The organism is Paenibacillus sp. FSL H7-0703 (genome assembly GCF_038003485.1).
Taxonomy (GTDB): domain Bacteria; phylum Bacillota; class Bacilli; order Paenibacillales; family Paenibacillaceae; genus Paenibacillus; species Paenibacillus polymyxa_B.
Window position 1 is genome coordinate 1 of record NZ_JBBOPF010000003.1, and the last position, 57,671, is coordinate 57,671.

The window sequence follows — 57,671 nt, forward strand, 5'->3', positions numbered from 1 at the left end:
TAGATTTTCTGAATACTCTGCTTCGGCTGCAAAAACATTGGATAAGGGAAGAGATAAAAGAACTAAAAATAAAATTGTTATACATGCTTTCTTCATTAAATAATCCTCCAATAGGTTTAATAGAACTAAGAATAATTTAATTGAGGAATTGTGTCTAAACATAAACTTGCTAATCTATAAATATAATCTAAATATTTGCATATTTATTTTTTAATGGGTATAAAAAAAGACTCTATCGGCTGATAACCAGTAGCGTCTCTCATCCTTATTTCACAATAAAACTCACCTTTGTACCATCATTATACTTATTTAACTGACTACTTACCCAAGATCCTGTTCCCCTGTTGTACTAAGGGTTATGTATCGGATATCAGCACCTGCGCCACCTTCAGCGCACATCGCCATCGGTCACTCGTCGCGGTCAAATCACTTTTTTTGTAGGAACATCTTTTAAAGACTCTTCCGAGTTTCTTCAGCTCCGTCCCGTTCAATAGTACATACAGCAGAATGGCCGGCTGCTATAGCATCTTTGTTGTGTGCTCCCATTTCTGGATAGCGCGAACTCGGAAACTCCAGTGTATACTCAGCTACTGCTTATTGGCTTGCTACCGATGGTCTATTAATATGTGGAATAATTATAAGTTTGAATTTTGTAACGGGTGCATCCTGCTAATAATTCGCATGTGGAGTCGGTATAACTAATAGAGATTGAATCGTGCCTATACCCATTTAGGAAGTTCAAGTCCTAATAACCTACTCCTGTAGCTGCATAGTCTTCCTAATCATTTGCCCAAGTTTTAAATTGCTTGTTTCTTGCATAATTAATGACATGCTCTGTGTAAGCTTGTGGAGTTATAACACCTTTTGGATTAGCCACGTCACTACTTGCATTTGCAAAGCCTGTTCCTGTGGGAAAAGAACCCTCAAAATCAATCCAGCCGAGCCCATCTTTACATCTACTCTAAATTCAAACTGCTCGATAATAAAGAAATTCCCACAAACCAATTAAGAGACTAATTCCCTTACTATCTTGAACGACGCATCATCCACCCACCCAATAACGTCGCTTAGCTTGGACAAGTTAGATGTCTCCAGGCTGTGAACCAGCCACTCCCTATGTTTCCCCATTAACTTTATAATCGCTGCCTCTCCACTGAAGTGTGTAGTATCCAGAACGCAAACCGTTGGTGATACCTTCATCAGTAGATTTCCAAGTAACTGTGTCGTGAGGAGTGATTACTAATGCATCAATATATAGTTTGTTTGAACCGTCGTGAATTAAACTCACCTTTACTGGATGATCAGAGTGATTCTTCATACGAAGTTTAACATGACCCCATCCTTTAGGGACATTAAAGGATTCTCCTACAGTTGCGCTTCCACCCGATCTTTGAGAAATTATGGTGTTTTCGCTAGTTGTACTTACTGAAGCTGAAGCAACCCCTACCGTAGTTGCTATAGCTAAAGATAAAATCGAGAAAAGAAATATTCTTTTCTTCATAAATTCCCCTCCTATTTTTTTTTGATTTGGTCTACCTGAAAGAGACTTCCGACTACAATCTGGTAGTTCTTTTCATATCTACTCTAAATTCAACTACTTCGGTGAATTCTGTGGTAATTCCTGCATTGAAGAAAGCTCTGCTAACCTTATGGTCGGCAGAGCTTTCTTTAGCTTTAGAATCCCCCAATTTGTACAAGGGTCTGAATAAGCTGCTCATGATTGTGAGCCGGTACAGTTATAAAAAACAAAAAGCTACTCGCAACAATTAACAATGCCATTTTTTTCAACATTACTTAACCACACCTTTTCAATTAGATTGGAGAGCTCTGTTTTGATTTCAGGAGTCGCATGGACTTGAAAACGCATAAACAGACCAATACAATTTATAAAGTTTGTTTCATTAGTTATTATATGTGACTTTGCCATTGCATACATCAAGTATTTAAAGCCATCACTGTATTTCACCCGATGTAAATAATAATGAGCCATTTCGTAAGCAAACCATGCGAAATAGTCTGGTATTACTTGTTGGGTATATATATCAGATGATGTTGGGAGTTGAGCAAATGAATTAATATTTGTTTCAAAACGTGAAAGGACATCATCCACATCTATTTCATATCGGTTAGCCGCTATCATAACGTTCAACAGCTTTGAGAGTTTCTCATTTTCGTTAGCGGTTGATGTTGCCGCTATATATTCAACATAGTCTGGCAGCACGCTAACATCTCCAGACAGGAGTTTATTGACGTACGTGTTACCTTCTGCCCACTGACTGAACAAGTTTACCCAGTGTTGAGTATCTTCATCAGTCTCTTTAACCCAATCTAAATTCGCATAGGCGTATGTATATAGTAGAGCTTGTTGATAATCGCCTTGGGCTTCACAAACACTAGCACACAACAAATCGGCGTAAGCAATGTATCCAAATAACGGATTTCTGGTTTCCTTTTCATGCTCCCTGTTCTTTCGATTCTTCTGCTGATGCTTTATAGAATATTGTACTTCAGCTTTCCCTCTCATTTGCCTTGCCATTTCCTCAACCTTGTCCCACTTACGCAAAGACCTGTACACATTAGCCAAATCCTTTAACGCATCAAGTTGTTCTAAATCATCTAGGCGCTCGACATAAGGCTCAAATAGTATAGCTGCCTTGTGGTTGCGGCTTTGGTCGTCACCAATCTGAATCGTGAATATACGATATTGACAGACTGCCAATCGTTCTGAATGTTGATATTTCTCCGCTTCAGCTACCCCCTCATAGAGCAGCAACGCCGCAGCATGGCGTCCTTGAGCGAATAGGGTTTCCGCAATGTCAAACAGTTTGGGCGAATACAGTAGATTGTCCATGATGGCTCCCACCACTCGACGGATTGCATCCAACTTGTCCAACTCCGCACAGCGAAACAAAAATGGCTCGATTCGTCTCATATTCGGAGGATGGTCGATGATGTAGTTTTCTATGAACAAGTCATAAAAGTGACCTTCCGGTAACCCCATAGCCTCGGTAATGCGATCTATCTGGTTAACAGACATAGATTTATTGCCTGACACTATGCTACTTACTATCCCCCTATTCATGCCCGCTATATGCCCAAACTCCATCATGCTCAAACCTTCTTGTTTTAGATATTGTTCCAATTCTGCTCTAATCGTGGGTGTAACTTTCATAGATAAACCACCCTCCATACAGAAGTACCAATATTTATATATTATTGCATTCTATTGTTGTCCATAATTTAACAGTTGTCAATAATTTTTATTTATTTGCATCGAATGTCGAAGTATATAAAATAAGCAGTTCCAAAGAGTCACTCTGCATTGAAGTCAAATAACCCTGCCACTGTTACCGGTGAGACTTATGTTAATGGAAATATAATCCTTCAAAAAGCAGACACTTACATTGATCTGACTGTACAAAAGTACGGAGGGTTACTTGCTGAGTGGGACTACAAATGATTGGTGATATTATGCTACTCTATAAATAAGCAAATAATTTAATCAAGAGGTGTAATAATGCGGTTTCATGAATTTTATATCGGACAAGTATTTAAAACCAAGTCTTTAAAATTAACTAAAGAGGATATTACCAGATTTGCAAGGGAGTTTGACCCGCAATATATGCATTTAGATGAAGAGAAAGCATTACAAGGTAGATTTAATGGAATTATCGCTTCAGGAATTCAAACATTAGCTGTTTCTTTTAAGCTTTGGGTTGAAACAGGCAGTTACGGTGATGAGGTTATTGCTGGAACTGCTATGAATAATATTAAATTTATTAAACCAGTATATCCAGGCGACGAATTGTACACCATTGTTGAAGTGATTGGAGTAAAAGAGATGAGGAATGGAACAGGACTCGTTACTGTATTGCTGTCGACTTTCAACAACAAAGAGGAGCAAGTTTTTGAAGGCGATTTATCCGTTCTGGTTAAACAGTAAAGTTTCATAAAAAATCAATTATTACAAGTTTGAAGAGGTCCATGCATTTTAGCACGGACCTCTTCTCTTTATTCTAACGTGGCTTGACTTGCGGCTTCATGTTCAGCCACACGTTGCAGTAATTCCTACTAAGTCTTCATTTGGCGACCTTGGCGTTGCCCTTCTACAAACTGAATATCGCATAGATTCTACATCTTGAACCCGTACTTTACCACCATTTTGGATAACATATCTATGCCTTCTGGAGTTCGACTAGCATTTCCGTCCAATGTGAAAAATAAAAATTGATATTGCAAATCATATAAATGAATAATTTACTATAAATCTCTGAGATTCGCACTGAGCTATTTCAGTATAGAGGGCTTTGAGAATGCCATTTACTAATCTCAGCCCATAGTATGTCATTCAACTGCTTTTGTATTGGAACTGTACAAACAACACGACGGAATGAGGAGCATCATACAAACGATAGAAGTATAGCTACTTCAAGAGCGGTCTAATCTATGTAAATTTTTGGTTCAGTGTAATGAATTTCACATCTTTCCGAGTCAACCTGTTCTACCATAGAAGGGTGATACGCCGTGCTGGGCAGACCACTTGGGTCGGGACGGTTACGTTTTGTTCTAAAACCAGCTACACAGGCTGTCTGGCATGCGCGGCAAGTACGCCTTTATTTTGATTCGAAGCGGAGTGTCCAGATGTTGAATACCGAATTGGAATACCGTGAGCGCATCAGGAAGTTGGCCGTATGTATTGTCAAGCACTACCGTGGAAAAGGACCGGACAACGTCAAGGTTTCACTGGATTCGCCGCTCCGGATTACGGTAGAAATTCGAGGTACATTGTCTAATTTGTCCGAAATTCTCGTTCATGAAGGGGCCGAGGACAAGGTCAGGGAATATTGGAACGTCCTTCGTCCCTATCTGGAAAAGGAGTTTATGAACGAAGCCGAAAAAACACTCGGCAGTCCCTTCACTTATACTTGGGAGGTCTGCCCCTCCGTCCATGGAGACGGACACATTATCATTTCTCTAGAACTACAACACATACACCGGTTGGATTAGCGGGAAGGAGCTTGTCTCCTCGCTCGCGGATAAGCCAGTACAGGATGCAGCGTAAAGCGGCATTTTTGTATTGGCTTTTTTTATGTTACGAGTTTCATCTATTTCATATAAAAGAGGTGCTGCACTTATGGCAGACAAGGTATTGACCGTATGTCCCTACTGCGGGAGCGGTTGTCAGCTTCATTTGCTGGTGGAAAAAGGACAGGTAATTGGCGCAGAGCCGGCTGGTGGTCGTACGAATGAAGGAACGTTGTGTCTGAAAGGACACTATGGATGGGATTTTTTGAATGACCCACAAATTCTGACTGCACGCTTGCGCAAGCCCATGATTCGCAAAAATGGAGTTATGGAGGAAGTGGAGTGGAAGGAAGCCATTCAATATACTGCCGAACGGCTGTCAGCAATTAAGGAAAAATACGGACCCGACTCCATTATGGGAACGGGCTCCGCACGCGGTCCGGGAAATGAAGCCAATTATGTCATGCAAAAGTTCATGCGGGCGGTCATTGGCACGAACAATATTGACCATTGCGCTCGTGTATGCCACGGCCCTTCTGTGGCAGGTTTGACTTACTCGCTCGGAGATGGAGCTATGTCCAACTCTATTCCTGAAATTGAACACTCTGATCTCATTTTCGTGTTTGGATATAATGCACCCGAAACACATCCAATCGTCGCAAGACGCATTGTAGCTGCCAAGCAAAGAGGCGCCAAGATTATTGTATGCGATCCGCGCATGACCGAAACAGCTCGTATTTCGAATATGTGGCTACCCCTAAAGGGCGGTTCAAACATGGCTTTGGTGAACGCTTTTGGTCATGTACTTGTGCATGAAGGACTGTACGACAAACGATATGTGGAAGCAAACACAGAAGGCTTTGCCGAATACGTAGACAGCATTAAAAAATATACTCCCGAATATGCGGAAGGCATTACGGGGGTCAAGGCGGCCGATATCCGCGCGGCTATGAGGGAATATGCAAAGGCCCCTACCGCTACAATTTTGTACGGAATGGGCGTATGTCAATTTTCACAGGCCGTTGATGTGGTAAAGGGGCTCGCTTCCCTTGCACTGTTGACGGGAAATCTGGGCAAGCCGAATGTCGGTATCGGACCAGTACGGGGACAAAACAATGTACAGGGTTCCTGCGATATGGGCGCTTTGCCGAATGTGTATCCTGGCTATCAGGATGTAACAGACAACACAGTCCGCAAAAAGTTTGAAAAAGCATGGGGTGTTGAGCTGCCGCGTAAAAAAGGCTATCCACTTACAGAGGTACCGCACCTCATCCTGAAGGAGAACAAGCTGAAAGCTTATTACATTTTCGGAGAGGACCCTGTACAAAGTGATCCGAACGCCGCCGAGTTGCGTGAAGCCCTAGACCAATTGGAATTTGTCGTGGTTCAGGATATTTTCATGAACAAAACAGCGCTGCACGCCGATGTCATCCTCCCTTCTACTGCTTGGGGCGAGCATGACGGTGTATATTCTTCGGCAGATCGGGGCTTTCAGCGCATCCGTAAAGCCGTTGAGCCACAGGGTGATGTTAAGCCAGACTGGGCCATTATTAGCGAGGTTGCTACCGCCATGGGCTACCCTATGTCCTATGCAAACACAGAGGAAATTTGGGATGAAATGCGCAGCCTCAGCCCATTATTCTCGGGTGCCAGCTACCAAAAAATGGAGCAGCAAGGCGGCGTTCAATGGCCTTGCCCTACCGAGGATCATCCAGGTACACCGTATTTGTATAAGGGAAATCAATTCTCGACACCTAGTGGCAAAGGCAGATTATTCGCCTGCGAATGGCGTCCGCCACAAGAACAACCGGATGCAAAATACCCGCTTGTCTTGTCCACAGTCCGTGAGGTAGGTCACTATTCCGTGCGAACTATGACAGGCAATTGCCGCGCGCTGCGCCAGTTGTCTGATGAGCCTGGCTTTATTCAGATTAGCCCAGAAGACGGAGCAGATCTGAATATTCGGGATGGCGAAATTGTTGCCATATCCTCCCGTCGGGGACGCATCATGGCACGGGCACAAATCAGTGACCGTGTGCAACAAGGTGCGACCTACATGACCTATCACTGGTGGGTTGGAGCATGTAACGAGCTGACCGCTGATTTTCTCGATCCGGTATCCAAAACCCCGGAATTAAAATACTGCGCCATCCGTCTGGAACGGATCGCCGACCAAGCGCAGGCCGAACGTGATGTACATGAATCGTACCAACGGATTCGCAGACAGATGAACGTCCAGGAAGCTGTTTTGGCTGATAAGGTGACGAGATGAGCGGCACAGGGAATATGATGCACCGTCCGACAGATAACCGGTCAGCTTCGACGAGTAGAATGGGAGCAGCCAGTAGAACAAGCGCTGTTGCTTCTTCTTTTGTAGTCGCAGACGCCGGGCAGTGCATCGGCTGCAAAGCCTGTGAACTGGCGTGCTTCGCCGTTCACAGTCAGGCTAACGGTATAGGAGCTTCGGTCGGAACCGTCAGCGTACCTGTTGTACCCAAGGTGTATGTTGTACGTACAGGGGATATGTATGTGCCGGTGCAATGCCGGCATTGCGAAAATGCCCCCTGCGCACATGCCTGTCCGGTACAGGCCATTCGTCAGGAGGACGGCGTCGTTATGATAGATGAGGAACGATGTATCGGCTGTACCTCCTGTGTTTTGGCCTGCCCCTTCGGGGCAATTGAGGTGTCTCCGGTCTACCGGGCAGGACACGTTGTAACGCAGTCCGGCCTGACTCACCGTGCAAATCGAGTCGCCCTTCCCCGCACCGCGGCAAGCAAATGCGATCTGTGCGCGGAAACAGAGAACGGACAGCCTGCATGTGTAGAGGCCTGCCCGAATCATGTCCTACGGCTGGCCAAAGGTATATCCGACTCACCTCCAGAGCCTCGGCGGGAAGTCTTTTTCCCACGCCTATAAGGTCAAAATCAGCCGCAGAAAGGTAGAAAAACATGTCAACCACAATAGACAAGATCTCTTCACCTCCTTGTATGAAGACGACTGATTGCACAGACCCTGTCATTCATATTGACCCTACGCTCTGCACGGGATGCAGACGTTGTGCTGGGGTTTGTCCAGTAGATGCCATAGAGGGACTGCCCGGAGAACCGCAAACCGTTAATGCAGACCGATGTGTTATTTGCGGTCAATGTGTACAAATATGCAGCGTATACGCATCTGACTGGGCAGGTTCATCTCCGCAGGAAGGCGCCGCTAGACGGCTGGAACGTATCCAAGAACGCGATATGCCTGCCGACATCAGAGAGCCGCTATTCGCTGCCTATTATAGCTACAACTTGAATAAGGTAGCCGATATGATGACCAAACCTGGACAGTTTCGGATCGTCCAATGTGCTCCTGCCATTCGTGTTTCACTCGCGGAGGAATTCGGAATGCCGTTCGGCACCTTGACGCCTGGGAAAATGGCTGCTGCTTTGCGCCGCCTTGGCTTCGATCGAGTATACGACACCAACTTTGGAGCTGACGTGACCATCATGGAGGAAGGCACTGAATTGATTCGTCGCGTGACCGAAGGCGGTCCCTTACCCATGTTCACATCCTGCTGTCCAGCATGGGTCCGATTTGCAGAAATAGAATATCCCGATCTGCTAGACCATCTATCCAGCTGCAAATCTCCGATGCAAATGTTAGGAGCGCTAATCAAATCTTATGGCGCACAACTAGACAAGGTGGAACCTGCGAATATATACAGCGTTGCCATCATGCCATGTACCTGTAAACAATTTGAGTGCGATCGTCCCGAAATGGAATCTGACGGTTATCGTGATGTGGATGAGGTATTGACCACGCGTGAACTTGCATACTGGATCAAGCAACGCGGAATTGATTTTGCGAACCTGCCTGATGAAGAATTCGATTCACCGTTAGGACAATATTCAGGTGCAGGCTCCATTTTTGGAGTCACCGGAGGAGTCATGGAAGCTGCCATCCGTACAGGTTACGAGCTGCTGACAAATGAAAAACTGCCGAAGCTCCAACTCGATTTTGTTCGTGGTGAGGAAGGCATTCGAGTAGCTGAGGTTCAGGTAGGCAAGCTCCAGCTCAAGGTAGCTGTCGTCGCCGGGCTACAACATGCCTATCAGCTATTGGATCGTGTCCAGGCGGGCGAATGTGATTATCATTTTATTGAGGTGATGGGCTGCCCTGCTGGATGTATCAGCGGAGGGGGACAACCCAAGCTCATGTTAGAAAAGCAACGAATTGAAGCTTATCGGGCACGTAAATCCTCCATCTATGGACATGATGCTGCACACCAGGTACGAAAATCGCATGAGAACCCTCACATCATCAAACTTTATGATGAATTTTTAGGTGAGCCGCTGGGTCATGTGTCGCATCATCTGCTGCACACGACCTTCCAACAACGGGGGCCCGGCAAGCAAAGCCGCAGTAGCACTATTTCCACCAAAGGGGATACGGGTTACTCCATTCATTAATACGTTAAGTTATTTTTATGCTGTATACATTATATTTGTCGTTAGTTAGAGAGGAGTCGAATTGTATGAACCGTTTTGTTTTAGCTGATCCCGATCAGTGTATCGGCTGTCGTACCTGTGAAATCGCATGTGTCATCGCACATTCAGCGGAGAACCCTTTTATCTCGCCGGATGATGAGTTTCATTTTCACCCTCGTCTGAAGGTTATCAAATCATTTGGAGTCACTGCACCCGTTCAGTGTCGTCACTGTGAGGATGCCCCATGCGCCAACGCTTGTCCGAACGGCTCCATTACGAATGCAGATGGCTGCATTCTCATTAATAGTGAAAGCTGCATTGGCTGTAAAACCTGCATGATCGCCTGCCCTTACGGCGCGATTACCATGGTACCCGAGTATCGAAACGGGCAGCCTGTAGTGCAGGACGGATTGTATACCAATATGTCAGGTCGTTTGCAACCCAAAGAACGCATGATTGCCAGTAAATGTGATTTGTGCGAAGGCGTGAACGGCGGTCCGGCCTGTATTGGTAAATGTCCAACACAAGCCCTCAAGCTGGTCGAGCCAGATCTGGTTCATGCCCGGGTAGAGGAAAAACGCGCTGCAAGTGCACGTCAGCTACTGCATATGACACGCATTCCGGCAACGGGTCTATGACCGAAGGTTTCCCTCTGCCTACAAATATGCGAACCGAGCGGGATGCGCTAGGAGAGATGGAAATTCCCGCAGATGCCTTTTACGGTATTCACACTGCACGCGCGATGAACAATTTTGCGGTCAGTGGCAGGCCCGTGAACCAAAACTTGATCCACGCTCTTGTGTTGGTAAAAAAAGTAGCCGCTCAAGTAAATGGTGAGCAGAAACGAATTCCTGCCCAACGGGCCTCTGCCATTGTAAATGCCTGCGACGAAATACTCGCCGGGAGGCATCAACATATGTTTACCGTGGATGCCATGCAAGGCGGCGCAGGCACCAGTACCCATATGAATGTAAATGAGGTCATTGCTAATTTGGCCATCGTACAGCTGGGAGGCAGACCAGGGCAGTATGAGATTTTACATCCGCTAGATGATGTGAACTGCTGCCAGTCTACGAATGATGTCTATCCGACAGCGCTACGAATTGCAGCGATACGGCTGCTTCGGCCTTTATGTGACACGATGTCTTCGTTACAGGATGCTTTACAGCACAAAGAAACAGAATATGCCGACTTGCTCAAGCTAGGCCGCACTCAGCTAATGGATGCCCTGCCCATGATGGCCGGGCAGGGCTTTGGTGCCTACGCAAAGGCTATAGCGCGCGACCGCTGGCGTCTCTATAAAGCTGAAGAGCGGCTACGGGAAATCCCTATTGGGGGCACGGCGATTGGCACAGGTATGAACGCGCCCCGCGCATACAGCTATCGGATGGTCGAAAAGCTGGCGGATGAGACTGGCTTTGGACTGAGTCGCAGTGACCACCCAATGGACCCGATTCAAAATATGGATGTCTTTGTGGAGGTGTCCGGTCTACTCAAATCAGCCGCCGTGAATCTGTACAAAATATCTGGCGATTTTCGCCTACTGGCCTCTGGTCCTTTCGGTGGTTTTGGCGAATACACGCTGCCTCCAGTTCAGGCGGGATCCTCTATTATGCCTGGCAAGGTCAATCCGGTAATAGCTGAAATGGCAGGACTCACAGCCATGCGTGTGATAGCCGAAGATGCGGCTATCACTATGGCCGCTGCCTCCGGTCAGCTGGAGCTAAACGCATTCCTGCCGCTGATTGCCGAATCGCTGCTGGAATCGCTACATATTCTGAACAGCGCGGTTCGACTATTCGAGGAGCGATGTGTGCGCGGCCTGATCGTGCGTGAGGAACGCTGTACTACAAATCTGCGTAACTCAGCCGTGATGGCTTCTGCGCTGGTCGCGGAGCTTGGCTATGATGAAGCTGCCTCTATTGCATCTGCAGCCATTGTGCAAGGTCGCGCACCAGAGGATATTGTAGAAGATCGCGGCCTACTGACCCGTTCGCGGATTGAGCAATTATGCCATCCCTATACAGTAACCAAGCCCGGAATTCCGGGACAGGAAGAAGGAACTCATCATGGGAATGAATGATACCCCTCGTAGCAACCGACCACATATCGTCCTGCTCGGTCGCCGCAACGCAGGCAAATCCAGCATTCTGAACACCCTGACCGGTCAGCCCGCCGCTGTGGTATCTCCTGTAGGTGGTACGACCACGGACCCCGTTTTCAAACCAATGGAGCTGCTCCCTGCGGGTCCCATTGTTCTGGTGGATACCGCCGGACTGGACGATGAGGGTGAGATCGGAGAGCTGCGCCGCAACAAAACGCTCGAAATACTTAATAGTACAGACTTGGCCCTGCTCGTTATCGACGCCACCGTTGGTGTCGGACCATTCGAGCATGAGCTACTCGAAAAGCTCCGCACCAAAAAGATTCCTGTTATTGGGGTATTGAATAAAATAGATACCCTTACTGAATCAAATAAAACGGCTACAAAGCTGGCAACTGAACTGGATCTCACCCTGATTCCATTCAGTGCATCTTTGCTTTGGGGAGACACGGAACTGAAGAAGGCTATTACTAATACGCTCCCTCAAAACGAGGATCGTTTCCGTATCGTCGGTGACCTGTTGTCACCCGGCGATGTTGTTGTGCTGGTCGTTCCCATCGACAAAGCTGCACCAAAAGGCCGATTGATCCTGCCACAGCAGCAAACAATCCGCGATACACTAGAGAGTGATGCCATCGCTGTAGTGACCAAAGAACATGAACTACGATTGACGCTGGAGAGATTGGGACGTAAGCCTCGCTTGGTCATTACCGATTCACAGGTTTTTATGAAAGTAGCGGCCGACACACCCAAGGATGTGCCTCTTACCTCTTTTTCCATCCTGTTTGCCCGTCATAAAGGCGATCTGGACGAACTGGTACGAGGTGCAAGAGCCATTGATCGCCTCAAGGATGGAGACCGTGTACTCATTGCCGAAGCCTGCACTCACCAATGCCAATCTGACGATATTGGTCGAGTGAAAATTCCCCGCTGGCTCCGCCAAACGATAGGCAAACGTCTCATCATCGAGCATGCATCCGGCTCCAGCTTCCCTGATGATCTGAGCGAATACGCACTGGTTATTCATTGCGGTGCATGCATGCTCAATCGGCGTACGATGCTTCATCGAATGTCGGAAACAAAAGCTGCCGGGGTGCCGATTGTGAATTATGGTATTTTCATCGCTTATGTACAGGGGGTCTTTCCCCGTGCTATTGAATGCTTCCCATCTGCTATGCTGGCATGGGAGCAAGCTGTAGAAGCCGGCAGTTATTCCTAAAAGACCTCATCTCATCATTAATATTTTTTTCCAGACACACAAAAGCAGTCGCGCTGATTCCAACGCGACTGCTTTTCATTTTCAAGTTCTATTATAAATCATGAGAATTTTCATAGCGTGAAATGATACTACGAATAATATAAATTACTAAAAATACAAATCACGTTCGCCTGCTTCCAGTCGTTCCAGTCTGTCAAGCGTCAAACGGCGCGTCGATTCACGTGGTATACGCTCCAGATTCTCTCGCAGAGCGGCAGCTCCCAGTTCACGCGCCTCCTCATCCCCATAATCCAGCAGATATTCTTGGAAGGTCAGCAGCGAATTCGGCTGGCACACATTATGAATTTGTCCTGATTTGGCAAGCTCCATGAAACGATCCCCAGTTCGCCCCTCACGGTAGCAAGCTGTGCAGTAGCTCGGCATATATCCGCCACGGCACAAACTTTTAATAATTTCCGATGGTGAGCGATGATCCCCCACCTCAAATTGAGGTTTATCATCAGTTTCCTGTTTTGCATATGCACCTACGCCTGTAGCTGAACCTGCACTAATCTGCGACACGCCTAGACCAATGACGCGGTCCCTATATTCTGGCTCCTCGCGAGTGGACAGGATCATGCCAGCATAAGGAACAGCCAGTCGAAGAACGGATACAATTTTCATAAAATCCTCATCGTTGACCAGGTACGGATATCGCTCCAGATCTACATTTTCAGCCGGACGCAATCGTGGAACTGAAACCGTATGAGGGCCACAGCCAAAGGCTTCTTCCAAGTGTTCGGCATGTTTCAGCATCGCTACGGTCTCATAGCGGAAATCATACAAGCCGTACAACACACCGATCCCCACATCATCTATACCCGCACGCATGGCTCTGTCCATTGCGGTGGTGTGCCAATCAAAGTCCCGCTTTGGTCCCTGTAGGTGGAATTTACGATAGCTTTCCCGATGGTACGTTTCCTGAAATAAAATATACGTACCAATGCCCACCTCTGCCAGCTTCCGATAGTCCTCCTCGGTTGTGGATGCAATATTCACATTGATCCGCCGTATGCTGCCGTTATCTACCTTGACCTCATAGATCTGACGCAGACAATCGACGATATAGTCAATGGGACAATGGACTGGGTCTTCCCCCGCTTCCAGCACGAGCCGCTTGTGTCCCAGTTCTTGAAGCACTCTAACCTCCTCCACCAATTCCTCCGGTGTCAGACGGCTACGAGTAAAGCTGTCATTGGTATGTTTATAACCACAATATTCACAGTTATTCACGCAGTGGTTGCTTACATATAAAGGGGCGAACAGCACAATCCGGTTGCCATAAATTTGTTCTTTGACTGCTCTCGAAGATTTGAACATCTCTTCCAATAATTCAGGATCATCCACATGCAAAAGAGCCGCCGCTTCACTCGCACTCAGTCCCCGGCAGGCTCTCCCCTTTTCTAAAATTTCTAAAATACGGTGTCGATCTGTTGCCTCTTGTTTCCCCTGCTCCACTGCCGCCATAATCTCTGCTTCATTAATAAAATCCGCCGACACTTTCTCTCGTACTCCACTCACGTATACCCATCTCCTTATTTATGGTTACTGCAATGTTTCCGTTATGGCCTCACAAAGTTTCCTGTCTCATAAGCTGTCGTTGCACCCTCAAACTATCGCCGCGCCCCATATCGACTTCAAATCCCGCTCCGCGAATCCGCAGTTCCAGGCAATGTCGACATTGGGCAGACTCATCGCCCAAACATATTTTATTCTCATAAATCGCGTACTTAGGTCTCACCGCCAGTGGCGACAAATTGGGCATCACCACATTCGCTCCCGCCTGAAGCGCCTTCTCCCTGCCTTGGGGATGAATCGTTCCCATTGCCGTAGACGCCGGAATAAGTGCATCTGGAACGACCAATCGGGATAACGAAATAATATCAAGTGCCTTTTCCATGCTCCCCTGACTGGCATCCCGAAGCGGCGTGTTGCTATGCGGTAAAAAGGGACCAATCCCGATCATATCTGGTGATAGGCTGTGTAGATAGACCAAATCGTCTGCTAATTCACTATTCGTTTGTCCTGGTAACCCCACCATACATCCGGCCCCGATCTGAAAACCGATTCGTTGCAAAGCCAGCAGACGGCTGCGCCTGCTTTCCATCGTCATCGTCGGATGCAGCTTGGCGTACAAATGGGGAGAAGCTGTCTCATGCCGCAGCAAAAAACGATCCGCGCCAGCCTCGTATAATTGCTCATAAGTTTCATCATCCCGTTCACCGATGGACAGTGTAACCGCCACATCCGCAAAACGGCTTTTAATTTCCCGAATCAATTTCGTCAGCCGGGCTGCTGTAAACCAGTAATCTTCCCCACTTTGCAGCACAAAGGTCCGATAACCGAGTTCATACCCCTCCGCACAACAGGCCAGAATTTCTTCTGGCTGCAAACGGTAACGATCTGCCTGTTTATTCGAAGCGCGCAGCCCACAGTACATGCAGTCCTGACGACATATACTGGAGAATTCAATTAATCCCCGTAAAAAAACACCTTTGCCATAGCGCTCCAATTTGGTGCGAGCTGCCAGGTGTCTCAGTTGAGCCCGCAGCGTCGGCTCATCATCCAGACGTGTCAGCAGCTCCATCATTTCCGTATGCGTCCATTCCTTGCCGTCAGCTAGACGCAGTAATAATTCGTCCGTGACTCATCCCTTCTTCCCTCGTCCATCCGGACTTCACATCATCAGCGGCTTGTACCGTACATGTATTATTCTAGCAATATCGGAGAGCTTATAACGTGATTAGTTTCACAAAAAATCCCATTTTATAAAAACCGCCTCCAACTTCTGCCCCAAAAAATACACATTTATATCAACACACAAAAAAGCTGTCTCTTCCTCTAATGGAAGAAACAGCCCTTGTCGATGGTTCTGCTTACTACTGAATCAAATCAATCGCCTGCTGGGGTACAAAATAATCAACGCCGTTAAATACAACTACACCGTTGAGCGTGGTATTTTTACCATTCAGCGTAGCTATATTTTTGTATACTGGAAGCTCCAACTTGTTACTGCCTTTGGTCACTGTAATGACTTTCGTGTCCGCAGTAAACTTGGCTCCTTTAGCTTCAAAAGCGGCTTTTGCAGGAACAAACAACTGCTTGCTGACCGTATCCAAATCCAGTCCAAGCACACGTGTCATATATTTATTGACATCTGTATTGTCAATTACACCGGTTGGACGGTCTCCGTTCGGCGCATACGTGTACAACACGACATCGCCTCCTGTATGTCCGCCTGTAGTCCAGCCAATATTCGCACGTTTGCTAATGATCGGTCCGACAGCATAGTTCATGCTGCCTTCTTTGGCATCTTTAATGGTTTTTACTTCTTCGTCTGTCAAATCGGTGATGCCAAAATATGTGGAAAGCACCTCTTTAATATTGCTGCGATCTGCATTCAGCTTGGCTTCCAAGCCTTCACCCGTCAGCTTCGCTTTTTTCAGCGGGTCTATAAAAGAAGCTAAAGGTGTTTTATCATAATTGCTAGTTGTATCGCTGCTACCAATCGTCAATCCACCATTTCCGTGGTCTGTCACTGCTACGACGACTGTATTTTGGTTTTGTTTGGCGTAATCCACAGCAACTTTCACTGCATCGTCAAATGAAAGCACGTCACTGATAATTCCGGTTGGATCATTTGCATGGGCGGCCCAATCCACTTTACTGCCTTCTACCATTAAGAAGAAGCCTTTATCGTTTTTGGACAACACATCAATTGCTTTCGATGTCATTTCCGCCAGACTAGGTTCCTTGGATACATCGCGATCCAGGTTATACTCAAGGGCTTCGGGAGAAAAGCTGCCCCAGAGCTTGCTGGAGGTCGATTTTTTCAACCCTTCAGGTGTCGTGACAAAGTCATAACCCTGGTCTTTAATTTGGGCTACCAAATCTTGGCCATCTTTACGGCCTGCTGCCTCCAAAAACTTGCCGCCTCCACCTAACACTACGTCAACCCCGTTGTAGGCTTGCTGCATGCTGAGTGCATCATAATTTTTACGATCAGGATAATGTGCGGTAAAATCAGCTGGTGTCGCATGCATAATCTCGGAAGTCGCAATAATTCCGGTCGATTTCCCTGCCAGCTTGGAAGCCTCAAGAATGGAAGCTACAGGCTTTTTGGCGTCACCCGCTGCAATGGGTTGTTGTCCAGGCATTGTCGCTTCATCAGGAAGGACACCTACATACCCAGTATGTGATTTATGTCCTGTGGCAAAAGCAGTACCCGCTGGAGCAGAATCGGCAATTGGAGCATCCGCAGAATGCGTACGCACCATGCCGCTTGCCATGCTGTCTAACGTTAAGGAGGAGCCTTTGTACCATCTAGCCAGTGCAGTGGCGTCATTAGCCATACCGTCTGGAATCAAAATAATTACGTTTTTAATCGACGTGTCCTTTTCGACTGCCATCGCCGTCCCACCGCTTACTGCTAGCATCATAGTCGCTACGAGTGCAGCCACCGATTTTTTCGTATGTATCCCCCAACATTTTAGCATTCATTTTCCCCCCAGACACTTTTTTGTACAACCAGAACTAAGATTAATCACGTTTTATCAGGAGAATGTTAAATGAATTGCTTATCTGTATTAAAAGACTCTATTTGTATAAAAACGCTTCATCTATATAAAACTTGTGACACATGGGATTCGTTAAGATTGGGAATTTCTTTTTATTATTGTATAATCAGTCTATGATGTAATAGGTAAAGCTTATAAGACAAGGGGCGCAAAATTCGATGGAATTCAGACAGCTTCAGTACACCCTGCAAATTGCAGCGGAAAAAAACTTCTCACGCGCAGCAGAAAAACTGCATATTGCTCAGCCCTCTTTGAGCCAACAATTATCCAAACTGGAAAAAGAACTTGGGGTACTTTTATTTCAACGCAACACCAGCACGGTGGAATTAACACATGCAGGAGCAAGCTTTGTAGAAAAGGCAAAAAAAATAGTCGATGCAGTCGAGCAGCTCCGGCAGGAAATGGACGACATTTCTCAACTGCGAAAAGGGAAGGTTGTGGTTGGCAGTATGCCTATCACAGGTTCTCATTTGCTGCCGCATGTGCTGCCTGTATTCAAGAAAGCTCATCCGGACATTGAAATCGTGTTAGTCGAGGATTCATCCATGAATCTGGAGAAAAAAACTGCCAGTGGGGATACAGATCTCAGCCTGCTATCTCTTCCATTAGTTGAACCTACACTTTCCTATGTGCCCATCGGTGAAGAGTGGATTGATCTTGCCGTTCCTCCAGGTCACCCCCTAGCCCTGCGTAAAAAAGGAGGCCATCCGCAGCCTGTGCATATGGAAGAACTGAAAGATGAGCCTTTTGTCGTGCTGAAAAAAGGGCAAGGCTTTCGCAAGCTGACGATGGATTTGTGTCATCAAGCGGGCTTTGAACCTAATGTGGTGTTTGAGAGCACTAATATGGAGACGCTCCAATCGCTCGTAGCGACAGGTATGGGAGTGACACTCGTCCCCCGTTTTATCGCCCGGGCCGCCAGCAGCGAGTTTGTTCCAGCATTATTGCCACTCGCCGAACCTACCCCTAGCCGTACCCTGGCCATTGCTTACCGAAACGGACGTTATTTGTCTAAAGCCGCCGAAGCCTTTATTGATACCTTCCGAGAAACGGTCGAGCAACTTTCTCAAAAGTAGCTTCCAATGTGAAAAGGACCGTCTTCCTCCCTAGCCAAAGCCAGAGAAGAAGGCGGTCCCGGGGCTTCCCCCCTATACTTTCAATACTTCATTTACTTTACGGGTTCGATTACACTGTTGCGATGTTGCTTCCATCTGTCTTCAACGAACCACATTTCATGTTCATTTGAATTTCATGTCAGCCTCGCCTGATTACTTTACGCTTGCTCGGAAACTCCACTTTATCCATCCCGCATCACTTCTTTCCTTAAGGTCTCTAGCCTTGGTCTCCCAAGAGTGTCCTACCTCAGTTCCAATGTGCTGTGTGATCCCAAAGTGCCTGTCCTCGCCTTTTTGTGATCAGGGTCTCCCTAAATCTGGTGGACTTTTATCCTGATCATAGCCCATTTCATAATTGTTTCCGACAACCTGTCTATTTAAGCCTCTCGGCCGTGACAGGCCATCCCTATTCGCCAGTTCGGATCTACTTTGGTTATCCATCGTTATCAACCTCCTGGTGTCGGGATACTATTATAATACACCTATGGGCTGTATCTGAAACAGGTATCGAAAAACTTTTTTATTATCGAGAAGAACCAAATGCTTGCTGTACCTCGGCTTCACTCACTTGTGTTTTAAAGACTAATTTTGAAGGATCTTGAGGTGAATAAATGACCTCTATAATACTTCCCTGCTGCAGTTTGGATAGTTGGGAAGAAAAAACATCCTTTTGCGTGGTTACATTAAATGTATCGCCGTTGTTTTTCGTTACACTCAGCTTAAACTGAAGCTTAATTTTATTAGGTCCTGCTTCCCCCATGGGTGTGACATCCAGCACCTTCGCATATGCCTGCTCACCGGTTTTGGCAACTTCCAACAGTTCAGGCGATACGCCCTGCTTAACCATTTGCTCATTCATTAACGCTTGTAAATCCGTTTGCGACACCTGTCCTTTCAGGTCAAGTCCTACTTTCATTTTGTCTTTCTCCGATACGACCAACGGAATGATTGAGCCTGGCTGAAATTGAGCCATGGAAGTCAACGGAATAATCGTCGTCAACGCAGTAGCATATTTGTCTTCTCCATGTTTGGTTACGGTTAACCCGAGCTTTACCTGCGGCTGATTGTTTACATAAGTCCCTGTTTGCTGAACACTTGTAATGATCCCAACCCCAGGAACACCCTTCTTGACCTTACCGCCTCCAAAAAACACACCTAAAATGCCTGGTAGAAAAATCAGTGCAAAGCCTATATAAATTAACGGCCTATACCACGGGGCATCCATAATCACAAATGGATCATCCCATAAATAGTTAGCCAAAAATGGTGAGAAGCCTACACCAAACACCAAAAGTACCCCGATCATACTCAAAAATCCTTTCATCCTCCAAAGCCCCTTTTTCAATCATTTGTTCAAACGATCTACTCATTTACGCTGTCACCAGTCCCATATAAATCAGCTCCGATGGATTTACCGGATTGCTCCCCAGACCCACCGTATCTCCAGGCCGCGGAATTTGCAGCTTGGATACGAGCGTTTCCAGCGTTTTTGGGTATCGATTACCGTTTACTTCCGTCACATCTAGCACTAGCACCACGATCGGATCAAAATTCACGAGCTTCCCGGTATCTGTTACCGAAATAACAACCGCAGTCGCCGCCATCGACAAACTACTGTTAGCTGCCGTTTGAGCTTGTCTTGCCGAGTTTAGGCTTTGGTTGATCTGTTCCCGATGCTCTTTGGGTACCAAACCTTTCATAAATAATCCGGACAAACCCTTATTCATCAGTTGATCTGCTTGTTCTATCGCATCCTGCTGTTTTTTCTTTTTACCGAAAAAGTTCATCATGTGGTTGCACCTCGTATTTTGTATTGTCGTTCCCTATGAATTCAGTATAAAAGAGGGTATATGGCACCACAATACGTTTTGGCGCATACAAAAAAACCGAAAAAACAGGAGCTTTAACCTGTACTTTTCCGGTTTATTTTGAACTCTGGGACGGTTTACACAAAATTTTGCACACTTTGGAGTATTCTTTCGCACGATCATCCGATAGTTTTGTGAAAAACGAGTGAATTCAGGCTATTTTTTACGCAAAAGATAGACCAATTTGCGATAATACGCCGATGATTCTTTATAACGACGACTGTCCTCGGACACAACTGCCAGCGTTTCATATAACTGTTCAAGCCGCGCTGGATGCTGGAGAGCTTCAAAATAAGGCAAGCATTGCAAGGCATGCGTCCAAAAGGCGCCCTGATTCCCTTGCGCAAGCGCAAGCTGGCTTTCATAAAAATCAAGCCCCATTTGCTGACCTATTGTCAGATTGGTTTGGCGAAGCTGATCCAAATGCTGTGACAGCAGCCCCCAGTTTTTCCGGTTAAATGCGATTTCACAACGATATATCAGCGTAACGGGCAGCATCATCTGCTGCATTTCCTCCCGCTCCCGGCTCACCAGCGCTTCAAAACGTGCTACTTCCTCCAAAGCCTTATCCAGCTCGCCAATCGATGTTAGCATAATAATCCGGTTGTTCAGGATAGTCGTGAGCATATCTGGTGCATTTTCCAAATACACCAAATTGGCCTCAGCCATAGACAACGTTAACAGTGCTTCCTGTACAGAACCCATGGCGAAACAATATCCGCTGTAAGCCACATACAGGCCCGTCAAACGGTGAAAAAGCCGATCATCATATACCCTGCGCATCGTCTGCTCGAATACCTGCTTCGCCTGATCAAATTGCTTGACCTGAATACAGGCCTCCATCATAATGTTTTGCGCATTCAGCCAGTTTTCCGTCCCCTCTTCCACCAGACGTCTTAGCTGCGTAACGTTATTCAGCACATCATAATAATGATTTTTAGAGCGGAAAAACTGGATTTTATAAAATAAAATTGCTTTTTTTAGCGGTGCGGGCAGCTCCACCTCATCCGAACGGCCAAACTTCTCCAAATAAAAATTTAAATAGGTCTGATGTAAATATTCATAGGCCGTTGGGTCATTTAATTGCTGGTAATATACGGCCTTCATCAAATAAGTCGTCATTTCCACCACAAGCGAATCGTTGCGATCCTCCAGCTGATCCACATAGCTTTCCGTGGCAGGATTAGCCAGCTTGGACAGCTCTGTGAAAATCTTATCCGCTGTAGCCAGCGTCTCCTCATCCTCTGCCGCTGCACGCAAGAGGTAGGATGGTTTTACACCTAAACGCCCAGCAATTTGCTCGGCCAAATCCTCTGCCAAAGGGTAACGGTCAGCCAGTATATTTGCAAAATGTGCAGGTGTAACCAACCCGTCTACCAGCTCTTTACGGGACAAGTTTTTCTTTTTACACAAAAATTCAATACGTTCCTTAAGCATGGAGTATTCCTTTCTACACTGATTATCGGTCATACAGTGAGGGACGCCGATCTTCAAACACCGGAATACGACCACGCACGTCCTGCACCAAGGCAGACTCAATCGTTCCTGTGAGAATCTCCTCCTGCTCTCCACCCTCGGCAATGATTTCTCCCCATGGATCAATTATGAGCGAATGCCCGAAGAAATCAGTTTCTCCGCTGCGACCTACCCGGTTACAAGCAATGACATACATTTGATTTTCTATAGCACGTGCGGTCAGCAAGGTACGCCAGTGATGAAGCCGGGGATGAGGCCATTCCGCGGGTACGATCAGCAAATTTGCGCCCGACAAGGCCAAACTTCGGGCTAGTTCAGGAAAACGGATATCATAGCAGATTGACGCACCTGCCTGAATACCGCCATCCAGTGCGAATAAAACCTTTTCTTCGCCAGGCTGCAAATATTTTTCTTCATCCATAAGTCGGAATAGATGAATTTTGGAATACGAAGCAACCTCTATGCCTGTGCGGTCAAAAACGAGCATCGTATTATACACATGACCGTCGCTCTTTTTCTCTGCGATTGACCCAGCTACTACGTTCACTTGATGGGTGGCTGCGAACGCTGCTATCCATGCCCGAGTCTCCGTCCCTTCCTTATCCGCCAGCTCATGAATGCGATCCAAGGCATAGCCCGTATTCCACATTTCCGGCAGGACAATCAGATCCGGCTTCAGTTCGGTTTTCATCGCTTGTTCCATTAAAGCTCGGATATGACTGCGGTTTTCCGGGGGATTTCCTATCTCTATATAAGCTTGTATGAGTGCAACACTGAACGGCTGAGCTTCCTGATACTTCAAAATCCTTCATCCTCCTTGTGAGCCGGAGCTTCCCGCGACCCATTATCCGGTATTTTCTCCCATCATAGCCCGATCAGTCTGGATTACGCAACTATGCAAGTTTAATTCCTCCTATACAACTCGGTAAAATCGTGATAGATTATTTCTTAAACTATTCCAAAAGGTCGTGTGTATTGATGACTCATTTTTCTATTCCCTCCGCTGACGTCATGAAACAGTTACCTACTCAATTTTTTGCCACACTTGTACAAAATGTAAACCGTGAAATTGCGGCGGGACATGATGTCATTAACCTCGGACAGGGGAACCCCGACACTCCCACTCCTTCTCATATTGTAAAAGCTTTGCAGGAATCAGCGGATAACCCGCTGTATCATAAATATTCGCCATTTCGCGGTTACAGCTTTCTCAAGGAAGCCGTTGCCCAGCGCTATCAGGCGGATTACGGTGTGACGCTCAACCCTGAAACCGAGGTCGCCATCCTGTTTGGCGGAAAAACAGGTTTGGTTCAGCTGCCGCAAGTCTTACTCAATCCCGGCGATGTGTGTCTCGTCCCTGATCCCGGCTACCCGGACTACTGGTCTGGTGTAGCCTTGGCTAAAGCGGAAATGTCTTTTCTCCCATTAAAGGAAGAGAACCGTTTTCTGCCCGATTATGAAGCCATTTCCGTGGAAGACCGCCGCCGCGCCAAGTTAATGTTCCTTAACTATCCGAATAATCCAACCTCGGCAACGGCTCCACTTTCTTTTTACGAGGATACGGTTGAATTCGCGCAACGTAACGGTATTGTGGTTGCCAGTGATTTCGCCTATGGCGCTATTGGATTTGATGGCGAACGTCCGGTGAGCTTCCTCCAGGCAGAGGGTGCTAAAGACGTGGGGATTGAGTTCTATACCTTGTCCAAAACGTACAATATGGCGGGCTGGCGTGTTGGTTTCGCGCTCGGTAATGCCGAAATCATCTCGATGATTAATCTGTTACAGGATCATATTTATGTAAGCTTGTTTGGCGGCATTCAGGCAGCAGCGGCGACAGCCCTGACGGCCTCGCAGAACTGCGTAGGCGAGCTGGTAGCCCGCTATGAATCACGCCGTAACGCTTTTTATGATGCACTTGGGCAAATAGGCTGGAAGGCGACGCGCCCAAGCGGCTCCTTTTTCAGTTGGCTGCCTGTGCCGCAGGGCTATACTTCGGCTTCTTTTGCCGATCTGCTGTTGCGGGAAGCCAAGGTGGCTGTCGCTCCAGGGATCGGCTTCGGGAGCGGCGGCGAAGGATATGTGCGAGCGGGGCTGCTGAGCTCAGAAACTCGACTGACCGAGGCGGCTGATCGAATTGGCAAGCTAAACCTGTTTGGTTAAGCCGTATTTTCCAGCTACAACTTCTTTGCCAAACCTGGTCTTTTCGTGGTATTCTGTATCCAATATCATTTAGCGCGTTGAAGGGACTATTAAGAGAGACTCGGTCCTGTTCAGAGAGTAAATTCCGATAGGCTGCAAGAATTTACCTGGACTCTCTCCCAACTCCTATCCCCGAGCGCCCTGCGCAATCAGGCGGTCCCTGCCGTTAACAGGTTTCAAGTGGGATGATCATGAATCATCAATGAAGGTGGTACCGCGGAAGCACAAACTTTCGTCCTTTGCATACAAAGGATGGAAGTTTTTTTGCATTAAAAAGAGTAAAATTAAGGAAGTGGACGTCTTGTCAACACGAATCGTCATTAAAATCGGAAGCAGCTCTCTGACTGGAGTGGAAGGTGGCTTGAATCGGGAAGCCATCGCTTATTTTGCCCGGGAAATCAGCTTGCTTCGTGCAAAAGGTCATGAAGTGCTGCTGGTTACATCAGGCGCAGTAGCCGCCGGATTCAGGGAGATTGGGTACCCGTTTCGCCCTAAGCTACTGCATGAAAAGCAGGCGGCAGCAGCTGTTGGCCAAGCTCTTCTCATGCAGGCCTATGAGCAGGCTTTTAAAGATTTTGACCTAGTGATCGCGCAGGTTCTGCTAACCCGTAGTGACTTTTTGAGCCGCAAACGGATGAATAATGCCGGAATGACCGTAGAAGAATTGCTGCGCCAGCAGGTTATCCCGATCTTTAACGAAAATGATACTGTATCGATTGACGAATTGAAATTCGGCGATAACGATATGCTGTCCGCGCTGGTTGCCAATCTGGTCAAAGCTCAGCATCTGATTATCATTACGGACACCGATGGCGTATATACGGCAGATCCGCGCAAGCATCCGAATGCCGTACGTTTTGAACGTATCGAAGAAATTACAGAGGAGATTTATGCATTAGCTGGAGGTTCTGGATCGTCTGTAGGTACTGGCGGCATGCGATCCAAGATCGAAGCTGCCAAAGTCGCTACACGCGGCGGTGTACCTGTATATGTGGGACGCGTAAGCGCGAATGGTGATCTAGACGCAGCCGTCGAAGGACACGGACCGGGAACTTATTTTAACACCCACCTCTCTTCACTTCCGATGAAAAAACAGTGGCTTGGATTTATGTCCACCCCTCTGGGCGCAGTGCATGTAGACGAAGGGGCTGAGGAAGCGTTGGTTCACGGAGGACACAGTCTACTTCCGGTTGGCGTACGACGTGTCGAGGGCAGCTTTCATGCCGGAGATGTCGTTGAGGTGCTCGGACCGGAAAATAAAGTGTTAGGACGCGGCATCGTCAATTATGACGATGAACAGCTCCGAAATGTACAAGGATTACCCAGCGGCGAGGTTGTGGGCAAAATTGGTCCCATTCACCGGCTTGAGGTGATCCACAGGGATGAATGGATTACATTATGTATGTAGGGAGGCCGTAACATGAGTGATTTAACGACTAACACAGCTGCAACCGAGGAGAACCAGTTTAGCGAAGTACGAACCAAAGCGAATCTTGCTAAAAAAAGTGCCGGGGTCATGAACCGCCTGACTACAGCACAGAAAAACGAAGCATTGCTTGCTATGGCTGAAGCTCTAGTAAATCATACTGAAGAGCTGATTGCAGCAAACCATAATGACCTGAAACGTGGACGGGAACAGGGAACATCAGAATCTCTGCTCGACCGCCTCAAGCTGACCGAGGACCGAATCGGAGCTATTGCCGAAGGATTACGCCAAATTGTGGCACTGCCTGACCCGGTCGGCGACACCCTTGAGCAAATTGAACGTCCAAACGGCCTGCGAATTGAGAAGATACGTGTACCGCTGGGTGTCATCGGCATCATATATGAAGCGCGTCCAAATGTAACCGTGGATGCCGCGGGCCTGTGCTTGAAAACAGGCAATCCGGTTGTGCTACGCGGTGGTTCGGCCGCCCTCTTCTCCAACCGCAAGATTATCGAAGTACTCCAGCAGGCACTAGACGCAACAGCTGTGCCACGCGAGGCGCTTCAACTTATTGAAGATTCAGACCGTGCCTCGGTCAACGAAATGCTCACCTTGAACGGCTTGCTGGATGTAATTATTCCACGCGGCGGGCGTTCACTCATTCAAAATGTTGTTCAGAACGCTACCGTACCTGTCATCGAAACCGGAGCTGGTGTATGCCATACCTTTTTGGATGCTACAGCGGATACCGCAATGGCCGAAGCGATTACACTGAATGCCAAGGTGCAAAGACCGTCCGTGTGTAACTCGATGGAAACATTGCTCGTACACTCGGATTATGCAAAAGCACATTTAACAGGATTGGCAGAACGCTTTCGTGATGCGGGGGTTGAGCTACGCGGCTGTGCACGCACACGAGAATTGGTTCCTTGGGCTGTTCCTGCTACAGAAGAGGATTATGGCACCGAGTATAATGATTACATTATGAACGTAAAGGTCGTGGACAATCTGGACGAAGTACTGGAGCATATTGCCCGTTACGGTACGATGCATTCAGAGTGTATTGTCACCGAGGACAAAGCACATGTCGATCGTTTTCTGCAAGAAGTGGACGCGGCAGCCGTGTACCACAATGCATCCACTCGCTTCACGGATGGCTTCGAATTTGGGTTTGGTGCCGAGATCGGAATCAGCACACAAAAATTACATGCCCGCGGTCCAATGGGATTGCCTGCCTTGACTTCAACCAAATATCGCGTGTACGGTACTGGACAAATCAGGGAATAATAACTTAAATCAATCTGTATCCTTGGAGGTTATGAATCTATGTGTGAATCACAAACAAAGGTTTTAATTAATGAGCAAATTACATTTTTCGGGGCAGGATCAATGGCAGAGGCTATTATTCGCGGAATGACGGCTCGTTCTGTTGTCAAACCTAGTGGTATTACCGTCATCAACCGCAGTAATCAGGCTCGCCTTGAGGAACTTCAAAAGCAATATGGAGTCTTGTTCCAAACCGAGGATGCCGCCAAAACCGAGCTTCTGCGTCGTTCTCCGGTCATTGTGCTTGCCATGAAGCCCAAGGATGCTGCACAAGCACTTGGACAGCTCGGCCCACTTCTGTCTGATGAGCAGCTGATCATTTCGGTAATCGCCGGATTGTCTATTCGTACGATGCAAACGTTGCTGGGTCGCAAGCAGCCGATCGCACGGACGATGCCCAATACATCCAGCTCAATTGGGCTGGGAGCCACAGGTATTAGCTTTTCCAAGGAGATCAGCGAAATCCAGCGTAAAAACGTGCTTACAATGTTCGAATCTGTAGGTACGGTAACGGTTATAGAAGAAGAGAAAATGGATGTTTTGACCGGGATATCTGGAAGCGGCCCTGCGTATGTCTACTACCTGATGGAAGCCATGATTGCCGGAGGAATCCGTGGTGGCTTGACCCCTGAGCAAGCGCACGAACTAACGGTGCAAACCGCGCTTGGAGCGGCACGTATGGTGCAGCAAACCGGAGAGGAGCCTTCTGCCCTTCGCCACAAAATTATGTCTCCTAATGGCTCTACGGTAGCTGCATTGGAAATGCTGGACAAAGGTGACTTCTACGAAACAGTAATTGCGGCGGTACAGCGGTGCGCTGAACGATCCCGCGAGATGGGAGCTGTACTCAAGGAGGGAATTGAATGAGCTATTGCTTGGCGACCTACCGGGTATACGATGACAAAGCCGATTTTAACCAAAAGGCCCAATCTATTGCCATCGGCATGACGGTGGGCAGCTGGACTGAGCTCCCGCAAGCCAAACGGGACGCGATGCAAAAGCATCTTGGCTCGGTTCATTCTGTGGATATTCACGATGGAGGTCCCGGTGAACGGTACGCGGACCTGACCATCGCTTACCCGGATGTCAACTTCAGCCGAGACATTCCCGCTCTGCTGGTCACGGTCTTCGGCAAAATTTCAATGGACGGCCGAATTAAGCTAACGAAGCTGGGTTTCTCGGAAGCATTCCGCTCTGCTTTTCCAGGACCGAAATTCGGTATCAGCGGCTTGCGCGAGCAGCTTGGCGTGTATGATCGCCCCCTGCTCATGAGCATTTTCAAATCTGTAATTGGCCTCAATTTGGACGAACTTCGTGAACAGTTTACCCGGCAGGCTCTCGGTGGTGTTGATCTGATCAAGGACGACGAGATCTTATTTGAAAACGCGCTGACGCCGATTGAAAAACGTGTCGAAGCCTGCATCAAAGCCGCCAAAGCGGCTGAGCGTGAAACCGGTAAAAAGCTGCTGTATGCCGCTAATTTAACGGGACCGACCTCGCAGCTTAAGACGCAAGCTCTCAAGGCCATTGATGCGGGTGCCAACGCGTTACTGTTTAACGTGTTGGCCTACGGTTACGATGTGCTACATGAACTTAGCAGCGATCCCGCCGTCTCGGTGCCGATTGCAGCCCATCCTTCGTTAGCGGGTGCTGTTTATCCATCGCCGCATTATGGTATATCGGCGTCCGTCCTACTCGGTCAGCTTATGCGGCTGGCTGGCGCTGACCTCGTCCTCTTCCCTTCTCCCTACGGCTCAGTGACGATGCCGCGTGACGAAAACATGGCAATCCGCGATGAGCTGATCAACCCTGATCTACCGCTGAAGGCCAGCATGCCTGTCCCTTCCGCAGGAATTCATCCGGGCCTCGTGCCGCTCATTGTACGTGACTTTGGTACCGACGTCGTGGTCAACGCCGGGGGTGGAATTCACGGTCATCCGCTGGGTACAGAAGCTGGTGGGCGCGCCTTTGTGCAGGCGATTGAAGCGTTACAGCAGAATGTCCCCCTGGCAGAATACGCCCATACTCACCCCGAGCTGCAATCTGCGCTCGACACATGGGGAGGCGAACGATGAGCATAGTAAAGAAGCCCGTCATTTTTTGCGATTTTGACGGGACAATTACGAACAGCGACAATATTGTCGCCATTATGAAGCATTTTCAGCCTACAGGCTGTGAGCCCATCATGCATCAAATCGTAAATGGGCATACATCCATTCGTGAAGGCGTAGGTGCGATGTTCGCCCTGATGCCTTCGGAACAAAAGGACGAAATTATCTCATATGTACTTGGACAAGCTGGTATACGCGAGGGCTTTGCACGCTTTTTGGACTATGTACGAGAGCAGCAGATTCAATTTTTCGTCACCAGTGGCGGCATTGATTTTTTTATTGATCCATTGCTAAAACCCTTTGACATTCCACACGACCACGTCTATTGCAACGGAGCGGATTTTTCCGGGGAGCGCATCCAGATTACGTGGCCGCATCCATGTGAGGAACCGTGTACAAATGATTGTGGCATGTGTAAAACGACTGTAATTCGTCAATATCCTTCCGGACAATACGAACGGATTTTGATCGGCGACAGCCTGACCGATTTTGAAGGAGCTAAAATTGCCGATCTTGTGTACTCCCGTTCGCATCTGACTTTAAAGTGTCAAGAGCTTGGCGTACCACATGTACCCTTTGAAACATTTGATGACATTATCGAGGATTTAAAGCAAAAACAGGAGCAAGGGGTGCTGTAAATGAGTTTTAACTTGGCAGACATTTCATTGGAAGAAAAACGCCGCGCACTGGAAGAACTCGCTGATGTCAAAGAACTATTCGCATCTCGCAACTGGTTCCCAGGCACGAGCGGCAATTTGTCGATCCGAATCGGTGACTTTCATCCCGAACAATTTTATTTTGCAGTCACCGCCAGCGGTAAGGATAAAACCAAGCGTACTCCGGAAGATTTTCTGTTCGTAGACCAGTACGGAAAAGCGGCAGAAGCGACAAACCTCAAGCCAAGCGCAGAGACGCTTATACATTGCGAAATTTACCGCCTGACAGGCTGCGGAGCCGTTTTTCATGTGCATACCGTGTTTAATAATCTGATTTCCGAATATTACGGTGAGCAAGGCGCTGTACCTATCCAAGGTATTGAGCTGATCAAGGCTTTTAACATTTGGTGCGAAAATGCTGCGATCGATATTCCTGTACTGCCTAATTACGCAGATATTGCCTCGATTGCCAAGCTGGTGCCCGGTGTACTAAATGATCAGGTGCCTGGAATTTTATTGCGTAACCACGGCATTTATGCGTGGGGCCGTGATGTATTTGAGGCTAAAAAGCATTTGGAGGCGTTTGAATTTTTGTTTGAAACGACCTATCGCTCCCTGCTGCTGAAAACTTTGAAGTAAATAAACTCATAAATATCAAAGATGATTATCATTATTTGTAAAAGTGGCCATTGAATATCGAGAACGGAGCCTAAGCGATAGCACAGGAACGTTCTCTTTTTTATAATTAGGGTATTCTATTCTACTAGCCACATAAAATCTTAGGCATGCTGTAAAAAAACGCCCCCTATTGGGGACGCTCCAGCGTGAATTGCTCTCCTAGCTTCGCATAGTTGTTCCCAGCCAACCGACTTACTGGACGCAACTCCTTAGCAATCACATACGTATTTTGATACGCTTCCTCGGACAAATGATACTCCACTACGCGTCCGATTAACAGATCACAGGCAGGTGAGTCCTCCTTGCCTCCCAGCGGTATAACTTGTTCCAGAATACATTCCATGCGTATTTTCGCTTCTGCCACACCGGGAACTTCGATTTTTGTACTTTTGACCGGGGTAAGGCCTGCCAGTGCAACCTCACTCTCCTGCGGCAACAGGCGGGAAGCCGTCACATTCACTGCTCCCACATTGTCCTCGTCTGTGATATGTACGACAAATGCCTTGTGCTCCATCGCATTACGTGCTGTATCTTTGGGTACTCCATCAACACGTTGTACGGATACAGACAGCAGTGGCGGTTCAGAGGCTACGATGGAAAAATAACTGAACGGCGCACCATTTAGCACCCCTTCGCTGCTCAAAGTCGTTACAAAGGCTACCGGCCTTGGGATAATACTTCCAGTCAACAGCTTATAATTTTCACGCCCTGTAAGCGTATCAGGATTCAACGAAATCATTTTTCTCCCTCATTTCCGATCACAATCGCTATTCGACTGCACATCATCAAGTTTCGCCTGATAAGCAAATACACCATTAGCTAGCGACATGGATGACATCTCAGGCCTCCCTTCCAGTATCGCGTGAATGATACGAAATGTAAAGTTGGAGCCGGAAGATCTCCCTATTTTTCAATTATATTTCCTCGGCTATCGCGCACAGTAACCGTAGTTCCCTCAGGTACAGCAATCGTAACATCAAGCTGCTGCTGAGTCTGCATAAAACGTGTCGGAATTTGACCCAGTAATACATACAAGGTATCGCCGATTTGCTTGGTTTGATATAAATCTTGTCCTTTTAATTCGTCCTCTTTGCCTGTGTATACATAACTTCCGAACACATGCACTTCCGGTGAGGTGGTTGCGTCAATTTTGACCGCATAAGGATCTTCCCCCTGTACAATCACCTTGTTCACTCCGGCAGGTAGTTTTTCATGCCAGTCTGGGAGAACCCTTGTTTCCTGAACCGAACTCATTATTTCTCTGACTTGTGGAGTGATTCCCAATGAACTGACCAAGGCAAATCCGATACAGCAAAAAACCAATACCGCCGTAATAAACATACTGAACAAATCATAACCAATGCGCTCACGCGTCCCTTTCCAAGCAGTATACATTAAAATTTCCAATCCCAGCAAAACAAAAACGACAGGCCACCAGGTTAATGCCTGGTCCAGAATGCCCGCTCCCCAAAACTTGGAGGCAAACGTTACGCCCCCCAGCAGGACAAGGAAAAGTCCCATTGACAGCCTTCCAACTTTCCACACCCCTGCCGGAGTGTTTGACGCTTTAGAGGAGCTATTTTTGTTAGATGATGTACCCAATATACCTGTGGCACCTCCTCCATCGCTATGAGGATGATGGACTCCCTTTAAGGGAGCCTCACTCTTTGAAAATTCAGTATCCATTCTATTGCTTCTCCTTTACTCGTTTAGATTTGGAATTCCCAATCATCATCCAAATACCACCGCCGATCAACAATAAGGATACGATAATCGTCCGTAGATACATGTCAACCAAATTATAAATCTCTCCGTTTGGAAACAGACGATCCAGAGTAGGAACTAGTACGTTAATTAAGATGTAATAGGCGCCCAGCAATAGTAACCCCAAGCCTACCCAGCGGTGATATTGTGCAAACATACCGATCACAGGTTTGTCGATCAGCGGCTCCCGTCCATAACGGCTTACTTGCTGCAATGCATCAAAAAAACTGTAAAACCAAACCACCGGAAGCAGGAACAAAAAGAGTGAAAGATGCAGCACGTCCAGTACATAGATGCCTCCTAAAAACAAAAGCATGAGTTGGAGTCCACGCTTTTGCAAACCTATATACATATGTCCGGCACCGGGAAATACCGATAAAATGGTAGCCAGCATTTTACTTCGGCGTCCCTCGATTCTTCCATGCTCCAGTTCCTCAAACAAAGTCCGGTCCTGAAGAATTTCTCCAGCTTGTTTGCGATGTACATGCTGCACCGCATCAAACATGCAATACAGCCAAATAATCGGCAACACGCCCGCAAAGGCCAAAAATCCGGATTCGTTAGTAATGCTAGTAATAAAGATAAGAATCGCACCAAAGCCAAAGAAGGACAGTAAAAAAGACAAACCACGCTGCATCAGCCCCAAATGGAGGTGTCCCAATCCAGGAATGAACGACAGCAAAATCGTAAAAAAGCGTTCATTCTCCGATCCTCTTTGAAAAGCAGGTGATCCTGCCATACCATAGTGTCCTTGTTGATAATGGTTATTATAGCCCGGGCCATATCCCATTCCTGCTCCCGGTACATCCGTATCTGCGTGTGTTGCCCCCTCCGGTACCTCCCCTGTTAAACCAGCCTGTCCATAAGGTCCATTTTGCGAGTAAAAATCATATGGATTGAGCCCTGCATGAGGGGGGTATGGAGCAGCGACTGTACGAGGATCATAACGCAACAAGCTAATAATAATATGCAGCGTGCTGAGTCCCCAGAAAAGGGCGGCAACAAACATACTGGCCAATAAAGGCATTTCGTCACTTGATATCACTGAAAAAAATAATCCTCCCGCCAGACATCCGAAAAACAAAATGGTGTATACAAACGCATTGGCTTTTCGGGTCCAGTAATAGTGTCCCACACCGGGAATGATGTTCAATAGAAATGCCAAGAGCTTGCTTCTTTCCGTATAAGGCATCGCTACACTTCCTTTCTATTTATGGGATTTTGATAAAGTTCCCAATTGAAGGTTGTTATTTTTGAGTTTTTTCATCTCAGCCTTTATCCGATGATTTAGGGCTTTAATTTATCGAGCCAGGTTGTTGTAGCTCGCATGACCTCTTCACTGTAAGAAACGCGTTCTTTTGGAGGAATCGGCTTTCCGTCTATTTGCGGCATCATTTTGTCAAAGGCTCCACTGGACAACAAGATCAACGTTAGGCTTGCGGCGACAACATAATGAAACACAGGTTTTTCAAACCAGCGGCGTTTTTTAAACATAACTTGACTCGGTTCAGCTTCTATCTCGGGAAGAACGGCCATTACCTGATCTATGAAGCGCTCCGTATCCATCCAGGCAGAATAATCTTTTAAAGTTGACTCCAGTTGCTCCAGTGCAACAAGATATAACATCAGCGCCTGTTCGTCTTCCAGCAGTAGCTTTTCCAGCCGGGCAGATTCTTCTATCGTGCAAGTTCCTGCAATGTAAGCATGCCAGTCATTCGATTTCCCTTCAATCCACGGTTTATCTTGTTGGTCAGTCATTGCCATTCCTCCTCCTTCCAGTGATTTCGAATCCATAGCCGCGCCCGATAAAGTCTCGACTCTACTGTTTTTAAAGCTACCTGCGTCTCTTCTGCAATTTGATCGTAAGTTTTGCCCTGCATATAATAGGCTTGAATAATATCCCGATGTTGCTGGGGCAACTGGGCAATTTTTTGCGATAGTTCTACAGTTTGCTCCTCGCGGATGAGACGGGCCAGCACATCCTCATCCCGGGAAGGGAGCTGTACAAGGGATTGTGCCACGTCTATAAGCTCTGCGGGTCGTCTGTCCTGTTTGCGCTTAATATCCAGCGCTTTGTGGAGCGCAATTCGGCTCAGCCACGTTTTAAATCCTTCGTTCCGGTACTGGGGGAGAGACTTGTACACCTGAACGAACGCCTCCTGCGCGGCATCTTCGGCTTCCTTGCTGTCATGCAGTACCGAGTAGGCGATATGAAATACATGCTTGCTGTACAGCTCTACGATCTCACGGAACGCCTGCCGGTCACCGGACCGTATTCGTTCAATGATTCTCTCTATATCAATGACGCTCTCCCCCTTCCCAATACTATAGACGCCAGGAAATTTCCTTCCCCTGCATATCTCGAAAAAAAATATTTAAAAAAGGACACACCCTCCTGACGGAATGGTGTGTCCTCTATCATTAAAGCCTATTTAGACCGATATATCAATTGCGTCCGCCACCACGGAATCGCTGGGCGTATTCTTTGGCATCCTGTGCATTACGAACACGGTTTCGGCTCCACTCCAGCAAAATACGGTCTATATACCGGAAATGTACTTTCCCTGCAAATACCGCTTCCTTCAAAGCCAGCAAAATCAGCTCCTCGGGATACCGATCCTGATCCACCCAGCTGGTGATCGTCTCGTATTCCATCGGTGACAATGGGCGCCCGAATTCTTTCTCAAAAATCGTGAACAAATTCCGTTCTTCTGTAAGCGAGGATTCTGATATTCCATTCAGTAAATCCGGCTTTCCGGCAAACAAAATGTCATCTTCATCATGCTGCTCATTACGCTCAGCGATCATACATTCTGCCAACTTACGGTACAGCCCCGTCAAATTGTAACGTTCGAATTGTACGGATGAGCTGCGGTCTTCTACGGAATCGATTCTCAAAAATCCTTCTTTCATGAGCTTACTGAAATAGAGTGCGATTTCGTTCGCAGTGCATCCGATACGTGACTGCAATTGTTCCCATGTTGGAAATTCATTACGTTCTGCTTGTTTAAAGGCAAGCAACTGCATCAGTAGCAGCATTTCACCATCCGTCAGCCGAAGTGTCCGATAATGCTTGAGCAGGGCGTAGGGAATCTGGACCATTCCGGCTTCCATAGCAAAGGCTACTCCCTCCGCCCATTCTGCCGCTGACGTCTTGTCGAATGATCCGGTCATCGGTTACGGATACAAACGATACAGCATACGTGGGAACGGAATCGTTTCACGTACATGATCGAGTCCACAAATCCATGCTACTGTACGCTCCAGGCCCAGTCCAAAGCCGGAATGCGGAACGGTACCATAGGTGCGTAAATCCATATACCATTGGTAGGCTTCACGAGCCAAGTTATGCTCGTTAAAACGTTCTTCCATCAATGCTGGATCATCAATCCGTTGGGAACCCCCGATAATTTCGCCGTAGCCTTCAGGAGCGATCATATCGGCACACAAAACAACCTCTGGACGGGTCGGATCTGGTTTCATATAGAATGCCTTAATGTGAGTCGGCCAATGTGTAATGAACACAGGCTTGTTATATCTTTCAGCAATCGCCGTTTCATGAGGAGCACCAAAGTCTTCTCCCCATGGAATATCGAAACCTTCACCTTGAAGGAAGGCAATCGCCTCATCATACGTAATACGTGGGAATTCGCCTTGAATTTGCTCCAGCTTCGAAACATCGCGTCCGATTGTTTCAAGCTCCTTCGCACAGTTTTTGAGAACAGACTGCACGATATGACTTACAAACTGCTCCTGAACGCGCAAGGATTCTTCATGATCCACAAAAGCCATCTCAGGCTCGATCATCCAGAACTCAATCAGGTGACGACGTGTTTTAGACTTTTCCGCACGGAAAGTTGGACCAAAGGAATATACTTTGCCCAGCGCCATTGCCGCGGCTTCCATATACAACTGTCCGCTTTGTGTCAAATACGCATCTTCATCAAAATATTTAATGTGGAACAATTCTGTTGTGCCTTCTGCAGAGGAAGGAGTCAAAATGGGTGGATCCACCTTCGTAAAGCCGTTGCCGTTAAAGAATTCCTGTACCGCACGGATAATTTCCGCCCGTACGATCAGAACAGCACGTTGCTTGGCGGAACGCAGCCATAAGTGACGATGATCCATCAGGAAATCTACACCATGCTCTTTGGGTGTAATCGGGTAGTTTTCGGTCAAATGAATTATTTCAATGCCTGTAACCGTTAATTCAAAGCCCGATTGGCTACGCGGTTCTTCACGCACCACTCCTGTAACGTAAAGGGAGCTCTCTTGAGTCAAGGATTTGGCGTCATTCCAAATATCCTCGGACACTTCGCTTTTCACGATAACCCCTTGAATATACCCGCTACCATCGCGCAGTTGCAGGAACTGAATTTTACCACTAGATCGTTTATTGTTTACCCAAGCACCGATTGTAACCGTTCCCCCTACATGGCGGCCCACTTGGGCAATCGTACTTTTATTCGTCATGACCGTCTCTCTCCTCTTAACCGAAAATCAAACAGCCCTTCCCCCTGGGTCAGGCTGTTTGCTCTCGCTGTTTGGTGCATGCGGAACTCAAACAATAGTCCGCATGCATAAAGTTTACACTTTCGAACCGAACTACTGAACCAGACGGAACGTGTCACGGGCAATAACCAGTTCTTCGTTCGTTGGAATGATCAGTACTTCTACCTTTGAATTTGCAGTTGTAATCCGGCGAGGCTCGCCAGAACGAATAGCATTCAACGATTCATCCAGCTCGATACCGAGGAATGTCAATTGCTCCAACACTCTCTTACGCAGAACGATGGAGTTCTCGCCTACACCTGCTGTAAATGCAATTACGTCTACCCCGTTCATTGCGGCAGCATACGATCCAATGTATTTGCGCAGACGGTATTCATACATTTCGAATGCCAATGTAGAATTAGCTTCGCCTTTTTCCATACCTTCTGTGATTTCACGCATGTCACTGCTGATACCCGAAATAGCTAAAAGTCCACTATGCTTGTTCAGCATGGAATTGACTTCATTGACAGTCAATTCTTCTTTGTTCATGACATAAGGTACGATTGCTGGGTCCAAATCACCACTACGAGTACCCATCATAAGACCTTCCAGTGGAGTCATACCCATGGAAGTATCAACAGACAAACCGCCTTGAACTGCTGTTACGCTACCACCATTACCGATATGACAAGTGATAATCTTCAGGTCTTCCAAAGGACGACCAAGGAATTTGGCAGCTTCCTTACTTACAAAATCATGGGAAGTGCCGTGGGCACCGTAACGACGAACCTTATACTTATTGTACAACACTCTTGGAATGGCGTACATATAAGCTTTTTCAGGCATGGTTTGATGGAACGAGGTATCAAATACCACAACCTGCGGTACATCTGGCATATTCAATTCAGCCGCTTTAATCCCCATCATGGAAGCAGGGTTATGCAGTGGTGCCAGGTCAAACAAGCGGCGGATTTCACTCTTCGCTTCAGGCGTTACAACTGCTGACTGTTTGAAGATTTCGCCTCCATGAACCACACGGTGGCCTACAGCCTGAATTTCACTAGTACTGGAGATTACACCATGTTCAGCATCTGTGAGTGCGTTCAGCACTTTACGGATGGCTGTAGTATGTTCCAAAATTTCGCTAACTTCGGTGTATTCTTCTTTATTGGTTGGCTTATGCGTCAGAATGGAGGAATCCATACCGATGCGCTCTACCAATCCTTTTGCCAGAACGGACTCGTCCGTCATATCATACAATTGGTATTTCAGGGAAGAACTCCCTGCATTGATTACGAGAATTTTCATATCCGGTCACCATCCTTGTCGTACTTAAAGAAGCCTTCGCCCGATTTCACGCCCAGATTACCTGCACGCACCATTTTCTTCAGTACGATGGACGGACGATATTTCAATTCGCCGAATTCACGGAACATACGCTCCAGAGCAGCCAAAACGGAATCTAGACCAAAGCGGTCAGCCATTTCCAAAGGACCGCTTTGGAAGTTATAGCCGATTCGCATAGCGTCATCAATATCTTCAGCGGAAGCCACGCCCTCTTGAAGTACATGGGCCGCTTCGTTAATCAGCAGACAGATAATCCGGCTTGTTACGAATCCAGGAGATTCATAAATCATGACTCCTTTTTTCTCCACTATTTCTTCCACGAACATTTTAGTGTGTTCAAATGTATCGTCCGAAGTTTTCAAACCACGAATAATTTCTACAAGATCAATACGGGATACTGGATAAATAAAGTGCATACCAATAACACGCTCAGGATACTTGGTCGAGCTAGCAAGCTCGGTCAGGCTCAGCGTGGATGTATTACTTGCAAGAATAATATTGCTTGGACACACATAGTCTAGCTCTTGGAACACTGCTTTCTTCTCGTCCAGATTCTCTGTAATAGTCTCAATGACCATATCGCAGCTGCCGAGCTCCGCCAAATGGATTACTTTTTGAATACGGGATAAGATCAATTTTTTCTCAGCCTGAGTAATTGCCCACTTTTCCAGTTGTTTGTCCAGACTCGTTTCAATCATATTGTAGGCGTAGTCTAGTTTCTCTGGTGTCTGCTCTACCAGCAGCACATCGATTCCTTTGGACGCGAGCATTTCAGAAATCCCCTGTCCCATGGTGCCGCCGCCGATGACGCCGATTTTTTTAAATTGCATGATTCTTTACTCCACCCTTTCCTGGTCACTCTCATATATTGTATCCTTCTTTGTCGAAAAATACATGTTTATGTCCCAATAGATAATAATATCTTAGCACGGACTAAAAGTAAAAAAAAATAACCAGCATAAAAAATTATGCTGGTAATAAAGCATTTTCACTAAATTGACATCTAAATTGATCTCCAGACAGAGTTTCTTCCTTCATCAGGATGTCAAGTGAGTTGTCGAACACAGGACGATGCTTTTCCAGCAACTCCAAAGTTCGGGTATGCAGGTCAGCCATAATCTCGCCATTTTCCCGCATAAGTTCTTCTTTGGTTACCATTTCCATGTTAATAATGCCAAGTGAAGTCAAACCGGAAGTCATCATCGTATGGACGATGTTCAGCGCCTGCTCAAAATCATTACTTGAGCCGGTACTGCGACCGCCATAGTACATTTCTTCCGCCGTGGCCCCTGCGAGCGAGATCATGATCTGCTCCTCCAGGAACTGCTTGGTGTATAAATAATGCTCTTGCTGTGGATTGTGGCGCACATAGCCAAGCGCTTTCCCACGTGGGCTAAGTGCTACCTGGCTTACGCTACCGGGACGAACAATTTCGGCCATAATAGCATGTCCCAGTTCATGAATCGCTACACGTTTTTTCTCTTCCAACGTCGATTCTCGATCTGTCTTTTCACCCATCATTACTTTGTCAATTGCCATCGACAGATGCTTCTGCGCAATCATTTTCTGATCCTGTCTCATCGCATAGATTGCCGCTTCATTCATCACGCTCTCCAGCTGTGCGCCGGAAAACCCGTAAGATTCCTCAGCAATTTTGTCCAGATTCGCATCTTCCTGAATCGGTTTGTTTTTGGCATGAATTTTAAGAATATGAAGACGGCCCTTCTTGTCAGGCAAATCCACTTGAATATGACGGTCAAAACGCCCTGGACGCGTTAAGGCACTGTCCAGCATTTCTTTACGGTTTGTTGCTGCAATGATCAAAATCCGCGGTGTATCTGCCGAATAAATGCCATCCATTTCTGTCAGCAACTGATTCAAAGTCTGATCATATTCTCGTTGCTGTCCACCCTCACGTTTACCACCAATTACGTCGATCTCGTCAATAAAAATAATCGCATTTTCCTTCTTTTCCTTGGCTGCACGAGTACGTGCCTCCCGAAACAACTCACGAACACGACCCGCGCCAACACCAACGTACATTTCAACAAATTCACTACCTGAGGCTGCAACAAATACAGAATTAGTATAGTGTGCGGCTGCTTTCGCCATCAGTGTTTTCCCTGTTCCCGGAGGACCTGTGAGCAGAACACCTTTTAATGGACGGATACCAAACTTAGAAATTTCATCATGTCGATTCAAAAAGTCCAGGGCCTCACGCAGCTCCTGCTTAGCGCTTTCCTGCCCACCGATTTCCTCAAAAGTCAGTTTGTCCGGACCACTTTTTTTGCGTTTACGTTCTTGCCCAGCACCTACGGCCAAGCCACCACGCGCATGCATGAGCATTAACAAGCCGCTGAGCATCACGCCAGCAACTAGAAGAGGGATAATATTCACCCCAATAAAAACGAGAAATATAATAGTCACCGGCACTATGCCGATTAATGTTTCCTTGATCCATCTAGGCATTAGGCCATACCCCCATTTGCTGAGATTGACGTGGCAATACGATAAACTTGGTCGCTTTACCTTCGCTGAGTCGGATATAGACATTGTTCGAATCCATGTCGGTATCAGCTTTGATACCCGTCTTTTTCTTTTTCATCTGCTCAACTGTAGATGAAATTTGAGTATACTTTTTATTTTCCATCGCTTCGGCTACAGGAAACATGGCCTCAGACCACCATTGATTCAGTGCTGAATTGGAACGATCTTCAATATCCAGCTTAATGGTACGGCTGCCAATGATGGTTTGCCCTTTTTGCTTAACCACATCGACTAATCCGGCCACATCCGCCTGCGGTTTGAGATCTAGTTTCAATACAACCTGATCCTGTTTAATATCTATTTGAGCGCTTGTCACGCCTGGATATTGAGAAACCAGTTTTTCCAGAGGGCTTTGCATTGTAACCTGACGGTAAATGAACCATCCCCCAAATAGCAGCAAAGCTGCCAAAACTGCCGCCACAACGATAGGAACTGCACGCAATTTCAAACAACATCCTCCTCTCAAAATGTAAAACACAGAAGAAACGGGACGAATGTCAACAAACAACCAAATTGCATGATCTTACAGCGATCAGCAATTCTTTTTTCTATCATTTTTGTCTATCACTTATAAAATATAGTATATCATAACGTATATCTAATATCGAAGGCAATGTGTGGAGGAGTTGTGATGAGGCAAAATCTTTGGTTAAGGTGGAGGCGAAACGCTGAGCGTAGGATTTGATCTTACGATCGCTGTTGCCACCCGATTTTTCTCGATTTTATTCTTACTGAGAAAATCCGGCGGCAAAGGCGAACGCTCCGCTTCTCCAGATTCAAATCCTCCACTCCGTACTGCCCGCCATAAAGATGAATTTGCCCTAGGAGAGAAAATGGATAGGTAAAGATGCTTCACTGGTTTTCAGCCCATTTTACGGCATAGCAAGACTAAAAGACGTAAATACGATTTCCATCGCATTTACGTCTTTTTCTTGAGCTTTCAATTATTTACTAGTCATTCATTCCACATCTGCTAATCCTCAACCAGCTCAGTTATTGGGCAAAGTATATTTTACACCCGTCGCTACCCCATCTGAGAAACGATAAAAGGTGTAGTAATGATGACTTCCATCATCGTAAAACAACTGCCACACATATTCGCCATTGAACACACTCGGCTGAAGCCTTACAATTTTTGCACCTGGAAGCTGCTGTTGAATTATTGCCGTCATTTTTTGCTCATCGACTCCGTTCTTCAGCAACTCAGTGTGAACACCGCTATTATCTGCGGCAGGTACGTTAGGTTGTCCTTCCACTTTTTGAAAAGGAACCCACACCATTATATTTTCATTCTGTGCATTTTTCCCTTGAACCACCCAATATACCTGATCCCACACAGACTTCCATGTTTGAGTCGTGCTAACCAGACCACCTGATTGCTTGGCCTTAATGATAGCGGCATTTTTCTCAGCCACCTGGTCTTGAGTAACATAGGAATAATACCAGAAAATGCTGACCAGGATCAGTATTACGGCCAAAATGGCGACCGCTATCCACTTTTTCTTATTTTTCAAACCCGTGCTTCCTCTCTAAGGGGATGTGACACCTGAATTAGCGCGACAGCAGCCCTTCAAAGGCGGCTTGTGCCTCATGTTTGATGCGTTCCTCGTCCATAGTCAGGCATTCGCCGTTTTTCACAACCTGACGACCGTCTACCCATACGTGAACCACGTCTTTGGCGCTTGCTGAGTATACCGCATGGGAAATAAGATCTGTACGCGGCAAGAAATGTGCCTGATTCAGATCCAGCGCGATAAAGTCAGCCTTGTTGCCTGCTGCCAACGCTCCTACTTCTTTTAAACCAATTGACTTTGCACCGTATTCTGTTGCCAGACGCAGCGCTTCACTCGCAGGAACTGCCGTAGGGTCACCAGATACACCCTTGTGAATAAGTGCTGCCAGACGCATTTCCTCGAACATATCCAGGTTATTATTGCTGGCAGGACCATCCGTTCCGAGAGAAACGGTAACCCCTGCACGCAGCAATTCAGGCACTCTTGCTACACCACTTGCCAGCTTCAAGTTGCTACCTGGGTTGTGCGAAACCGCTACACCACGTTCAGCCAGTAAAGCTATTTCTTCGTCATTCAAATGAACGCCATGGGCAACAAGCGAAGGACGGGAGAAAAAGCCAAGCTTATCCAAGTGTGCAACTGGACGCAAACCGTAGTCACGTACGTTTTGCTCCACTTCGGCGATCGTCTCAGACATGTGCGTATGCAGCGGCAAATCCAGATCATGCGCAGCTTGTACGAATTTTTCAATAAACGCAGGTGGACAGGTGTATGGCGCATGCGGTGACATCATCGTTGTAATACGCCCGTCTGCTTTACCATGCCAGTTACGCGCAAAAGTTACGGCCTCAGCCAGCTTGATTCGCTGTTCTTCCTCCGAACATAGTCCAATTGCTCCACGCATCAGACTTGCACGAATACCTGACTCTTCAGCCACACGAGCCACCTCATCCATATGATCGTACATGTCCAGGAAGGTCGTTGTTCCACCTTTCAGCATTTCCAGCACAGACAACGACGTACCCCAGTACACGTCCGTAGATGTAAACTTGGCTTCCATAGGCCACATTTTTTCCTGAAGCCATACTTGAAGTGCCAAGTCATCTCCATGCCCACGCAGCAGAGACATCGCCGCATGACCATGAGTATTAATCAGACCAGGTAAAAACAAAAGCCCCTTACCATCGATCGCTTCCGTCTCTTCCTCACCCGAAGGCAAAGTCTCGCCAATGTAAGTAATGCGGCTATCTTCCACAATCATAAAACCATGGATTACCCCAGCTTCTGGTCCATTTACGGCAAAAGAGCCGTTTTTAATCATCCATTTATTCACTGTCATATTGTGTTTCTTCCTTTCCGTCCTCCAAATAATAAGCGAGGCTAAGCAAATCAGTTGTAAAGTCTGTGGCATGAATCCGAATGTTGGCCGGTGCCTTGAGAGTAGTCGGTGCAAAGTTCAGGATCGCTCCAATTCCACTCTCAATAAGCCTGTCAGCCACGTGCTGTGCTTCAAAATCAGGTACGGTAATAATCCCGATTCGAATGTTTTTTTCTCTCACAGTCGCTTCCAGTTCATCCATCGGTTGCACGACCAATGTATTGATCTTGGTCCCTACCTTATCCGGAAACGCATCAAATACCGCTACAATCTTCATATTGTCTTTTAAATAAGCGTTATAATTCGAAAGGGCTTGCCCCAGATTACCCGCTCCGACCAATACTACATTAATTTGCTGATCGATTTTCAGGATATGGCGTATTTTCTCAATTAGATAAGAAACATCATAACCGATACCCTTCCGACCAAAATCTCCAAAATAGGCGAGATCTTTACGGATTTGGGCCGGGTTCAAATCTAGCCTCTGTCCCAACTCTTGAGAAGAGACCGTAGCCACCTCCCGTTTGTGAAGTGCATTCAGATAACGTAAATATACGGGTAACCTCCGTACGACAGCCTCTGAAATTTTATCTGATTTCATACTTGCTCCCCCTAATTGTAACGAACATACTTAGTGTCCGTCCGTTATGCCTCGGTCTCCGGGGCGGATTGGAGCCATTCGGCGATGCGGGGCACCATTTGCTCCGATGGCATATGCTCCATTTTTGGTCCCGGTAACGAGTACAAAAAGTGCTTTCCGTAATAGGATTCGATCACACGCGTATCGTAAACGATAACGACCCCGTGGTCGCTCGCTGTACGAACCAACCGACCAAATCCCTGTTTGAAGCGAATGACCGCTTGTGGTACAGACAGCTTCATAAATGGATTCTTCTTCTGCTGCTGGAGCAGCTCGCTTTTTGCCTCCAGCAACGGGTGATTCGGCGGTTGAAATGGCAAGCGAACAATGGCTAGACAAGTCAGAGCCTTCCCCGGAATATCGACGCCTTCCCAGAAGCTGCTGGTTCCCAGCAATACAGAAGCTTTGGCTTCCTGAAAACGGCGGGTTAGCTTGCTGCGACTCCCACTGTCCACTCCTTGTCCCAGCACAGTAATTTCGCTGGATGCTAAGGCCTCTTTGAGCGGCTCATACACTTGCCGGAGCATCCGATAGGAAGTAAACAGAACGAGCATTCTCCCCCGCGTCGCCTGAGCAGTCGCTCCTAGAGAGCTAACGAGCATATCTACAAAGTGTGCATCTCCTACACTGCCCTTCACGCTTGGGAAATCCCGTGGAATGACCAGCAACACCTGATCCCTGTAATTAAAGGGTGACGGGAGCTGCGAAGTCATCAGCCGCTCTTGATCTGCGGCCTCCTGCAAGCCAAGCTGATCGATCATGTACTGAAACGACTTATCTACCGATAAGGTAGCAGACGTCAGAATGATGCTTCTTTTTTTGTCAAAAAACATTTCTTTCAACTGGCGGCTCACATCGACGGGCACTGCATAAAATTGTAATGATTTACTGCGGAATTGCCCACTCGCTTCGAGCCAGTATACGGTTGTTTCATCATCGAGTCGCATAAAAAAGCGCAAATTTTCTCGAATCCCCGCCAGATCCTTGAGCAAGCCCGTGATATCTGTAATAAGGCTATCCGCCGCATAATCGTCATGTTCTTCCTTGACGTCCAGCATCAGCTTGTCGCCCTTGCGCAAAATTTCACTCATCGTTACATATAACTGATTTTCCAAAGCCCCCGCCTGATCCCACTTTGCAGGCTTGGCTGAAGGTTTGAGACGGGAAGAAAACTGTCCTGTTTCACCCGGTGTCGCATCGCTTCGCTCTGGCAACATGCCAAACAGCTTGTCGCTTAGCAGGTCCCAAGTTTCCTTAACCTCTAACACGAGCGGATACATCTGATCGATGGTTGAGGCCCAATCCGTCGACTTCTCGTGCCCCGATTTCGCCAACTGTTGACGAAGTGAGGGCAGTTGTCCATTCTTGCTGTCTTTGAAAAGTCGCGTCAGTGTATGCACGAGTGTGAAATATTTCATATGCATACCTAGGTGCTTACCAGCTACTTCCTCCAGGTGATGGGCTTCATCAATCACCAGATGTTCATAGCTCGGCAACAACTGGTGACTAGCTTTGACGTCTGTAAACAACTTAGAGTGATTCGTAATAACAACATCCGCTATCCCTGCTTCATGGCGTGCACGATGATAATAGCATTTGCGGAACCATGGGCAAGAACGACCAAGACAGGACTCTGAATCACTCGCCACCGTTTCCCAGAAATCTCCACCACGGTTGCTCAGATTCAGTTCTTCATCATCACCGGTTTCTGTTAGCGTCAACCAGACGATCATCTGAGCAGCTGTAATTAAATCTTCCTTCGGTGTCGCGAAGTCTCTTCTGTTTATTTTATGTTCAAACTTACGCAGACACAAATAATGTCCCCGACCCTTGAAAATAGCAGCCCGGAACGGAAACGGAATCACCTTAGTCAGCATCGGAATGTCGCGCTCGCGTAATTGCTCCTGCAGGTTGATCGTATGTGTACTTACCATAACTCGCTGTCCTTTTTTCACACTGTGATACAGCGATGGGAGCAAATAGCCGAGGGACTTCCCTGTTCCTGTACCTGCTTCGATCAGTAGGTGCTTGTCTTCACTCAGTGCCTGATTTACACCCTCAATCATCTGTATCTGCGCCTCGCGCTCCTCATATTGGCTCAAGGATGAACGCAAATTGTCCCGCACATCATCCATGTACTCCTCAAAGGAAACACCTGACAGTGGATTCGGGTCATCTTCTCTACGCGGAGCAGCTAGCTCCGTCCAATCTTCCACTTTTAGCGCAAGCTGACGAAAAAACTGATGTCCCTCCAGATCCTGAATAGGATCAAGCTCTTTCTCTTCACGCACCCCATCAAGAAACCATCCAAGGTCACTGTCTTCCTCTGCAAACAAATCGCTAAGCCGCTGTATCGTTATCAAAGGTAATGCTTGAAGCTCACCCAGACACTTTAAAAACACCTCAGCCGTAGCCAACGCGTCGCTGTCTGCTTGGTGAGGGCGATCATGCGCTAACCCAAACTCAGAAGACACAAAACCCAACTGATAAGAAGATAGCGATGGAAACATAATTTTCAGAAAATCCATTGTATCCAAGATTCTTCCGCTAAACGGCAAATATCCGCACCGATCCAGAGCGTTTTGCAAAAAATTAAAATCAAACGCCACATTATGACCGACCAGTACAACATCGTCCAGCATAGGCACGAGCTCCATCATCATTTCTTCAAGTGCAGGAGCATCCTTGACGTCATCGTCTGTAATTCCGGTCAACCCGGTGATAAAAGGGGGAATAGATCTGCCAGGGTTTACATAAGAGCCGTAAACACGGGAAATGCTGTTATCATGATCTATAATTGCAAGTCCGACTTGAATGATGTCATCCGCGGACTGGGTGCCTGTCGTTTCAAAATCCAATACCGCAAATTTCATTCGGGCTAATCCTTTCTTATGACACTTACAAAAATAATAACTCTGTATATTAGCATAGCAGAAGATCGCCTGTTTGGAAATTAAGACAGCCAAAAAAGACGATGCACACGCCGCCTGAGAGGTGGGCATGCATCGTCTTGCTCGGTGTCTGACAACTACATCCAGGTCATCATGGAGCTGTCGTATCGAAGCTTTTCGGTACCGGACAGACAGGCTTCCATATTGTGCAGCGGCTCGGGTAACGCAGGATCGAACTGATGTGCGAGAGCAAAACATTTTTGCGCCTCCTCTACGTCAGCCTGCTTTGCCAACAGACAGCCTAGCGCATTATAGATGACCGCCTTCAGTCCTGCCTGCTCAGTCAGGTCCAGCACCTTCTGAAAATGGCATACAGCCTCTGCTGGATCATCTAGTTGAAAATAGGCCATTCCCATATACATGCGACTCTGCCAGCTGTTCGGAAAATGCTGTAGTACCTGCTCAAATTGTTGGATCGCCTCAGGGTACATGAGTAATCGATAATACCCTTGCCCCCGATTAAAAGCTGGCAGCTCTTTTTCAGGCAGCTCCGTGTCAGACATATCGGTCTCCGCGGAAAACCCGGCCGCACGCAGGCAAACCATTTTTTCCTCAAAGGCCAGCCACTCATCCATAATTCCGTCACTCATTCTCCGCAGCAGACTCCAGTGCTGTAGCAGCTCCTGCCTGCGGGAGCCCTGGGCTGATGGGTAATGCTTCACGATATCATCTAACATGCTGTTCATTTCTGCGAATACATGCTGGAACATGTGCATCCCGCCCTTATGAAAGATGGATTAATACACTCACATTTTTCGCTTAAAAGACGGGTTTCATCCGCACTCCCATTCATTACATGATCGTCGCGTGTACTTCTTTGTTCATCGTTTGGGCTGGTTTATTATGTTCATCAACAAATACCACTGTTGGTTTGTATGTTTTGGCCTCTTCATTCGACATGGAAGCATAGGAAATAATAATGACTGTATCACCAGGCTGCACCAAACGGGCTGCCGCACCATTGAGACAGATTACGCCGCTCCCACGCGGTCCGGGGATAACATAGGTTTCCAGTCGAGCTCCATTGTTATTGTTTACAATTTGAACCTTTTCATTCTCCAACAAATCCGATGTCTCCATGAGATCTTCATCTATAGTGATACTCCCCACATAGTTCAGGTTAGCTTCCGTAACCGTAGCACGGTGAATTTTGGATTTCATCATAGTTCTAAACATGGGAAAGCACCTCCGCCTTCTGTATTCTTATATTGTCAATCAGTCGGGTATTGCCAAATTTCACAGCCAGCGCTACGATGACGTCTTCCTGAACATCACATAGCCGCTGCTCGGGAAGAAGGGGCTCCAGACCGGGAAAAGTTAATATTTCAATGTAATCAATGTCTGCTAAAGGAGAGGAAGTAATGGTGGACTCCACCATTTGATGTAGCTGACGAATCGTAATTGTGTTTGTTACTATATCTTCGCTCACTTCTTGCACCTTACGCAGTGACTGAGACAGCACCAACGCCTGCTCGCGCTGTTCTGCACTTAAATACACATTACGGGAGCTGAGGGCCAAACCATCCGCCTCTCTGACGATGGGACAAGGTACGATAGTCACGTTCATATTGAGATCAGTCACCATCTGCTGGAGCACAGCAACCTGCTGCGCGTCCTTCATTCCAAAGAAAGCCAAATCAGGACCTATCATGTTAAAAAGCTTGGCTACCACCGTAGTCACACCATCAAAATGGCCAGGACGGGAAGCACCGCACAAACGATCTGTCAAAGCGGATACACGAATTTTGGTTTGGGTTGGTTGTGGATACATTTCTGCTACAGTTGGTAAAAAAACAATATCCACGCCTTCGCGCCGCGCTACCTCCAAATCACGAGCTTCATCGCGAGGATAGCTGTCTAGATCTTCATTCGGTCCAAATTGAATCGGATTTACGAAAATGCTAAGCACCACCGTATCCGCCATTTCACGCGCCTTGTGCATCAAGCTCGCATGCCCTTCATGTAGGTATCCCATTGTTGGTACAAAGCCGACTTTATGTTGCTGTAAAGAGGTAGAACCGTGTACCCTTTTTGTTCCGCTTGTCCCAAGCTGCCGACGTTCAGCAATAATCTTGCGCAGCTGAGCCACTTCTCTTACGATGATCATGATCGTGATTCCACCTTTTCCTTAGCTTGTTCCTGTATCTGTCCTTTTGCCTTACCGTACAGGGATTCCACAACGCGGTCATCCGCGCTGAACACATGCTCTGCGGCCGGAAATGCCCGCCCTTTCACATCACTCACATATTGCTCAATGCTGCTGCGGATCAAGCCGCCTACATCGGCATAGGTTTTAACAAAGCGTTTGCTAAAATAAGGCGATGCATACTGAATCAGATCGTGATAAACGAGTACCTGACCGTCACATCCACGTCCAGCACCAATTCCAATGGTTGGAATGGAAAGCTCTTTAGAAATCGCTGTTGCCACTTCCTCAGTTACCAGTTCCAATACAACGCCAAAAGCACCCGCCTGCTCCAGCGCCTTGGCGTCCGCCATTAACCGGCGTGCGTCCGCTTCGTCCTTGCCTTGAATGCGATAGCCGCCAATTTGATTAACCGATTGCGGAGTAAGCCCGATATGTCCCAATACAGGCACACCTGCCTGAACAGTTGCTTTTACAACATCAGCAATTTCAGCTCCGCCCTCCAATTTAACAGCATGCACATGTCCTTCCTGCATCAGACGGCGGATGCCCTGAAGACTTTCTGATACGCTGCTGTGATATGTCATAAAAGGCATGTCCGCTACGATAAATGTATGTTCCGCGCCTCTTGCGACTGCCCGGGAATGGTACACGATATCATCCAAGGTTACAGGGATGGTTGAATCGTAACCAAGAACTACGTTACCCAGCGAGTCACCCACGAGAATCATGTCAATTCCCGCCTCCTCGGCTATTTTAGCCGATGGATAATCATAGGCGGTCAGCATACTGAGCGGAATGCCCTCTTGCTTCATTTTTTTCATTTTCACAATATTCAGTGCTTGTTTTCCTGCCATTGTAAATGGCTCCCTTCCATCTTTTTTTGGCACAAAAAATAACCTTTTATGAACGCCTGTACATCTGCGTCATCAAAAGGTCCGAACAGCCAAAAAAGACACTCATTTTGAGATCGTCCCTTCTGTCTCGGTCCTGTTCGGCTCAGAGCAGAATCCAACGTAACCTTCAAATGAAGTTATGATGGTCTTACAAACTTGCTAAAGTAGAGCATGTGCCCCTGGAGTGCAGCTCGGACCGTCCGATGCCGCCTCCTGCACAGTATAACAAAAAACATCAGCTTTTTCACGTGAAGTTTTGCACAGGGAATAGAACGATTTTGGTCGTTTTCATAGCTAGGGTTGCTTCTACAATTGTATATCCCCTGAAATGACCTGAATTCGCTCTCCCTGATCCGTTTCTACTACGAGTGCCCCGGAAGGGTCCAAGCCAACAGCTGTACCTTCTACAGTTACCCCTTGTCCGGTATGTGCCCGTATGCTACGGTTCATAGTCACGGACAAAGCCTCCCACAGCATGGCTATAGGCTGAAACCCCTGCTCGGCATACAACTTACTTAGCTGTTCCATCTCTTCCAGCACTGAGGCGATCAGCACAGTACGGTCAATTTCACGCCCTGCTTCTATTTTCAAGGACGTTCCCACCTGCGATAACTCTTCCGGGTAATCTTCTTTATTTAAATTCACATCAATGCCAATCCCTGCAATACAGTATCGAACCCGTTGATCCTCTGTTGCAGATTCCAGCAAAATACCGGATATTTTGCGACCATGAATCAGCAGATCGTTTGGCCATTTGATACCAGCCTCCACACCCGTCAGCCGACGAATGGCCCTGCACACTGCTACACCTGTAAGTAGCGTTAGCTGGGGGGTAAAAGCCAAGGGCTGGGTAGGACGCAACACAATGCTCATCCAGACTCCTTTGCCACGAGGGGAATACCACTTCCGTCCCAAACGTCCCCGACCTGCCGTTTGTTCCTCTGCAAGCACTACTGTCCCCTCTGGCGCGCCCTCTTCTGCCAAACGCATGGCATCTTGCTGAGTGGAAACCGTCGAATCCAGTACAACAATACGCTGGCCAAACGATTGAGTATTTAACATATCGGCCAATTTGGAGACTTGCAGCCGATCCGGTCGGGATATCAATTGATAGCCCCGACGCGAGGAGGCATCAATGTTGTAGCCCAACTCACGCAGTTTGTTGATCTGCTTCCATACTGCTGTTCGGCTAACCGAGAGGCGTCGGCTGATTTCCTCCCCTGATACGTAATCGGATGTACCTTCCTCCAGTATGCCTAACAATCTTTCATGATTATTCACTACTCATCACCCGTTTCGCTTCCTGAAGCAATGTTTCTGTTTCATTCGGAATATCTCCGCAGGCAACAGCTTGTAAAAGCTGTTCCATCATCTGACCCAGCCAAGGGCCGCCTGGTCGATTCATCGCCTGAACCAGTTCATTTCCTGTAATATTTAAATCTTTGATACGAACGACTACAGCCTGCTTTGTCCACGAGCTTGCCAGTTCGGCTGTTTTCGCCACATGCTTTTCTACCCACGGCGGTAATCCGCGGAATGAAGCAGGCAGTGTCTTGTAAAGATCAAGCCAGTCTGAAGCTGTATCTTTTCCCAGTCTAATTAGCAGACGAATCCAGCTACGACGCAGCGCCTCATCGTTGACAATGCCAGACTCCCCCGGATCGGAATCGCCAGCTATGGCACCAGCACTGTAGATTAATTCGGTCTCCCATTCCAGCAGATGAACCAGCCGAAGTCGTACCGCGTTGGAAAAGGTCCAAGCTCTTAGTAGCTCGTCCGCTGCCTCTGAGGTAAGTCTACAAGACATTAAGAGCAGGCCCCACCGCAGTTCTTCTTGCAGTTGAACGATCCCCTTGAGCGCCCATGCTTCACATTGTTCCCAAGGAACCGGAACCTTCGTACAACCGAGCAATCCGCTACGGCTCAGCATCTCCAACCCACGTAAAGGGTCAGGGCCCGCTAGCATCTTTTCCAGCTCGACCCGCACACGTTCCATGGCTATGTAACGAAGTCCCTCTTTGCGCCGAATCATGCCTTTCCAGGTGTTGTAAGCAACACGGAACCGAAACACAGAGGCAAAACGGATGCATCGCAGCATTCGTAACCCGTCCTCTTCAAAACGTTCCTCGGCTCGGCCTACACAACGAACGAGAGCGGCTCGTAAATCGGCTTCTCCTCCAAATGGGTCCACCCGCTCTCCGTGTTCTGCCATCGCAATCGCATTCATAGTAAAATCCCGTCGCATCAGATCCTCACGGATATCCTTTACGAAGGCAACTTCCGTTGGACGGCGGTGATCGGCATAACCACTTTCCGTACGAAAAGTGGTTACCTCGAACGCATGGCCACCCTGCATGACCGTAACCGTCCCATGCTGAATTCCTGTCGGAATGACGTGAGGGAATAGCGCTATGACCTGTTCAGGCTCAGCCGAAGTAGTCAAGTCCATATCATGAATGGCTCTTCCTAATAGCTCATCCCGCACACAGCCACCGACCCAGTAGGCTTCGTGGCCTGCTGCGGTTAGTGCATGTATGACCTCTCTGCCATGAAATGCCATCTCTTGGTCAGCATAATGCCAAGTATTTGTATTCATAGGGTTTCCCCCTTTGCAAGTATTCAATATAAAAAACGGACGCGAGTCCGCCCTCTTAAACGCTGATCGGTTTAAGATCCGGCACCTCGCGTCCCAACACACGGTAATATATCTCTTCATATTGACGGGTAATCAGCTCATCACAAAAAACGGTACGGGCGCGGGTCAGACACGCTTCACGGAAACGTTCCGCCATCGCTTCATCGGACAACAGCTCTACTGCATAATCAGCCATTGCCTCAGTATTACCGATTTCAGCAAGATACCCCGTACTTCCATGCACAACCAGTTCAGGTACTCCCCCTGCCTGAGAACCGATTGTCGGCACTCCACAGGCCATTGCTTCCAGTGCAACCAGACCAAAACTTTCTTTTTCCGAGGGAAGCAGCAGCACATCCGCCATAGAAATCACTTCTGCGATCTGATCCTGCTTACCTAAAAAGAAGACCTTATCTTGCAGACCTAAATTCTCGATTTTGCAACGGATTTTTGGAAGATCCGGTCCTTCTCCCACCAACAGCAGCTTCGCAGGTACTTTACGTTGCACTTTTTCAAATATATCCAGCACATCTCCCACCCTTTTGACAGGACGGAAATTGGAAATATGCATCATTATTTTTTCATGCGGTTGGGCAAAATCTCTTCTAAGCGCCGCGGCATCTCGTGGATAATATACCCGTTTATCTACAAAATTGTAGGTTAAATCAATAGGTCGTGTAATTTCCAACGCATCTATCGTCTCCCGAATCAAATCCTTGGAAACCGCTGTCACAGCGTCACTTTTGTTAATAGCCAGCCGAATCAGGTCCTTCAACGACTCATCCTGTGCCAACACTGTAATGTCAGTACCGTGCAAGGTGGTTACCACCTTCAGATGATCACCCACCATTTCCTTCGCCAAGTAAGCGCATACTGCATGGGGTACCGCATAATGAACATGGAGTACGTCCAAATTCTTCATTTGTGCGACTTGGGCCATTTTGGTCGCCAGTGACAAATCATAGGGTGGATATCTAAACACGTAATAATCGTTAACTTCAACCTCATGATAAAAAATATTTTTCTGAAACGCCCCGCCTAATCTGAACGGAATGCTATTGGCAATGAAATGGACCTCATGCCCTTTTTCTGCCAGCAACTTACCCAACTCAGTAGCCACTACGCCGGAGCCACCCAACGACGGATAACAGGTAATTCCAATTTTCAATTTATCATTCAAGCTAAGCTGCCTCCTTCCGCTCATCAGTGATAACTTTCCTGCCGATTTATTTTAACATTCTGCAAAATGCTCAAGTATAGAATTCTTATGTGAATAGCTTAACCAGATATGGCGTTTTGGACGCAAAGCCTTCTGCATACGAAATCAGTTTTCGTTGACCCAACAATGAGTCGCGAGCTTTTACGCGTTCCACATATCCCTGATTTAAGGGTGTGGATACTGTATCCTTTCCAGGTGCTGCCTGAAATTGCGAAGCATAACTCAACAAAGACCGTTCTTTGGCTTCATAATGCTCGGTGATATCCACAATTAAATCCGTTCTGCCAATATCATTAATAAAATAAAAATATAATTGCTCTACCTGTACCGCAGGATTTTCTGGCATAAAACGTCGCAACTTGGCGTTAAATACCGCTTCCTCTACTAACTTACTGCACATGACATGGTCTGGATGCCGATCCTCCCAATAAGGAGCAAATACGACTTTCGGTGCATGGCGCCGTATTTCTGCTGTAACTGCAGCTACATGTTCTGGAGTTACATATAATCCACGATCCGGCAGACCTAGATTCGTCCGCACGGCAAGTCCGAGTACTTTTGCAGCGTGTTCTGCCTCTGCCATACGAGTATCCACATCACCATTGGATGACATTTCAGCCCGCGTCAAATCGCACACGCCCACCTTTAAACCAGCGGCTGTATGCTTGGCAATCGTGCCTCCCATTCCTATTTCTGCATCGTCGGCATGAGCTCCGAAAATCAAGATGTCCAGTGTCATTTTATATCACCTTGCTGGTCAATCCCCGGTTTATATTTATGTACCAGCTCACGCCAAGCAAAATCGCCACGGTCTAGCGCCTTAACCAGTATTTCAGCAGTTGCAACATTGGTTGCCAGAGGAATCCCTTGTACATCACACAGACGTAACAGGGCGCTAATATCCGGCTCATGCGGCTGGGCCATAAGCGGATCACGCAAGAATATAATCAAGTCCATGTCATTTTGTGCAACCATAGCCCCGATTTGCTGATCTCCTCCAAGCGGACCGGACATGAAACGGTGAATTTGAAGCTTGGTTTGCTCCATAATGCGCAGACCTGTTGTACCTGTTGAAAATAACTGGTGATCTGTAAAAACATGCTCATAGGCCGTTATGAAATTTACCATTTCATCCTTTTTTCGGTCATGCGCTATAAATGCAATCTTTAACATTCAAAGTTCCTCCTGCCTCATTCTATAATTTCGTTCGTCAAATCATTCGCGTATTCTTAATCGATGTAATGCTCAAATCCATACACAAGCCCTGGCTGCTCCATGACCTTCTGAATACCGATTTTAACACCCGGCATATAGCCCGCTCGTTCATAAGAATCCTGACGAATTTTCAGAGATTGTCCAAACCCTCCGAAGATTACTTCTTGCTGTGCGAACACACCGGGAAGACGGACACTGTGAACACGGAACCCTTGATAGTACCCCCCCCGTGATCCTTCTAACGTTTCTTCCTCTTCCGGGTTACCCTGTCGTAGCTCTTCACGCTGTTCGGCGATCAGCTCTGCGGTCTTAATAGCTGTGCCCGATGGCGCGTCCAATTTTTGGTCACCATGATACTCGATGATTTCCAGATGTGGGAAGTATTTCGCTGCCTGAGCCGCAAACCGCATCATCAAAATGACTCCAATCGAAAAGTTCGGCGCGATCAGACCACCAATTTGCTGCTCACGACACTGCTTGTCCAGTTCATTAATCTGTTCGGGGGTAAACCCTGTCGTTCCGATAACCGGACGTACTCCATACTTGATAGCAAGCGCTGTATGTGCGTACGCAAAACGCGGCCCCGTAAAATCGACCATGACATCCGCTCTACTATCCAGTAAAGCCTGCTCCACGTCCTCCACAATAGCGATACCCGCTTCCGGTAATCCGACGAGAAGGCCGGCATCACTGCCGGCATGTGTTCTGTTCACTGCGGCCACAAGCTGTAGTTCCTCATCCTGAAGAACCAATTTGACAACTTCACGGCCCATACGCCCTGCTGCTCCTACAACAGCCACTTTTATTGGTTCTGACATATCCCTACAACTCCTTATGCATCCATTTGTGTTAGATCTGTTCATTCATCTGCTGGCATAACTTCTTCATGAGGTTGGCAAGCTGCACATTGTGAGGAAACAGTGCAGCCGCCTCGCGAGCAGCCTGCACAGCTAGCTTATACTCATTCAATTCATCATAAATCAATGCGAGCAGCAAAAAAGCATCCCCACATAACGGATCGAGGGCTATTGCTCGTTCCAGTAGCAAAATCGCATCCTGACGCACCTGTGGCGTAGCTCTGTCGACATCCAGCATTTTTCTGGCCTTCTCCGTATGCTGCCTGGCTTCCTGCGCATGCAGATGGAGAACATATTCATCCTGCTGTGGAGCGAGACGAACCGCATGCTCTGCATATGCGAGAGCCTGCTCCAAACGACCACTACGAGCATAGGTAACCGAGCACCGGAAATAATGCTCCGCATGATCAGGCTGGGCTGAAATTGCTTTTTCAAACCATTCCACGGCCTGCTCAAAATCGTTCTGCAAAATGCACTGATAAGCTTTCTGAACGTATTCCTCCGCCTTCATGACACTGCACCTCCGGGTAACCGGTTTGGTACAGCATATGTACAAAACGCCTAATCGGTGTCCTTTTTGGTCCAGCGATTCGCGTCACGCGTGTTAAATTTTTGTATGACCTTATCATGAGCCTCGGTCAAATTTATACCTAGCGAGTTCGCAAAGCAAACTGTGATGAACAAAATGTCTCCCAGCTCCAGCTCAATCGAATTGTCCGCCTCATCCGTTTTTTTCGGTTTCTCACCAAAGGAGTGATTGACTTCCCTCGCCAGTTCCCCGACTTCCTCAGACATCCGGGCCAACATCGCCAAAGGGCTAAAATACCCTTCCTTAAATTGAGATATATACTGGTCTACCTCACGTTGAATTTCATCTAATGATTTTTCCATGAAACACGCAATCCCCCCATGTGCAGGTTTATTCATATGTTATCGTAAAGCACATTTTAAAACAAATTTTTTTTAATTGTGTACTTATGATCCCAACTTACAGTCATCAGTCTTTTAAAGCTACCGTAAAAAGGTATACTACATATAAGGAACTGCGATTTAGCAAAATCAGCATGATGTCGTTCTTCCTTAAACTGCTACTGCGAGGGATCATATGAAGATATCCAAGTCCATGGAACAGCTTAAACTGATTTTACCCATTGTGCTCGGGACCGCCATCTATGCATTCGGTCTGCTTTATTTTATAATACCCAGTAAACTGATGGAAGGTGGTATTACAGGGATCACCCTGCTGCTCAATTATGCTTTTTCGATTTCACCCTCTCTCTCCACATTGCTGCTGAACATTCCTTTATTTTTAATTGGGTGGAAAATGCTTGGGGGCAAGCAAATTCTATATACAGGGGTAGGTATCGGGTCGCTCACTTTTTTTCTGTGGTTGTATGAAAAAATGATTCATTTCGGATGGATGGGAACATTTCAAACTGAACACGATTTTATACTTTCTTCATTATATGCGGGGGTTACGCTTGGGGCCGGATTAGGTATTGTGTTCCGCTTTGGCGGCACCACGGGCGGCTCGGATATAATCGCTCGTATTCTAAACCGGAAGTTTGGCTGGAGTATGGGAAGGATTCTGCTGGTCATTGATATCGTCATTATCGGTGCTTCACTACTTTACATACCAAAAGAAAAAATTCTATATACATTAGTCGCCGTGTTCATCGCGTCCAAGATTATTGATTTTATACAAGAAGGGGCCTATTCTGCCAAAGCCTTTATGATTATCAGCGACCACACGATGGACATTGCGGATATTATT

At 47.2% G+C, this 57,671-nt stretch carries 54 protein-coding genes and 1 pseudogene (1 of these 55 running past the window's edge); 17 read left to right on the forward strand and 38 right to left on the reverse strand.

The window, feature by feature from the left end:
* Window positions 1–265 precede the first annotated feature (265 nt).
* From MHB46_RS25335 to MHB46_RS25345, 3 genes and pseudogenes are all read right to left on the reverse strand, one after another.
* A pseudogene (locus tag MHB46_RS25335) lies at window positions 266–579 on the reverse strand (NucA/NucB deoxyribonuclease domain-containing protein); the annotation flags it as partial.
* A gap of 535 nt (window positions 580–1,114) precedes the next feature.
* On the reverse strand, window positions 1,115–1,501 hold the full coding sequence (locus MHB46_RS25340) for a hypothetical protein (protein WP_341163887.1): 387 nt from the start codon (window positions 1,499–1,501) through the stop codon (window positions 1,115–1,117).
* 252 nt (window positions 1,502–1,753) lie between these two features.
* Window positions 1,754–3,172, reverse strand: coding sequence for a helix-turn-helix domain-containing protein (locus tag MHB46_RS25345; protein WP_341163888.1), 1,419 nt, complete (start codon window positions 3,170–3,172; stop codon window positions 1,754–1,756).
* Between the two features lie 345 nt (window positions 3,173–3,517).
* Between MHB46_RS25345 and MHB46_RS25350 the strand changes: the two genes are divergently transcribed.
* The 8 genes from MHB46_RS25350 to hydF all read left to right on the forward strand — a co-directional run bounded on the left by MHB46_RS25350 (window position 3,518) and on the right by hydF (window position 12,823).
* Window positions 3,518–3,943, forward strand: coding sequence for a MaoC family dehydratase (locus MHB46_RS25350; RefSeq protein WP_028540679.1), 426 nt, complete (start codon window positions 3,518–3,520; stop codon window positions 3,941–3,943).
* 581 nt (window positions 3,944–4,524) lie between these two features.
* Window positions 4,525–5,007 carry a DUF2294 domain-containing protein gene (locus MHB46_RS25355; RefSeq protein WP_238807852.1) on the forward strand — a complete coding sequence of 161 codons (483 nt, stop codon included), beginning with the start codon at window positions 4,525–4,527 and terminating at the stop codon, window positions 5,005–5,007.
* A gap of 127 nt (window positions 5,008–5,134) precedes the next feature.
* Window positions 5,135–7,297, forward strand: coding sequence for a formate dehydrogenase subunit alpha (fdhF, locus tag MHB46_RS25360; protein ID WP_165177138.1), 2,163 nt, complete (start codon window positions 5,135–5,137; stop codon window positions 7,295–7,297).
* Window positions 7,294–7,944, forward strand: coding sequence for a 4Fe-4S dicluster domain-containing protein (locus MHB46_RS25365; RefSeq protein ID WP_061831772.1), 651 nt, complete (start codon window positions 7,294–7,296; stop codon window positions 7,942–7,944). The genes fdhF and MHB46_RS25365 overlap by 4 nt, the downstream gene beginning before the upstream one ends.
* A gap of 32 nt (window positions 7,945–7,976) precedes the next feature.
* Window positions 7,977–9,482 (forward strand): [FeFe] hydrogenase, group A, encoded by a 1,506-nt coding sequence (locus tag MHB46_RS25370; protein WP_322159837.1) that lies wholly within the window; start codon window positions 7,977–7,979, stop codon window positions 9,480–9,482.
* 65 nt (window positions 9,483–9,547) lie between these two features.
* A complete protein-coding gene (locus MHB46_RS25375; protein WP_341163889.1) occupies window positions 9,548–10,138 on the forward strand; it encodes a 4Fe-4S dicluster domain-containing protein in 591 nt (196 codons plus the stop codon).
* Window positions 10,135–11,583, forward strand: coding sequence for an aspartate ammonia-lyase (locus MHB46_RS25380; protein WP_341163890.1), 1,449 nt, complete (start codon window positions 10,135–10,137; stop codon window positions 11,581–11,583). Before MHB46_RS25375 ends, MHB46_RS25380 begins: the two co-directional genes overlap by 4 nt.
* Window positions 11,570–12,823 carry a [FeFe] hydrogenase H-cluster maturation GTPase HydF gene (gene hydF, locus MHB46_RS25385; RefSeq protein ID WP_341163891.1) on the forward strand — a complete coding sequence of 418 codons (1,254 nt, stop codon included), beginning with the start codon at window positions 11,570–11,572 and terminating at the stop codon, window positions 12,821–12,823. Before MHB46_RS25380 ends, hydF begins: the two co-directional genes overlap by 14 nt.
* A 147-nt stretch (window positions 12,824–12,970) precedes the next feature.
* On the opposite strand, the gene hydG is transcribed toward hydF, so the two are convergent.
* From hydG to MHB46_RS25400, 3 genes are all read right to left on the reverse strand, one after another.
* Complete coding sequence (gene hydG, locus MHB46_RS25390) at window positions 12,971–14,383, reverse strand: [FeFe] hydrogenase H-cluster radical SAM maturase HydG (protein ID WP_013310651.1); 1,413 nt, start codon at window positions 14,381–14,383, stop codon at window positions 12,971–12,973.
* Between the two features lie 49 nt (window positions 14,384–14,432).
* Complete coding sequence (gene hydE, locus MHB46_RS25395) at window positions 14,433–15,491, reverse strand: [FeFe] hydrogenase H-cluster radical SAM maturase HydE (RefSeq protein WP_223822128.1); 1,059 nt, start codon at window positions 15,489–15,491, stop codon at window positions 14,433–14,435.
* Window positions 15,492–15,741: 250 nt separating this feature from the next.
* A complete protein-coding gene (locus tag MHB46_RS25400; protein ID WP_341163892.1) occupies window positions 15,742–17,358 on the reverse strand; it encodes an alkaline phosphatase in 1,617 nt (538 codons plus the stop codon).
* 239 nt (window positions 17,359–17,597) lie between these two features.
* On the opposite strand from MHB46_RS25400, the gene MHB46_RS25405 reads away from it, so the two are divergent.
* A complete protein-coding gene (locus MHB46_RS25405) occupies window positions 17,598–18,515 on the forward strand; it encodes a LysR family transcriptional regulator (protein WP_069289796.1) in 918 nt (305 codons plus the stop codon).
* 339 nt (window positions 18,516–18,854) lie between these two features.
* On the opposite strand, the gene MHB46_RS25410 is transcribed toward MHB46_RS25405, so the two are convergent.
* The 5 genes from MHB46_RS25410 to MHB46_RS25430 all read right to left on the reverse strand — a co-directional run bounded on the left by MHB46_RS25410 (window position 18,855) and on the right by MHB46_RS25430 (window position 22,700).
* On the reverse strand, window positions 18,855–18,995 hold the full coding sequence (locus MHB46_RS25410; RefSeq protein WP_023989112.1) for a hypothetical protein: 141 nt from the start codon (window positions 18,993–18,995) through the stop codon (window positions 18,855–18,857).
* 82 nt (window positions 18,996–19,077) lie between these two features.
* Window positions 19,078–19,878 (reverse strand): hypothetical protein, encoded by an 801-nt coding sequence (locus tag MHB46_RS25415; protein WP_165177153.1) that lies wholly within the window; start codon window positions 19,876–19,878, stop codon window positions 19,078–19,080.
* A gap of 46 nt (window positions 19,879–19,924) precedes the next feature.
* Window positions 19,925–20,344: a hypothetical protein gene (locus tag MHB46_RS25420; RefSeq protein WP_341163893.1), complete on the reverse strand. Its 420-nt coding sequence runs from the start codon at window positions 20,342–20,344 to the stop codon at window positions 19,925–19,927.
* A gap of 234 nt (window positions 20,345–20,578) precedes the next feature.
* Window positions 20,579–21,859: a helix-turn-helix transcriptional regulator gene (locus tag MHB46_RS25425; RefSeq protein WP_341163894.1), complete on the reverse strand. Its 1,281-nt coding sequence runs from the start codon at window positions 21,857–21,859 to the stop codon at window positions 20,579–20,581.
* Window positions 21,860–21,881: 22 nt separating this feature from the next.
* Window positions 21,882–22,700, reverse strand: coding sequence for a carbon-nitrogen family hydrolase (locus MHB46_RS25430; protein ID WP_341163895.1), 819 nt, complete (start codon window positions 22,698–22,700; stop codon window positions 21,882–21,884).
* Between the two features lie 176 nt (window positions 22,701–22,876).
* Between MHB46_RS25430 and MHB46_RS25435 the strand changes: the two genes are divergently transcribed.
* The 7 genes from MHB46_RS25435 to MHB46_RS25465 all read left to right on the forward strand — a co-directional run bounded on the left by MHB46_RS25435 (window position 22,877) and on the right by MHB46_RS25465 (window position 30,255).
* Window positions 22,877–24,058, forward strand: a complete 1,182-nt coding sequence (locus MHB46_RS25435; RefSeq protein WP_341163896.1) for a pyridoxal phosphate-dependent aminotransferase — start codon at window positions 22,877–22,879, stop codon at window positions 24,056–24,058.
* A 241-nt stretch (window positions 24,059–24,299) separates the two neighbouring features.
* The gene (proB, locus tag MHB46_RS25440; protein WP_341163897.1) at window positions 24,300–25,505 is read left to right on the forward strand and encodes a glutamate 5-kinase; all 1,206 of its coding nucleotides are present in this window, start codon (window positions 24,300–24,302) and stop codon (window positions 25,503–25,505) included.
* Between the two features lie 12 nt (window positions 25,506–25,517).
* Complete coding sequence (locus MHB46_RS25445; protein ID WP_341163898.1) at window positions 25,518–26,810, forward strand: glutamate-5-semialdehyde dehydrogenase; 1,293 nt, start codon at window positions 25,518–25,520, stop codon at window positions 26,808–26,810.
* 39 nt (window positions 26,811–26,849) lie between these two features.
* Window positions 26,850–27,716, forward strand: a complete 867-nt coding sequence (gene proC, locus MHB46_RS25450; RefSeq protein ID WP_165177165.1) for a pyrroline-5-carboxylate reductase — start codon at window positions 26,850–26,852, stop codon at window positions 27,714–27,716.
* The gene (locus MHB46_RS25455; protein ID WP_341163899.1) at window positions 27,713–28,924 is read left to right on the forward strand and encodes a 2,3-diketo-5-methylthiopentyl-1-phosphate enolase; all 1,212 of its coding nucleotides are present in this window, start codon (window positions 27,713–27,715) and stop codon (window positions 28,922–28,924) included. Before proC ends, MHB46_RS25455 begins: the two co-directional genes overlap by 4 nt.
* Window positions 28,921–29,598 (forward strand): 2-hydroxy-3-keto-5-methylthiopentenyl-1-phosphate phosphatase, encoded by a 678-nt coding sequence (locus MHB46_RS25460; RefSeq protein WP_341163900.1) that lies wholly within the window; start codon window positions 28,921–28,923, stop codon window positions 29,596–29,598. The genes MHB46_RS25455 and MHB46_RS25460 overlap by 4 nt, the downstream gene beginning before the upstream one ends.
* A complete protein-coding gene (locus MHB46_RS25465; RefSeq protein ID WP_341163901.1) occupies window positions 29,599–30,255 on the forward strand; it encodes a methylthioribulose 1-phosphate dehydratase in 657 nt (218 codons plus the stop codon).
* 166 nt (window positions 30,256–30,421) lie between these two features.
* Here the strand turns inward: MHB46_RS25465 and MHB46_RS25470 are convergent, their stop codons facing one another.
* The 27 genes from MHB46_RS25470 to MHB46_RS25600 all read right to left on the reverse strand — a co-directional run bounded on the left by MHB46_RS25470 (window position 30,422) and on the right by MHB46_RS25600 (window position 56,788).
* On the reverse strand, window positions 30,422–31,033 hold the full coding sequence (locus tag MHB46_RS25470; RefSeq protein WP_103048767.1) for a flavin reductase family protein: 612 nt from the start codon (window positions 31,031–31,033) through the stop codon (window positions 30,422–30,424).
* 164 nt (window positions 31,034–31,197) lie between these two features.
* Window positions 31,198–31,980 carry a hypothetical protein gene (locus tag MHB46_RS25475; RefSeq protein ID WP_165177175.1) on the reverse strand — a complete coding sequence of 261 codons (783 nt, stop codon included), beginning with the start codon at window positions 31,978–31,980 and terminating at the stop codon, window positions 31,198–31,200.
* Between the two features lies 1 nt (window position 31,981).
* Window positions 31,982–33,250, reverse strand: coding sequence for a multi-tm2 domain protein (locus tag MHB46_RS25480; RefSeq protein WP_341163902.1), 1,269 nt, complete (start codon window positions 33,248–33,250; stop codon window positions 31,982–31,984).
* A gap of 95 nt (window positions 33,251–33,345) precedes the next feature.
* The gene (locus MHB46_RS25485) at window positions 33,346–33,816 is read right to left on the reverse strand and encodes a hypothetical protein (protein ID WP_341163903.1); all 471 of its coding nucleotides are present in this window, start codon (window positions 33,814–33,816) and stop codon (window positions 33,346–33,348) included.
* The gene (locus tag MHB46_RS25490; protein WP_155729679.1) at window positions 33,813–34,433 is read right to left on the reverse strand and encodes an RNA polymerase sigma factor; all 621 of its coding nucleotides are present in this window, start codon (window positions 34,431–34,433) and stop codon (window positions 33,813–33,815) included. Before MHB46_RS25490 ends, MHB46_RS25485 begins: the two co-directional genes overlap by 4 nt.
* Before the next feature lie 70 nt (window positions 34,434–34,503).
* A complete protein-coding gene (locus MHB46_RS25495; RefSeq protein ID WP_312887656.1) occupies window positions 34,504–35,232 on the reverse strand; it encodes a DnaD domain-containing protein in 729 nt (242 codons plus the stop codon).
* 3 nt (window positions 35,233–35,235) lie between these two features.
* Entirely contained in the window at window positions 35,236–36,531 is a 1,296-nt protein-coding gene (gene asnS / locus MHB46_RS25500) for an asparagine--tRNA ligase (protein ID WP_341163904.1), read from the reverse strand.
* 132 nt (window positions 36,532–36,663) lie between these two features.
* Window positions 36,664–37,860, reverse strand: coding sequence for an acetate/propionate family kinase (locus MHB46_RS25505; RefSeq protein ID WP_013310675.1), 1,197 nt, complete (start codon window positions 37,858–37,860; stop codon window positions 36,664–36,666).
* Window positions 37,857–38,729, reverse strand: coding sequence for a 3-hydroxyacyl-CoA dehydrogenase family protein (locus tag MHB46_RS25510; protein WP_061829181.1), 873 nt, complete (start codon window positions 38,727–38,729; stop codon window positions 37,857–37,859). The genes MHB46_RS25505 and MHB46_RS25510 overlap by 4 nt, the downstream gene beginning before the upstream one ends.
* A 136-nt stretch (window positions 38,730–38,865) precedes the next feature.
* Window positions 38,866–40,368 (reverse strand): AAA family ATPase, encoded by a 1,503-nt coding sequence (locus MHB46_RS25515; protein WP_209947386.1) that lies wholly within the window; start codon window positions 40,366–40,368, stop codon window positions 38,866–38,868.
* Window positions 40,361–40,894 (reverse strand): hypothetical protein, encoded by a 534-nt coding sequence (locus tag MHB46_RS25520; protein ID WP_061829183.1) that lies wholly within the window; start codon window positions 40,892–40,894, stop codon window positions 40,361–40,363. Before MHB46_RS25520 ends, MHB46_RS25515 begins: the two co-directional genes overlap by 8 nt.
* A gap of 541 nt (window positions 40,895–41,435) precedes the next feature.
* Window positions 41,436–41,960 carry a cell wall elongation regulator TseB-like domain-containing protein gene (locus MHB46_RS25525; protein ID WP_061829184.1) on the reverse strand — a complete coding sequence of 175 codons (525 nt, stop codon included), beginning with the start codon at window positions 41,958–41,960 and terminating at the stop codon, window positions 41,436–41,438.
* Between the two features lie 37 nt (window positions 41,961–41,997).
* Window positions 41,998–43,299, reverse strand: coding sequence for an amidohydrolase (locus tag MHB46_RS25530; RefSeq protein WP_069289812.1), 1,302 nt, complete (start codon window positions 43,297–43,299; stop codon window positions 41,998–42,000).
* The gene (locus MHB46_RS25535; RefSeq protein ID WP_023989135.1) at window positions 43,286–43,939 is read right to left on the reverse strand and encodes a redox-sensing transcriptional repressor Rex; all 654 of its coding nucleotides are present in this window, start codon (window positions 43,937–43,939) and stop codon (window positions 43,286–43,288) included. Before MHB46_RS25535 ends, MHB46_RS25530 begins: the two co-directional genes overlap by 14 nt.
* A gap of 44 nt (window positions 43,940–43,983) precedes the next feature.
* The gene (gene dinG, locus MHB46_RS25540) at window positions 43,984–46,851 is read right to left on the reverse strand and encodes an ATP-dependent DNA helicase DinG (RefSeq protein ID WP_061829187.1); all 2,868 of its coding nucleotides are present in this window, start codon (window positions 46,849–46,851) and stop codon (window positions 43,984–43,986) included.
* 155 nt (window positions 46,852–47,006) lie between these two features.
* Complete coding sequence (locus MHB46_RS25545) at window positions 47,007–47,639, reverse strand: tetratricopeptide repeat protein (protein ID WP_061829188.1); 633 nt, start codon at window positions 47,637–47,639, stop codon at window positions 47,007–47,009.
* 82 nt (window positions 47,640–47,721) lie between these two features.
* Complete coding sequence (gene panD / locus MHB46_RS25550; protein ID WP_013371641.1) at window positions 47,722–48,105, reverse strand: aspartate 1-decarboxylase; 384 nt, start codon at window positions 48,103–48,105, stop codon at window positions 47,722–47,724.
* Window positions 48,098–49,036, reverse strand: coding sequence for a pantoate--beta-alanine ligase (gene panC / locus MHB46_RS25555; protein WP_341163905.1), 939 nt, complete (start codon window positions 49,034–49,036; stop codon window positions 48,098–48,100). The genes panD and panC overlap by 8 nt, the downstream gene beginning before the upstream one ends.
* The gene (gene panB / locus MHB46_RS25560; protein ID WP_341163906.1) at window positions 49,033–49,932 is read right to left on the reverse strand and encodes a 3-methyl-2-oxobutanoate hydroxymethyltransferase; all 900 of its coding nucleotides are present in this window, start codon (window positions 49,930–49,932) and stop codon (window positions 49,033–49,035) included. The genes panC and panB overlap by 4 nt, the downstream gene beginning before the upstream one ends.
* Before the next feature lie 345 nt (window positions 49,933–50,277).
* A complete protein-coding gene (locus MHB46_RS25565; protein ID WP_341163907.1) occupies window positions 50,278–51,252 on the reverse strand; it encodes a biotin--[acetyl-CoA-carboxylase] ligase in 975 nt (324 codons plus the stop codon).
* A complete protein-coding gene (locus MHB46_RS25570) occupies window positions 51,245–52,567 on the reverse strand; it encodes a CCA tRNA nucleotidyltransferase (RefSeq protein WP_341163908.1) in 1,323 nt (440 codons plus the stop codon). The genes MHB46_RS25565 and MHB46_RS25570 overlap by 8 nt, the downstream gene beginning before the upstream one ends.
* Window positions 52,568–52,622: 55 nt before the next feature.
* On the reverse strand, window positions 52,623–53,786 hold the full coding sequence (bshA, locus tag MHB46_RS25575) for an N-acetyl-alpha-D-glucosaminyl L-malate synthase BshA (protein WP_061829193.1): 1,164 nt from the start codon (window positions 53,784–53,786) through the stop codon (window positions 52,623–52,625).
* Between the two features lie 85 nt (window positions 53,787–53,871).
* Window positions 53,872–54,564, reverse strand: coding sequence for a bacillithiol biosynthesis deacetylase BshB1 (gene bshB1 / locus MHB46_RS25580; protein ID WP_061829194.1), 693 nt, complete (start codon window positions 54,562–54,564; stop codon window positions 53,872–53,874).
* Window positions 54,561–54,998 (reverse strand): methylglyoxal synthase, encoded by a 438-nt coding sequence (mgsA, locus tag MHB46_RS25585; protein ID WP_013310694.1) that lies wholly within the window; start codon window positions 54,996–54,998, stop codon window positions 54,561–54,563. The genes bshB1 and mgsA overlap by 4 nt, the downstream gene beginning before the upstream one ends.
* Before the next feature lie 56 nt (window positions 54,999–55,054).
* Window positions 55,055–55,858, reverse strand: coding sequence for a 4-hydroxy-tetrahydrodipicolinate reductase (dapB, locus tag MHB46_RS25590; protein ID WP_069289816.1), 804 nt, complete (start codon window positions 55,856–55,858; stop codon window positions 55,055–55,057).
* A 31-nt stretch (window positions 55,859–55,889) separates the two neighbouring features.
* Window positions 55,890–56,408 (reverse strand): tetratricopeptide repeat protein, encoded by a 519-nt coding sequence (locus MHB46_RS25595; RefSeq protein WP_013310696.1) that lies wholly within the window; start codon window positions 56,406–56,408, stop codon window positions 55,890–55,892.
* Window positions 56,409–56,458: 50 nt separating this feature from the next.
* Window positions 56,459–56,788, reverse strand: a complete 330-nt coding sequence (locus tag MHB46_RS25600) for a nucleotide pyrophosphohydrolase (protein WP_341163909.1) — start codon at window positions 56,786–56,788, stop codon at window positions 56,459–56,461.
* A 214-nt stretch (window positions 56,789–57,002) separates the two neighbouring features.
* Between MHB46_RS25600 and MHB46_RS25605 the strand changes: the two genes are divergently transcribed.
* On the forward strand, window positions 57,003–57,671 hold the 5' portion of the coding sequence (locus MHB46_RS25605) for a YitT family protein (RefSeq protein ID WP_069289817.1). Its footprint extends 201 nt past the window's final position; 669 of the gene's 870 nt are visible here — the first part of the coding sequence; its start codon is at window positions 57,003–57,005; its stop codon lies beyond the right edge, outside the window.

Coding starts and splice junctions, on each gene's coding strand:
- MHB46_RS25340 (WP_341163887.1), bottom strand. CDS start 1,501: ATGAAGAAAAGAATATTTCTTTTCTCGATTTTATCTTTAGCTATAGCA.
- MHB46_RS25345 (WP_341163888.1), bottom strand. CDS start 3,172: ATGAAAGTTACACCCACGATTAGAGCAGAATTGGAACAATATCTAAAA.
- MHB46_RS25350 (WP_028540679.1), top strand. CDS start 3,518: ATGCGGTTTCATGAATTTTATATCGGACAAGTATTTAAAACCAAGTCT.
- fdhF (WP_165177138.1), top strand. CDS start 5,135: ATGGCAGACAAGGTATTGACCGTATGTCCCTACTGCGGGAGCGGTTGT.
- MHB46_RS25365 (WP_061831772.1), top strand. CDS start 7,294: ATGAGCGGCACAGGGAATATGATGCACCGTCCGACAGATAACCGGTCA.
- MHB46_RS25370 (WP_322159837.1), top strand. CDS start 7,977: ATGTCAACCACAATAGACAAGATCTCTTCACCTCCTTGTATGAAGACG.
- MHB46_RS25375 (WP_341163889.1), top strand. CDS start 9,548: ATGAACCGTTTTGTTTTAGCTGATCCCGATCAGTGTATCGGCTGTCGT.
- MHB46_RS25380 (WP_341163890.1), top strand. CDS start 10,135: ATGACCGAAGGTTTCCCTCTGCCTACAAATATGCGAACCGAGCGGGAT.
- hydF (WP_341163891.1), top strand. CDS start 11,570: ATGGGAATGAATGATACCCCTCGTAGCAACCGACCACATATCGTCCTG.
- MHB46_RS25400 (WP_341163892.1), bottom strand. CDS start 17,358: ATGCTAAAATGTTGGGGGATACATACGAAAAAATCGGTGGCTGCACTC.
- MHB46_RS25405 (WP_069289796.1), top strand. CDS start 17,598: ATGGAATTCAGACAGCTTCAGTACACCCTGCAAATTGCAGCGGAAAAA.
- MHB46_RS25410 (WP_023989112.1), bottom strand. CDS start 18,995: ATGGATAACCAAAGTAGATCCGAACTGGCGAATAGGGATGGCCTGTCA.
- MHB46_RS25415 (WP_165177153.1), bottom strand. CDS start 19,878: ATGAAAGGATTTTTGAGTATGATCGGGGTACTTTTGGTGTTTGGTGTA.
- MHB46_RS25420 (WP_341163893.1), bottom strand. CDS start 20,344: ATGATGAACTTTTTCGGTAAAAAGAAAAAACAGCAGGATGCGATAGAA.
- MHB46_RS25425 (WP_341163894.1), bottom strand. CDS start 21,859: ATGCTTAAGGAACGTATTGAATTTTTGTGTAAAAAGAAAAACTTGTCC.
- MHB46_RS25435 (WP_341163896.1), top strand. CDS start 22,877: ATGACTCATTTTTCTATTCCCTCCGCTGACGTCATGAAACAGTTACCT.
- proB (WP_341163897.1), top strand. CDS start 24,300: ATGAAGGTGGTACCGCGGAAGCACAAACTTTCGTCCTTTGCATACAAA.
- MHB46_RS25445 (WP_341163898.1), top strand. CDS start 25,518: ATGAGTGATTTAACGACTAACACAGCTGCAACCGAGGAGAACCAGTTT.
- proC (WP_165177165.1), top strand. CDS start 26,850: ATGTGTGAATCACAAACAAAGGTTTTAATTAATGAGCAAATTACATTT.
- MHB46_RS25455 (WP_341163899.1), top strand. CDS start 27,713: ATGAGCTATTGCTTGGCGACCTACCGGGTATACGATGACAAAGCCGAT.
- MHB46_RS25460 (WP_341163900.1), top strand. CDS start 28,921: ATGAGCATAGTAAAGAAGCCCGTCATTTTTTGCGATTTTGACGGGACA.
- MHB46_RS25465 (WP_341163901.1), top strand. CDS start 29,599: ATGAGTTTTAACTTGGCAGACATTTCATTGGAAGAAAAACGCCGCGCA.
- MHB46_RS25470 (WP_103048767.1), bottom strand. CDS start 31,033: ATGATTTCGTTGAATCCTGATACGCTTACAGGGCGTGAAAATTATAAG.
- MHB46_RS25475 (WP_165177175.1), bottom strand. CDS start 31,980: ATGGATACTGAATTTTCAAAGAGTGAGGCTCCCTTAAAGGGAGTCCAT.
- MHB46_RS25480 (WP_341163902.1), bottom strand. CDS start 33,250: ATGCCTTATACGGAAAGAAGCAAGCTCTTGGCATTTCTATTGAACATC.
- MHB46_RS25485 (WP_341163903.1), bottom strand. CDS start 33,816: ATGACTGACCAACAAGATAAACCGTGGATTGAAGGGAAATCGAATGAC.
- MHB46_RS25495 (WP_312887656.1), bottom strand. CDS start 35,232: ATGACCGGATCATTCGACAAGACGTCAGCGGCAGAATGGGCGGAGGGA.
- asnS (WP_341163904.1), bottom strand. CDS start 36,531: ATGACGAATAAAAGTACGATTGCCCAAGTGGGCCGCCATGTAGGGGGA.
- MHB46_RS25505 (WP_013310675.1), bottom strand. CDS start 37,860: ATGAAAATTCTCGTAATCAATGCAGGGAGTTCTTCCCTGAAATACCAA.
- MHB46_RS25510 (WP_061829181.1), bottom strand. CDS start 38,729: ATGCAATTTAAAAAAATCGGCGTCATCGGCGGCGGCACCATGGGACAG.
- MHB46_RS25515 (WP_209947386.1), bottom strand. CDS start 40,368: ATGCCTAGATGGATCAAGGAAACATTAATCGGCATAGTGCCGGTGACT.
- MHB46_RS25530 (WP_069289812.1), bottom strand. CDS start 43,299: ATGACAGTGAATAAATGGATGATTAAAAACGGCTCTTTTGCCGTAAAT.
- MHB46_RS25535 (WP_023989135.1), bottom strand. CDS start 43,939: ATGAAATCAGATAAAATTTCAGAGGCTGTCGTACGGAGGTTACCCGTA.
- dinG (WP_061829187.1), bottom strand. CDS start 46,851: ATGAAATTTGCGGTATTGGATTTTGAAACGACAGGCACCCAGTCCGCG.
- MHB46_RS25545 (WP_061829188.1), bottom strand. CDS start 47,639: ATGTTCCAGCATGTATTCGCAGAAATGAACAGCATGTTAGATGATATC.
- panD (WP_013371641.1), bottom strand. CDS start 48,105: ATGTTTAGAACTATGATGAAATCCAAAATTCACCGTGCTACGGTTACG.
- panC (WP_341163905.1), bottom strand. CDS start 49,036: ATGATCATCGTAAGAGAAGTGGCTCAGCTGCGCAAGATTATTGCTGAA.
- panB (WP_341163906.1), bottom strand. CDS start 49,932: ATGGCAGGAAAACAAGCACTGAATATTGTGAAAATGAAAAAAATGAAG.
- MHB46_RS25570 (WP_341163908.1), bottom strand. CDS start 52,567: ATGAATACAAATACTTGGCATTATGCTGACCAAGAGATGGCATTTCAT.
- bshB1 (WP_061829194.1), bottom strand. CDS start 54,564: ATGACACTGGACATCTTGATTTTCGGAGCTCATGCCGACGATGCAGAA.
- mgsA (WP_013310694.1), bottom strand. CDS start 54,998: ATGTTAAAGATTGCATTTATAGCGCATGACCGAAAAAAGGATGAAATG.
- dapB (WP_069289816.1), bottom strand. CDS start 55,858: ATGTCAGAACCAATAAAAGTGGCTGTTGTAGGAGCAGCAGGGCGTATG.
- MHB46_RS25595 (WP_013310696.1), bottom strand. CDS start 56,408: ATGAAGGCGGAGGAATACGTTCAGAAAGCTTATCAGTGCATTTTGCAG.
- MHB46_RS25600 (WP_341163909.1), bottom strand. CDS start 56,788: ATGGAAAAATCATTAGATGAAATTCAACGTGAGGTAGACCAGTATATA.